Below are 57,671 nucleotides of genomic sequence, written 5' to 3'. Positions count from 1 at the left end.
GGAGCGACGCAAGTCGCTCCCCGAGCAGGCCGTCACTGACGCCTGCTATGCGAACTGCAGCACCATTCGACCGTCCACCTTGCCGGCCCTGAGACGGCCGAAGATGTCGTTTATGTCCTCGAGCCGGGCTCGATGAACCTCGGCCTTCACCTTGCCATCAGCTGCAAAGGCAAGTGCCTCTTCCAGATCGCGCCTGGTCCCGACGATGGAGCCGCGCACCGTGATCCGTTTCAGGACGACCGGGAAGATCGGCGTCGGGAAATCCCCCGGCGGGAGTCCCACGAGGCTCACCGTGCCCTTGCGGCGTACAACTTCCAGTGCTTGGGCAAAGGCCGGGCGCGACACTGCTGTCACCAGGACACCGTGCGCGCCACCGCCCGTCGCTTCGATGATCCGCTGCGCGGCGTCAGCATCCGTGGCATTGACCGCGAGATCGGCCCCTGCCTGTTTCGCCAGGGACAATTTGTCTGACGCGATATCGAGCGCGGCGACCTTCAGTCCCATTGCCTTGGCGTATTGGATAGCGACGTGGCCGAGGCCACCGACCCCGGAAATAACGACCCATTCGCCCGGCTTCGCTTCGGTCTCCTTCAGGCCTTTGTAAGTCGTTACACCGGCGCAGAGGATCGGCGCGATCTCGGCGACGTCCACGTTCTTAGGCAGGCGAGCGGCGAAGGGAGCTGAAGCAATGACGTATTCGGCAAAGCCGCCGTTCACGCTGTAGCCAGTGTTATGCTGGTCCTCGCACAGCGTTTCCCACCCGGTTTCGCAGTACTCGCAGTTCCGGCAGGCGTCGTGCAACCAGGCGACCCCGACGCGGTCGCCCTCCTTCAGCTCGGTCACGCCGGGACCTAGCTTCTCCACGGTCCCCGCCACCTCGTGGCCCGGAATGAAGGGCAGGGCGGGTTTCACCGGCCAATCACCGTCGGCCGCGTGGAGATCTGTATGGCAGACGCCACAGGCCTCTACCTTGACCAGAACTTCACCTGGCCCCGGTTCAGGCACGGGCACGTCCTCGATCACCAACGGCTCGCCAAACTCGCGGACTACCGCTGCGCGCATTGTCTTGGCCATGATTTCTCTCCTATCGATGCCCCGAGAGATACCCGCGCCGGGAAGGCGGCGCATTGATCAGGGTCAATATGTCGATCGGCGGAGGCGCGAAATTGCGTGTCACACAGGTCTCGGGACGGGCAGCGCATTGAGTGGAACGTGCCAACAGAGCCGGGGCGTCGTGGGATTTCCGCCTGATGGCACGCCGTCCCTTACCTGCTGGATCCTCTCCCCATCCCGCGGGTGGGCCGATTACGGCGCCGACCCTTTGTGGCGGAGAAAGGCGTATGCGAGAAGACGACAATCGTCGGCCGCAGCATGTCTGGAGCGCCTCGTCAGACATCCGGCGCTGAGAGGCCGAAGGGCCAAGATGGCTTGCTTGAGCGGCCCGACCAGCACGGAAAGCGCTTCAAGAGCGCCGCGCGCATTGATCCTCTGGATCCTCACGCCTGATCCCGCTCGATTACCTCCGAGGGTGGCAGTCCGCGGGCCTCGCCTCGTGTAGAGTTTTGACGCCCATGGCGGCTCGTTTCCCTACTGCTACACCCTGCGCTCTCGTGCCCCTCCGCGAGATTTGTCCCGGTGGATTTGCGTGACTGCCGGCAACGCCATGAATCCATAACCACCAGCCAATCGTAGGTCGCTCCGCCGCATCGAGGCAACCCGCGTACCTGGCTTGCGGCAGGCGCCCTGGGCCCGCCTGCTCATTATTTCCTGTGACCGCAGAGCGATCACAGCGCCAATCGACGTCTAAGCTCCGACAAAGACACCGACCGCCAGCCACGCGTAGGACGCGAGCGCGAGAAAGAACAGACCCTTCTCCACCACGCCGGCGCCGATCGCGAAACTCCATCCGGACCGTGCGATCTTCCACGCGAGACAGCCGAGGCTGAGAGCACCGAACGCCATGTTGAGCCAGGAGGTGTAGTCGAGCTTGAAGAACACGCGATCCGTCACGGCGCGAACCTCTTCTGCAGAAGGCAATAGCCCAAAGCCGCGAAGCCATAGTGCAGGAGCATCGCTGTCGCCACCAGGACGACGAGGAACACGCCAAGGATATAGAGCGCCATCTTCCAGCCGTAGTATTGCGCGTTTACCCGCAAGACCGGGATCACCACGAGATCCGAAAAGACGAAGGCCATAATCCCCGCGAAGGCGACACCGTTGCCGTAGAGAACGGCCGCAAGCGGGATGTCCCCATCGAACCGATAAACGTGAAGAACGCCGCCACGGGGCCGACCAGCGCCTGCGCGAGCAGTTCGAAGAAATTCGGGTTGTCGCCGCCGATGAACAGCCATTGAAAAAAGCTCTTCGGCACGAAGGCGGCGATGATGCCGGCAACAGTGAAGCCGACGGTCACGTCCTCCCAGACCATCATCCACTCCATCACGTAGCGCTGAGCCACAGTGCCCCAGCTTTCGCGTGAGGCGATCTTTTCCTTCAGCGGGGCGTCCATGCCGTCGCCGTGGTCGTGACCGCCTTCTCTGCTCTTGGCGTTCTCTCTTGGCGTTCTCTCTTGCCTTCTCGATGGGCGCGATGCCGCGGGTCAGGCGGACGACGAGCCACATCAGCAGGATCAGCAGCACCCGCCCACGTATTCGCCAACCACGAATTGCCAGCCGAGGAAGATCGCGATGATGATCCCGAGTTCGATCACGAGATGGTGGAAGCCAGCAGGAACGCCAGGGCCGGAACGATGCCGGCCCCCTTGGCGAATAGCGCACGCGTCCGTGCCAGCGCCGCAAAGCTGCAGGACGAACTGACGAAACCGAAGAACGTGCCCATACCGACCGAACGGGGTCCGGCTTCACCCATCTTCTCGCGCATGGTGTGACGCGTGACGAAGACCTGGATCATGGACGAGATCACGCAGCCAAGTCCGAAGGCCCAGAACGCCGTCCAGAGCAAGCCCAGCGTTGTCGTTGCAGCTGAATGCCACCCTTCGATGAAGGCCTGAATCATTATGCACGCTCCTTGCCTTTCGCGTGTAACATCGGACCGGTCCCCGCTTCGGTTCCACGAGATCCGCTGTTCGCCCCCCTGACGCTCATATGCAGATGGTCTTCAGGTTTTCTCTCCTCGGCGGCGCGCGCGCAGTTCGCGTGGTCACGGTTCTGCCCAGCCGCGACGCCGCAACGCGCCCAGAGCGCTCGGCGACATCAGGCAGTCTTTCGAGACATAGGTCGATCGCGGTGGAACTGCGCTATTTCAAAGGCATTCTCGGCACATGGCTGATTCCACGACCGAAAAGGGTCTGAGGCGCGAAGTTGGGCTGTTGCAACTCACGTTCTACGGGACGGGGACGATCCTTGGGGCTGGAATCTTTGTCGTCATCGGCGATGTGCTGGGCGAGGCGTGCACGCTCGCACCCGCCTCCTATCTCCTTGCCGCCGTCGTCGCCGTAACCACGGCATTCAGGTATGCCGAGATGGCGGCACGCGTACCGACTGCGGGAGGCCCGACCGACTATGTCGAGCGCGCCTTCGGCCAACGCTGGCTGGGATCGCTGACGGGCTGGGCGCTTTTGGTGGCAAATGTCGTTTCGGCGGCGACGATCACGACTGGGTTCGTCGACTACCTGTCGAGCTTCGTGAACGTGACGCACTGGCTGGCCACCGGCCTTGTCGTCCTGGCTGTCGTTTGCGTCGCGGCGGCAGGCATGAAGGAGAGTGCGTGGCTCAGACGGGGACGACGCTGATCGGGATCGGCACGCTGCTTCTCGTGCTCTGGGCGCTACGGGATGGGCTTCTATCCGCGCCGCAGGCAGCGCTGGAAGCGCCCGCCACGATCGACGGCTCAATCTCAGCGGCGTTGCTTGGGGGCGCGTTCCTCGCGATCTACTCGTTCATCGGCTTCGGGAACATGGCGCAGACAGCCGAAGAGGTGCGTGACGTGAAGCAAGTCTTGCCCCGGGCGATGATCCTCTCGCTTGGGATCGTCTTCGTGTTCTACCTGGCGGTTTCGGCAGCGCTCGTCGGTGCCGGCGGGCTTGAAGAGTTGACTGAGGCACAGGCCCCGCTCGTCCGAGCTGCGGGCCGCGAAGGGTGGCCGGAAATGCCGATCGCCATCGCGAGCCTCGCCGCCATCGTCAACAGCGCGCTCACCCAGACCATCGCGTCTGCGCGCCTTCTGTACGACATCGGACGCGACGGCCGCGGCGCGCCGCAGTTTCTAGGTCGGGTGAACAGCCGAACGAACACGCCGCTTCTCGCGACCCTGGCCGTGGGGCTGGTTGTTCTGACGCTCGCGCTGTTCGTGCCGCTGAAGCAGCTGGCCACCGGGACGAGCTATGCAATTCTTCTTGTGTTCGTCGGCGTGAACGCCTCGCTCATTGTGTCCAAGCGACGGGACCAGCCAGAGGAGGTACCAAACATTTGGCTCGCCGCTCCATGGTTGGGTCTGATCACCTGTGTCGGGGCGCTCATCGGGCAGTTGGTGCTTGACCTGTGGCCGGGGTGACGCCGTTTTAAGACCTCGTGGCAGGATGGCGGGCGGGCCAGCGACGAGCGGCTCGTACCGCTGATTCTGGCCACGAGGCACGCGCGCGACGGGCTGGTCCAGATGGCTCCGAAGGGTCTGACGCTCTTTGGAACAATGCCTCGGGCCGGGGTTTCTACTTGAAGGCGAAAGTGCCACGGGCTCGGCCGCTGAGCGAAGCTTTTGCGTTGCCGGAGCGCGGACCGAACACTGAGAGGCGAACCGGATGACCGAACGAGTCCTCACACTGACCCCGAACCCGGCGCTCGACGTCTGGACCACGACCGCGAAGTTCCGCTCCGGCTCCAAGCTTCGCTGTTCGCAGCCCCGGATCGATCCGGGCGGTGGCGGCATCAACGTTTCGCGCGTGTTGCACCGGCTCGAAGGCGACACGCTTGCGCTTTTCACCGCAGGCGGGCGCACGGGCGAAGAGGTGGCGGCGCGGCTCGACGGTTTCGGCGTACCGGCTGAACGATGCGCCATCGACAGCGACACGCGCGAAGATTTCAGCGTCCGCGAGGAAGAGAGCGGCGACGTCCTGCGCTTTGTCACGCCGGGGCCCGAGCTGTCGGCGGGTGAAGGCGACCGGCTGCTGGACCGGCTCGGAAAGCTTGCCGGCGGCGGGGAACTGGTCGTCGGCAGCGGCAGCCTGCCCGCGGGGCTGGACGACGACTTCTGGGCCGAGGCCGTGCGCCGCTGCAAGGATGCGGGGGCGCGTTTCATCCTCGACTCCCATGACTGCGTCGGCCCTGCGCTGGACGAAGGCGTCTTCTGCTTCCGCGAGAACACCGACGCCGTCGCCGAGCTTGCCGGACACGACATCGCCTGGCCCGACGAAGTCGCCGCCTGGGCCGAAAAGCAGATCGAAGCGGGCGCGGTCGAGATGATCATCGTGACCGAGGGCAGCGAGGGCGCACTGCTCGTCACCCGCGACACGCGGCTCGTCCTTAGTCCTCCCGAGGTCGAGCCGCGAAGCGCGGTCGGCGCCGGCGACAGTTTCGTGGCCGGCCTCTGTCTTGCCCTGTCCGAACAGCGCAGCATCGAGGACACGCTGCGGCAGGCGGTGGGGACCGCCGCTGCCACGTTGCTGACCCCGGGGACCGAGCTCTGCCGGAAAGAGGACGTCGAGCGCCTCGTCTCCGCATGCGGAGATCCCCGGCACATCTGACTCCTGCGAGAGAAGGGACTTGCAATGAACCTGCCCAACATCGACGACATGGACGTCAAGGGAAAGCGGGTGCTTGTGCGCGCCGATCTCAACGTCCCGATGAAGGACGGCGAGATCGCGGATGACAGCCGCCTTTCGGCTGCGATGCCGACACTTCGCAACATCATCGATCGCGGAGGACGACTGATCGTCATCGCGCATCTCGACCGCCCCGGCGGCAAGCGCGACATGTCGGCATCGCTGCGGCCGGTCGCCGACGCGATCCGCGAGGGGTTGAATGGAACCTCTGTCGCCTTCGCCGAGGATTGCGTGGGGCCGGAGGCCGAGGATGCGGTGCGCGACCTGGCCGAGGGGCAGTGCCTGGTGCTCGAGAACCTCCGCTTTCACGCGGGCGAGAAGGAGAACGACTCCGGTTTCGCTCAGGCGCTGGCGAAGCTGGCCGACATCTATGTCAACGACGCCTTCTCGGCCTCGCATCGCGAGCATGCCTCGATCACCGGGCTGCCGACGCTGCTGTCCTCGGCGGCGGGTCTGCTGATGCAAAAGGAGCTTGAGACGCTCGAGCGGCTGCTGGCGGAGCCCCGGCATCCCTACGTTGCGCTGTTGGGCGGTGCGAAGGCGGAAACGAAGGTGCCGGTGGTCGAGCATCTGCTGGATCGCGCCGACAGCATCCTGCTGGGCGGCGTCATGGCGACCACCTTCCTCCAGGCACGGGGCGCCGAGGTCGGGCGCTCCAAAGTGGACGATGCGCAGGTTGAGGCGGCGAAGCAGCTCCTGGAGCGGACAGGGGGCGCCGGTGCAAAGCTGATGCTTCCCGTCGACGTCATCGTTGCCTCCGAGATGAGCGCCGAGGCCGAGGGGCGCGTCGTCGCCGCCGATCGTGTCGGGCCGGAGGACATGATCCTCGACATCGGAGTCGAGACGATCCGCCGCTATGCGGACGCGATGAGCGATGCGCGCACCGTGGTCTGGAACGGTCCGATGGGTGCCGCCGAGTTCGCGCCCTTCCAGAGGGGCACCCACTTTCTGGCCGCCGGCATCGCCGAACGGACGCAGACCGACGATCTGGTCAGCGTGGTCGGGGGTGGCGACACCGTCGCCTTCCTCCGGCGGCACCAGTTCCTGCACGTTGTCAGCTACGCCTCGATGGCTGGGGGTGCGTTTCTGAAGTGGCTGGCGGGCGAGGATCTGCCGGGTGTCGAGGCGCTGCTGAAGGCCGGCTGATGGGCCTGTCGCCGGAACATTCGGGTGCCGCACTTGTTGAAGCAAGAAAGCAACACAAGAGATGCGGGCGCCCGGATGGGGGAGTGGATGACAGACACAACCACGACACGCAAAACGGTTGCACTTCTCGTCGCGCTCATGGCGCCGTCGGCCCTTTGGGCGCAGGACGACGCAGCCGCCTCGCTCGCAGATGATGCCGGAGCCGGATCGGGCGGCTATGAACTGGCAGAGAACCTGAAGGATCGGCAGGTGGTCAATGCCGTCGGCCAGGAGATCGGCGAGTTGTCCAACATCATCGTGCGGGGCGACCGGATCACGCACGCGATCATCTCGATCGGCGGCTTCGTCGGGATCGGCGGATCGGAGGTTGTCGTCCCGTTCGATGTGCTGACTTTCGGCGAGGGCCAGATCACCATTCAGACGATCGCCACGGCGGACCAGATCGATGGGCTGACCGCCTTCGATCCGAAAGAGTTCGGGATCGCCGAGTGACCTGAAACGCCGTGTATTTGCAACTGGGGAGACCGACATGACAACGCGCGTCGCCATCAACGGACTTGGCCGCATCGGGCGGGCCACCCTCAAGATCATCCACGAGTCGCCCGAGTTCGAGCTTGTCGCGGTGAACGACATCGCGACGCCCGACAACCTCGCATACCTCCTGCGCCTCGATTCCGTCTACGGCCGCTATGGCGAGGAGGTCGGTCACGACGACGATTCCCTGACCGTCGGCGACAAGCGATACCGGGTCCTGAGCGAGAAGGACCCCGCGAACCTGCCTTGGGACGAGATGGGGGTGGATCTGGTCCTCGAGTGCACGGGGATCTTCACGAAGAAGCCCGATCTGCAAAAGCACATCGACGCGGGGGCGAAACGGGTGATCCTGTCGGCCCCGGCCAAGGGCGAAGAGCCGGTGCCCTTCGTCGTGCACGGGGTGAACGAGGCCGATGACGAGCCGATCATTTCGACCGCAAGCTGCACGACGAATTGCATCGCTCCGGTGATCGAGGTGATCGGTCGTCGCATCGGGCTGAAGAAGGCGATCATGACCACGGTTCACGCCTATACCTCGTCGCAGGCGCTCGTGGACCAACCGGCGGGCAAATGGCGCCGCGGACGTGCGGCGGCGGCGAATTTCGTGCCGACTTCGACCGGGGCGGCCAAGGCGACGACCAAGGCGCTGCCGGAATACGAGGGGCGCTTCGACGGCGTCGCCATCCGCGGCCCGGTGCCCGCGGGCTCCATCGCCGACATCACGATCGTGACCGAGCGCGCGACCAGCGTCGACGAGATCAACGCAATTTTCGAGGAAGAGGCGCAGAGCGACCGCTACAAGGGCGTGTTGGCCGCCTCGCACGAGGAACTCGTGTCGTCGGACATCATTCGCGACCCGCACGGTTCGATCGTCGACCTCGGGATGACGCAGGTGGTTGATGGCGACCTCATCAAGGTCATGGCCTGGTACGACAACGAATGGGGCTATGCCGCGCAGATGGTGCGCGAGGCCATCCGCCAGACGAGCCGGGGCAACACAGCCCCGGCCTGACAGCCCAAAGTACGGAGCATTCCCGGGTGGACGTCGCCGACCCAGCACGCCGGATCCTGTCGCATTCCGGGCGGGGGTGGTCGGGCACGCTCTGCCATCTGATGCACGGGCACCGTCTGGATCCCCGCCGCCGGATCGCGTTTCGCAAATCGCGGGATGCGCCTCCGAGAGGCGGTGCGCTGTCCTACCCGGCCGGCGGCGCGAAGATGAGGTCGTGACGATGCTCAATCGAGTTTCAGCCGCTCATCACGAAGACGGGTGACGCCAGTCCAGGGAGGAACCGAACAACAATGGCCCAGCAGGACCTACCGGAACGTGACGATCTGGCCGAGCGGCCGTGGTACGCGGCGTCCCGGGACGAGGCTGCAAGCGACCTCGGCAGCGATCGCGAGAAGGGCCTGAGCGATCGCGAGGTCAAGCGCCGGCAAGGGAAGTTCGGCCCGAACAAGCTGCCCGAGCGGCAGCGCGAAACCATCTTTCAGACCTTCCTGCGGCAGTTCAAGGACCCGCTGATCTACATCTTGCTCGCCGCCGGGGTCGTTTCGCTCGCCATCGGCAACATCGAGGATGCGGCGTTCATCTTTGCCGTCCTGGCCTTCAACGCCGGTCTTGGCACGTATCAGGAATACAAGGCCGAAAGCGCCGCGCAGTCGCTGCAGGAGGTGATGCGCATCACGGCCGAGGTGATGCGCGACGGCAAGAAGGAGGAGGTCGATAGTACCGAGCTCGTCCCCGGTGACGTGGTCTCGGTGAAGTCGGGATTCTCGGTCCCCGCAGATATGCGACTGCTCAAGGCGCAGGATCTGCGGGCGGACGAGTCGCTGCTGACGGGTGAATCCGTACCGGTCGAAAAGCGGGCGAGGGACGATCTCGATCCCGACACGCCGCTCGGCGATCGGGCGACGCTGCTGCATGCGGGCAGCACGGTGGCCAGCGGTCGCGCCACCGGCGTCGTCGTTCGCACCGGCACGATGACCGAAATCGGGCGCATCGCGAAGTCGCTGGCCGAGGAAGAGCAGGTGCCTCCCCTCGTCCTGCGGGTGCGTCGCTTCACGCGCGTCATCGCCGTGGCGGTCCTCGTCATCATCGTCGTCCTGGGGCTGTTGCAGGCCGCGCGCGGCGCCGAACTGATGGACATCTTCTTTCTGGCCGTTGCGCTCGCCGTCTCGGCCATTCCGGCGGGCCTTCCCGTGGCAATCACGGTGGCGCTGTCCATCGGGTCGAACCGGATGGCAAAGCGGAACGTGATCGTCCGCAAGCTGCCCGCGGTCGAAGGCCTTGGCGCCTGCACCCTGATCGCCAGCGACAAGACCGGCACCCTGACCGAAAACAAGCTGACCGCCAACCGCATCCGTCCGCTCGAGGGGGACGACATCGAGATTGGCGGCACCGGCTACGACCCGGAGGGCGAGGTCACGCAGGGCGGAGAGCCGGTGGATCTGGACGAGGAAGAGTGGCTGCGCCGCCTCGCCGTCACCGGCGCGCTTTGCAACGATGCCGACATCGAAACCGAAGGTGGCGAGGTGAAGACGCGTGGCGACACGGTCGACGTGGCGTTCCTGGTACTCGCGCGGAAGCTGGGGCTGTCGCGCGGCGAACTCCTGGACCAGTATTCAGAAGTGGGCGGCATCCCGTTCGAGTCCGAGCGTCGCTTTGCCGTCAGCTTCAACCGCGACGATGACGTGGTCGCCCATGCCAAGGGCGCGGCCCAGACGCTGGCCGAGATGAGCGACGTGGATGCCGACGAGGTTCAGCGTCGCGAAGAGGATCTTGCCGGGCAGGGCTACCGCGTCCTTGCCGCCGCGGCCGGGACCGTGGACCAGCAGACGGCCGACAAGTCCGATCCCGACGCACTCAAGAACCTAGACTTCCTTGGCTTCGTCGGCCTCATCGATCCGCTGCGCGAAGAGGTGCGCGACGCGGTCGACGATTGCCATAAGGCAGGTGTCGAGGTGCGCATCGTCACCGGCGACCACCCGACGACGGCTCTGGCCATCGGCAAGCAGCTCAATATCGCCGAAGAGGACAGCATCGTCGTCACCGGCAAGGACATCGGCCATCGCGAAAAGGGTGAAAGCGGCGGCGCCAGCAGCCGAATCCGCGAGGCAACCGTCTATGCCCGCGTGGAGCCCAGCCAGAAGACCACCATCGTCGAGACGCTGCAGGATGCCGGCCATTTCGTTGCCGTGACCGGCGACGGGGTGAACGACGCCCCGGCGCTGCGTGCGGCCCATATCGGCGTCGCCATGGGCGAGAGCGGCACGGATGTCGCGCGCAATGCGGCCGACCTGATCCTGACGGACGACAACTTCGCCTCCATCGTCCACGGCATCGAGGAAGGCCGCATCGCCTACGACAACGTGCGGAAGGTGGTATGGCTTTTGATCTCGACCGGCGTGGCCGAGCTTGTGCTGTTCACGCTGTCGGTCCTGCTGGACATGCCGCTGCCGCTGACGCCGGTGCAGCTTCTGTGGCTGAACCTCGTGACGAACGGCATTCAGGATGTGTCGCTTGCCTTCGAAAAGGGCGAGCCCGGCGTGCTGGATCGAAGTCCGCGCGATCCCGATGAGCGTATCTTCAACCGGCTGATGATCGAAGAGGTGCTGACCTCGGGGCTCTACATGGGCTTCGTCGGCTTTGGCGTGTTCTGGTTCCTCACCGAAGAGATGAACTTCGAGACCTTCGACGCGCGCAACCTGCTTCTGCTGCTGCTCGTCCTCTTCGAGAACGTGCACGCGTTCAACGTGCGCTCGGAAACGCGGTCGGCCTTCCGCATCCCGCTGTCGGCAAACCTCCTGCTGGTGGGTGCCGTTGTGGCGGCGCAGGCCATTCACATCGTCTCGATGTTCATCCCCGGCTGGCGCGGCGTGCTGGAGATCGAACCCGTCGCCTTTACGACCTGGTTGATCCTTCTGGGGATCACCCTGTCGAAGTTCCTGATCGTCGAGGCCTACAAGGCCTTCCGCGGCCGCGCCCTGGCCGAGGCGATCTATCGCAGGGAGCCGGCCACGAGGCGGACCGCCGATGGCGGCGGCCGGTCGGAAGGCAGCGGTGTCGTGGAGCGCGCCGAGCGGGCGAAACATGCCGAATACGCCGAATACGCCGAGCGCGCGGATTTTGCGAAGGTCGCACGCCGGGCAGAGCATGTGCTGGAGTCCGAGGAGCGCGAAGACGAAGAGCAGCCCGATCAGGTCAAACCCGGAAAGAGCGATGCCGAGGATCGGGATGAAACCGAGGAGCGGAAGGGGAAAGAGTCGGATGCTTCTGAAAACCAGGGCGTAGAGCCGGAGGCCGAAAAGCAGGACGCCGATGAGCGCGAGACCAAGGACCGCAACGGCGGCGACCGGATGGCAGGGGAGCCGACGGCGCAAGAGGAAGACACCCACGAGTCCGGGGCGGACGATGCGGAACCCGCTGAGGGGAACGCCGAAGAAGCCAGGGACGACGACGCATCCGACAGGAAGGACCGGGACACGTGACCGAAGACCAGACCTACGTCCGCTCTCTTGATGATCTCGGCCGCGACGACGGGAACATCGTCGGCGGCAAGAACGCATCGCTGGGCGAGATGATCCAGCGCCTGCAACGGGCCGAGGTGCGTGTGCCCTCCGGCTTTGCGACCACGGCCGAAGCCTACTGGCGCTTCATCGATGACAACGACCTGCGCCAGAAGATCTCGGACGAGATGGGGAAGTTGAAGAGCGACCGCAGCAACCTGTCGTCGGTGGGCGAGGCCGTACGGGATCACATCCTCGGCGGCGAAATGCCGGGCGCGGTGGCCGGGCCGATCCGCCAGGCCTATGGTGACCTCGCCGCGCGGCTGGAGCGCAAGGACCTCGACGTCGCCGTCCGCAGTTCGGCCACGGCCGAGGACCTGCCCGAGGCGAGCTTTGCCGGGCAGCTCGAGACGTTCCTCAATATCCGCGGTGAGAAGGCGCTGGTCGACGCAGTCAAGCGCTGCTTTGCCTCGCTGTTCACCGACCGCGCCATCGCCTATCGCGAGGAGAACGGCTTTGACCACATGGGTGTCGCGCTGTCGGCCGGGGTCCAGCAGATGGTGCGCTCGGACATCGCCGGATCGGGCGTGATGTTCTCGATCGACACCGAGACGGGCTTTCCCCGCAGCGTCCTCATCACCGGCACCTGGGGACTGGGCGAGACGGTCGTGCAAGGCACGGTGGACCCGGACGAGTATCACGTTTTCAAGCCGCTGCTGGGTCGCTCGGGCGCCCGACCCATCGTCGAGAAGACGCTGGGCCAGAAGCGGCAGAAGATGGTCTATGGCAGCGGCAAGGAACAGACGAAGCTGGTCGATACCAGCGACGAGGAGCGATCGACTTTCCTGCTGGACGACGACGAAATCCTCGAACTTGGCCGCTGGGCAGCAGCCATTGAAGACCATTACGACCAGGCGATGGACGTGGAATGGGCCAAGGACGGCGAGACGGGCGAGCTTTTCGTCGTGCAGGCCCGACCCGAGACGGTGCAGTCGCGAAAGGAGGCCGGAACGCTCAAGACCCACCGGCTGACCGAGGAGGGGAAAATACTAGTCAGCGGCCTTGCCATCGGCAGCTCGATCGCCGCCGGCAAGGTCATGCGTCTGGATAGCCCGGACGAGATCGAGCGGTTCGAGGCCGGCGCGGTGCTCGTCACCGGCGTGACCGATCCCGACTGGGTGCCGATCATGAAGAAGGCGTCGGCCATCGTCACGGATCACGGCGGCCGCACGAGCCACGCCGCCATTGTCAGCCGCGAGATGGGCCTGACGGCAGTGGTTGGCGCGGGCGACGCCACCGAGAAGCTGAAGGACGGGCAGGAAGTTACCGTCTCTTGCGCCGAAGGCGACGAGGGGACCGTCTATGACGGTGAGCTCGCGTTCGAGGCGCGCGAGATCGATCTTGATGTCGTGCCGCAGACCGAGACGAAGGTGATGGTGAACCTCGCCAATCCGGCCGCCGCTTATCGATGGTGGCGCCTGCCGACCGACGGGGTGGGGCTGGCGCGGATGGAATTCATCATCGGCAACATGATCCGCATCCATCCGATGGCGCTCATCCGGTACGACGAGCTCGAGGGCAAGGAAGCGAAGGCGCAGATCGACGAACTGACGCGCGCCTATGAGGACAAGACCCGCTACTTCGTCGAGACGCTGGCGCGCGGCATGGCCCGCATCGCCGCCGCCCATCATCCGGCCCCGGTCGTGGTCCGGATGAGCGACTTCAAGACCAACGAATATGCCGAGCTGATCGGCGGCGCCGCGTTCGAGCCCGAGGAAGAGAACCCGATGCTCGGCTGGCGCGGTGCCTCGCGCTATTACGACGACGCCTACCGCGACGGCTTCGCGCTGGAGTGCCGGGCACTGAAGATGGCGCGCGAGGAGATCGGGCTCGACAACATCATCCTGATGGTCCCGTTCTGCCGGACTCTGGACGAGGCCGACCGCGTGCTTGAGACGCTGGCCGAAAACGGCCTTGTGCGCGGCCAGGCGGGCCTGTCGATCTACGTGATGGCCGAGATCCCGGCGAACGTTCTCCTGGCCGAGAAGTTCGCGCAGAGGTTCGACGGCTTCTCCATCGGGTCTAACGACCTGACGCAGCTGGTCCTGGGCGTCGACCGCGACAGCGACCGGCTGAAGCGGCTCTTCGACGAGCGCGACGAGGCGGTGACCGAGGCGATCTCGAGCTTGCTGGACAAGGCAAATGACGCGGGCGTCCATACCGGCATCTGCGGACAGGCCCCGAGCGACCATCCGGAATTCGCGCGCTTCCTCGTGCGCCACGGGATCGGGTCGATTTCGGTCAGTCCCGACAGCTTCCTCGACGTGAAGGAACAGATCGCTGCGGCTGAGGCCGAACGCGGACAAGGGGAGAGCTCGACATGAAGATCGTCATCTTCGATGTCGAACCGTGGGAATGCGAGACGTTCGAGGCGCTGGGCGAGGATCACGAGATCGTCTTCGAAGAGGCCAACCTCGATGCCGAAAAGGCAGAGGAGCACAGCGATGCCGAAATCATCTCGGCCTTCATCTACTCGGACCTTTCCGTCGACGTGCTGGAGACGTTCAAGGATCTGAAGTTCATCGCCACCCGCTCGACCGGGTTCGACCACATCGACATGGATCATTGCCGCGAGAACGACATCGCGGTGTCGAACGTGCCGACCTACGGGACGAACACCGTCGCGGAACATGCCTTCGCGCTGCTCCTCGCCATCAGCCATCGGATCGTCGAAGCCGCGGATCGAACGCGGCGGGGCGACTTCTCGCAGGAGGGGCTGCAGGGCTTCGACCTGCGCGGACGGACGATTGGCGTGGTCGGCACCGGCGACATCGGCGCACACGCAGCCCGGATTGCCCGCGGGTTCGAGATGAACGTGCTGGCCTTCGACGTGGAGCCGCGCGAGGACGTTGCCCGCGACTTCGGCTTCGAGTATGTCGGCATGGACGAGCTTCTGTCGCGGTCGGACGTCGTCTCGCTCCACGTTCCGGGTAATGAGAAGACGAAGCACATGATCGACAGGACCGCGTTCGACAAGATGAAGGACGGCGCCATCCTCATCAACACGGCCCGTGGCTCGGTGGTCGAAATGCGCGCGCTGCTGGAGGCGCTGGCGAGCGGGAAGCTCGCCGCCGCCGGCCTCGACGTGCTGCCGGAGGAGCCGGCGGTGCGCGAGGAGGCCGAGCTTCTGCGCCGTTACTTCAAGCGCGAACACGACCTCGATACGCTGCTCGCCGACCACATCCTGCTCAGGATGCGCAACGTCGTCATCACGCCGCATTCGGGCTTCAACACGCGCGAGGCGGTACAGCGCATCCTCGACACCACACGCGAGAACATCGAGGGATTCCTGAAGGGCGATCCGCCGAACCTCGTGGGCTGAGGCGGGGCAGGGTTCCCAGGTCTTGCGGCAAGCAACCGCGCCGGCCCGGGGGCGTGGCAATGGGCGGAGAACGCTCGCCGCCCGTGTCACCGCCAAGCCGGTGGCGGCTCAGTCCTTGCCCTGATCGTCGTCCTCGGCCGCGTGCTCCTGCCGAACGCGCTCCTGCTCGTGTTCGCGGGCGGTGCGGTCCGGCTTGATCTCGGGGATCAGCGCGAAGGTGAAGCTCTGCCCGGGACTGATCTCGCGGCTCTGACCGCGGTAGGCGATGGTGATCGGGTGGGCCGTCATGACGCGGCTGGACACCGTCAGCTCTTCCTGCGTGATCTCGAAGTCGAGGATCTGCCGACGGAACCGGAGGGTGGAACTCAGCCGCTGCACCTCGTCAGGGAGGCGCGGGTTAAAGACAAGCCGTCCGGCGTCCAGTTCGATCCCGGTGTAGCAACGCTGCATGAGATCCACCGTCCCGGCCATCGCCCCGAGGTGGATGCCTTCGGGCGTGGTGCCGCCTTGTATATCGCCGATATCGCTGTCGAACGCCTTCAGCGCCAGCTCCCACGACCGCTGCCGGTCTGCCCGCGCCAGCACCCAGGCATGGGCCGTCCAGCTGAGCGTCGAGCCGTGGGACGTCCGATCGACATAGTAGCGGATGTTGCGGAAGATCATCTCGGGCGAGAACCTGTAGCCCAGCCGGTGGAAGAGATGCTCGATCTCTTCGCGGCTGAACAGGTAGAAGATCATCAGCGCATCGGCCTGCTTCGACACCTTGTAGTTGTTCGGGTCGTCGTCCTCGGCCTCGAGGATCCGGTCGAGCCGCTGCAGGTCGTCATACTTCTCGCGGTAGCGGTCCCAGTCGAACTCCTTCAGCTTCTCGTAGCCCTCGAACTGGCTGATGATGCCGTCGTCGTGGAACGGAATGTAGAGGTTCCGGCTGATGTCGTCCCAGCGGGCAAGCTCCTCTGCGCTCAGCCCGAGGCGCGCGCAGATGCGGCGCCGTTCGTCGCTGGGGATGAGCTCGAGCACGTCCTCGACATGCGACAGCACCCATGCCGCCAGGAAGTTGGTGTAGGCGTTGTTGTCGAGCCCGCCATTCGTGCTCGGATCGACGCCGGGGTAGGCCGTGTGGAATTCATCCGGCCCCATGACGCCGCGGATGCCGTAGCGCCCATCGGGCCGTTCCTCTGCCAGACTGGCCCAGAAGCGGGCGATTTCGCAGAAGAGCTCGGCGCCGTAGTCGCGCATGAAGTCGCGGTCGTCGGTCGCCTGCACGTATTCCCACACGTTGTAGGCGATGGCCGAGCCGATGTGCCGCTGCCGCCAAGAATTGTCGGGGATCCATCGTCCGGACCGGGGATTGAGATGCACCCGCTGGCTTTCCTCGCGACCGTTCGATCCGCTCTGCCAAGGGAACATTGCGCCTTGCAGACCCGCCTCGCGTGCCGCGCGCCGTGCTTCGTCGAGCCGCCGGTAGCGATAGCGCAGAAGGCCGCGCGTCAGCACCGGCATCCGCAGCGTCAGGTAGGGGAAGATGAACAGCTCGTCCCACATGATGTGGCCGCGGTAAGCTTCGCCGTGCCAGCCGCGCGGCGGTATGCCGACATCCATGTCGACCGAGTGGGCCGAGGCGGTCTGCAGCAAGTGGAAGATATGCAGGCGCAGCTTGAGTTGCGCATCTTGATCCGTGCCCGTGTCGATCCGGATGTCAAACTGCTCCCACAGGTATTCCCATGCCTTCACGTGCTCGTCCTGCAGGCTGCGGAAGCCGCGGGCATGACGGACGTGGTTGACCGCCTCGTGAAGCGGCTCGGTGATGGCATTGTCGCGAGAGTCGAAGCAGGCGGCGATCTTCTCGACCCGGACCGGGCGGCCCTGTTGCGCGTCGATCTCGAAGAAGTCCTCGGCGATGTCCGTCGTCGTCTCGGACTTCGCCACTGAAACCGGTGCGCCGTCGAGCGCCACCACGGTGCGCGCCGCCATGCCCACTTCGCGCCGGGCTTGCACGAAACGGCTGCGCAGCGTCAGCACGCCGCCCTCTTCGCGCGAGGTGTCGAGCGTTTCGAGATGCCGGCCGTCGAGGTCGCGGTAGCGCGCGACGCCCCAGTTGATGACGCTGCCGTCGATGCCGGACCGAACGGTCAGCGCTCCGGACCAATTCTCAGGCGTTAGCGTCACCGAAAGGCCCGCAAGGTGCGGATCGTGCATCGATACGATCCGCCGTTCGTCCCAACGCGTCACCCGGCCCGCGCTGTCGCGGAAACGCAGCACGCGCGAGAGGACACCGGCCTTCAGGTCAAGCTCCTGCCGGTAGTCGAGATACTCGACCGTTCCGGGCCGCAGCCATTCGCCATCCTCGATCCTGATTGCAAGCGGCAACCAGTTGGGGATGTTGACCAGGTCCTCGTTCTCGATCGCGTGCCCGGCCACTTCGGATTCCAGCCGGTTGTAGCCGCCGGCGAGGTAGGTGCCGGGGTAATGGACGTCGTCGGCCACCGCGTCGGGCGCGGCGGCACGCGACATGAAATAGCCGTTGCCAAGCGCACAGAGCGTCTCGCGACGGCCCTCTGTCTTGGGGTCGAAGCCGGTATAGGCCAGGCACCAGCCGCTCATTCCGTTGCCCCCGCCTCATCGCTCAACCAGCCGAGGAAGCGGCGCACGTCGTCGGGATCGGCGAGCGCGTAATCGGCAAGCGTCGCCCGGCCGCCGCCCCGAACCGCGATGCAGATACCGCGATCGCCCAGAGCGGCGAAGGCGTCCTCGTCGGTCAGGTCATCACCGAGATAGAGGGGCAGGGCATCGCTCTCGCCAAGAGCCGTGTGCGACAGGAGCCATTCGGCGGCGCGGCCCTTGTCCCAGTCGACGCGGGGCTGGATCTCGATCACCTTCTTGCCGCGGCCCTTGCGCAGCTTCTCGTGGCGCTCCACCACCTGGTCGACGGCCTTCTCCAGCGCTTCGACATCTTGCTCGGCGACTTCGCGGTAGTGCACCGCGACCGAAAATGTCTTGCGCTCGACCTTCGCGCCTTCGATTCCGCCGATCGCCTCGCGCAGCGCTTCGTCGGCTGCCTCGATGGCATCTATCAGGCCTTCGGCCGCTTCCGGCCGCTCCTTTAGGCCTCGGGGCCCGGCGATGTCGAAGCCGTGGCTGCCGGCATAGATCACGTCCTCGATCCCGACGCGTTCGCGCACGTCCGCAAGGTCGCGGCCGCTGATGATCGCGACGGGGCAGCGCTTTGACAAGCGGCGGATGCCGTCCCGCGTCTCTTCCGGGATCGCTGCTTTGCGATAGTCCTCGACGATGGGCGACAGCGTACCATCGAAGTCCAGGAAGACCGTCATCGGTCGGTCCTTCACCCGACCGCCGAACTCGTCGAGCCGGTCCCAGACGAGCGGTAACCGGTCGAGCGTCTTCAGTCCGCCGCCCTCTGGCAGAAGAAGGCGTTGCAGGTTGTGCGTGACAAGGTCGGCTCCATTTGCCCGCAGGGCGTGACGTTGTTTCTCGGGGTCGTCCTGCTGGCGGTTCACGCCGATGACGAGGCCGAAGCGACCAGCCGCGCCAGCCTGAACGCCCGAGACCGCGTCTTCAATCACGGCCGTCTCGGCCGGCTTGGCGCCCAGCCGTTCCGCCGTTTTGATCAACTGGTCCGGCTTGGGCTTGGGCTCCAGCCCCAGCGCCTGTGCGTCGGCGCCGTCGACCGTCGCATCGAATGTGTCGCCGAGGCCCGCGCTTACCAGGACACGGCCGGCGTTGCGGCTGGCCGAGAAGATGCCGACCTTTACGCCTGCCGCCTTCAGCCCCCAGATCATCTCGATTGCGTCGTCGAAGACCGGCGCCGAATGCTCCTCCAGCCACTCGCCGAACTTGCGGTTCTTGAGGTTGCCGAGGCCGTGGACTGTGTCGTTGCCGACGTCGTCGCCCTCGCCTTCGGGCAGCTCGACCTCGCGCGAAGCAAGAAAGCGCCGTACGCCATCGTAGCGGGGCACGCCATCGACATGGGCAAGGTAGTCACGGCGCGTGAAGGGCGGTCCTGCGCGGCGCTCGTCGAGGAAGGCGTCGAACACGTCCTTCCAAGCTGCGAAATGGGCATCGGCCGTATCGGTAACGACTCCGTCCATGTCGAATATCACGGCCGCGATGCGGCCTTCGTCCTCATCGGCAGTCGAACTCATCTCGCCATCCCGTTCGAGAGCGGCATGTTGTTCTCTCCTTCGTCCGTGCGGGGGTATCCTGCGATCCCTGAACCGAACAGGCGCTGCCAACGTTGGGTTCCGAATTGCCTTTCACGCGGACGAGCTGACGCCAAGACCGGTACGGCGTGGAGAGCGACGAAAGGAGCCTTGAATGCCTCGACTGATCCTGCTGCGCCACGGCGAGAGCGTCTGGAACCGCGACAACCTCTTTACCGGGTGGACCGATGTCGACCTTTCCGAGGGCGGCGTCGCCGAGGCGCACAAGGCGGCGGAGCTTCTGAAGCGTCACGACATCACCTTCGACCATTGCTTCACCTCGGTGCAGAGGCGCGCGATCAAGACGCTTTGGATCGTGCTCGACGAGCTCGACCTGATGTGGCTGCCGGTAGACCGACATTGGCGCCTGAACGAGCGCCACTATGGCGCGTTGCAAGGCCAGAACAAGGACGAGAAGCGCTGCGAAGTGGGCGAGGAGCAGGTGCATGCGTGGCGCCGCAGCTTTGCTACCCGTCCGCCCGCGCTGACCGAGGACGACGAACGCTTTCCGGGACACGACCGCCGGTATTCAACGATTCCCGATGCAGATATTCCGCGGACCGAGAGCCTGCAGGACTGCATCGCACGGACGCTGCCCTACTGGCAAATCTGCGTGGAAGCTGCGCTGATGGACGGGCGCACGCCGCTCGTCGTTGCGCATGGCAACAGCCTGCGGGGCATCGTCAAGCATCTCGACGGAATCTCCGACGACGACATTTCCGGCATCGAGATCCCGACTGGCATCCCGCTCGTCTACGACCTTGACGAGGCGCTGCGCCCGACGGGCAGCCGCTACCTCGAGGATACCGGCTGAAGCCGGACGCCGGGGAGAGGGAGGCGCATGACAGGTACGGTCGGGTCAGTTTCGTCTCTCGTCCTGCTGATCGGGGTGGTGATCGCGGTGGCGATCGTGGTCCGTGCACTTCTCGAGCGGACCTTCATGCCCGCGCTCGTGGGATCATCGGCCTCGGCTTCCTGCTGCGGCTGGCGGATGACAGCTTCGGCATTCTGTCGGAGGACGGCGCGTATGCCTTCGACGTGCTGGCCGAGCTGGGGATCGTGGCGCTCCTGTTCCGGGTCGGGCTCGAAAGCGATCTGGCGGGGCTGCGTCGGCAGATCGGCAGCGCGAGCATCGTCTGGATCGGGAACATCGTGCTGAGCGGCGTGCCGGGCTATTTCGTGATGTCCTGGCTGCTGGGGTTCGACCAGATCCCCAGCCTGATCGCTGCCGTGACGCTGACGGCCACGAGCATCGGCGTCTCGGTCGGCATGTGGCGGCAGCACGACGCGCTCGACACGTCCAAGGGGCAACTCCTGACGGATGTCGCCGAGATGGACGACCTGTCGGGCCTGGCGCTGATGGTGCTGCTTTTCGCGGTGGTGCCGATCCTGCGCGACACCGAGGGCGGCAGCGGCGAGAGCGGCGGGATTTGGACGCAGCTTCTGTCCACTGGCGGCTGGCTCTTCGCGAAGTTCGTCCTGTTCGCCATGCTCTGCGCCGCCTTCGCGCGCTACGTCGAAGAACCGATGACCCACTTGTTCGAGCAGCACGCGACCCGGCAGGAAACGACTGTCTTCGTCGCGGGGATCGGGATCACGATCGCAGGCGTGGCCGCATGGCTCGGCTTTTCGGCGGCAGTGGGCGCGCTTTTCGCCGGGCTCGCCTTCAGCCGAGATCCGGAATCCGTCAAGCTCGACACCGGCTTCACCGGCTTCTACCATCTGTTCACGCCGTTCTTCTTCATCGGGATCGGCCTCTCGCTCGACACCGGGGCCTTCACATCGGCCCTTGGCGTCGGGGCAGCGCTCGCCGCGTTGGCCGTGGTGGGCAAGCTACTCGGCGCCGGCCTACCGGCCCTTTTCGCCACGGGTGCGACCGGGGCCGCGCTGATTGGAGTCAGCATGGTGCCTCGGGCCGAAATCACCATGATCATCATGGAGCGGGGCCAGCAACTTGGCGACTGGGCTGTGCCGGCGCAACTTTATGCGGCCTTCGTGCTGGTGTCGGCGATCACCTGCCTCTTCGCACCCGTCACGCTCGAATTCATGTTCCGGCGCTGGCCCGACCAGGCCGGCCGCGAGCCGCAGTCGCGATGATGTTCCGGGACGTGGTGTAGCTCATCGTGGGCCTCGCGCTCTTTGGCGGGCCGAGCTGGTCAGTCGCTCTGCGCGGCAGGGAGGCTGACGGTGAGATCATCGCAGACAGGGGCGAGCGTTTCCAGCGTCATGTAGCGCCGGCGTTGAACGGTCCATTCCTCGGTCTGCTCCATGAGGATCGCACCGACGAGGCGGCGGATCGAGGCCTCGTCTGGGAGGATCCCGACGACATTCGGTGCGCCGCTTGATCTCGGCGTTGAGGCGCTCGATCGGGTTCGTGCCGTGAAGCTTGGCGCGATGCTGCCGGGGAAAGGTCATGTAGGCCAGCACGTCTTCCTCCGCCGTGTCCATCAACGTGGCCAGCTTCGGTATCTTGCCGCGCATCTGGTCGGCCACCAGGCGCCATTGGGTCTTGGCCGCCGCGTGGTCGGGCTGGGCGAACGCCGTGGCGATGAAGGCCGAGACGACGCGTCGGCTGTTCTTTCCGGCATGGGCCAAGGCATTGCGTTGGAAGTGGACGCGACAGCGCTGCCAGGTCGTCGATAGCACTCGAGCCGTGGCGGCCTTGATGCCTTCGTGCGCATCTGAGATCACCAGCTTCACGCCTGACAGACCTCGCCGAACGAGGTCTCGGAGGAATTCGGTCCGGAAGGGCTCGGCCTCGGAGGCGCCGATCGACATGCCCAGCACCTCGCGTCGACCGTCGGTGTTCACGCCGACCGCGGGCGTGACCGCGACGGACACGATGCGTCCGCCCTGGCGCACCTCGAGATAGGTGGCGTCGATCCGGAGACAGGGCCATTCGCCCTCGATGGGGCGGGTGAGGAAGGCGTCGACGCGCTCGTCGATCTCCTCGCAGAGCCGGCTGACTTGGCTCTTCGAGATGCCAGTCCCACCCATGGCCCGGACCAGGTCATCCATGAACCGCGTCGAGACGCCATGAACGTAGGCCTCCTGGAGCGAGCCTTGTCCGGTCGCCGGCGGGGCGCCACCGGTTCGAGCCCGCCGGCGACGGTCCAGGGACAATGGCGAGCGCCGTCAGCGCCTTCTCGACCGAGCGCCGCGGTTCCAGAAATGACGGAAAGTAAGAGCCGGTGCGCAGCCGGGGAATGCGCAGCTTGACGCTGCCGGCGCGGTTCTGCCAGTCGCGGTAGCCGTTGCGCTGCGCAATCCGCCCGCCGCTCTTTTCGCCGTAGTCGGCGCCCGTCTTCGTGCCGACCTCGAGCTCCATCAGCCGCTCGGCGGCGGAGCCAATCATCTCACGGAGCAGGTCGGCATCGGCACTCTTTTCCACGAGCGCGCGCAGGTCCATCATGGGCTTGGTCATCGGGTGCAGTCCTCGGTTCAGGTTGGTGGTCACAACCCGACCCCACCGGGAAACCCGAAGGCCACCGCAAGCTACACCACGTCTGGGGGACATCATCGCAGTCGCAGACAAGAAATAGCTTCAATAGCCGGCGCCGTGATTCTCCTGCCGCGATCCGCAGGGATCGGTGCGATGCGACGCGCATACACTCGATCTGGTGGCACGGCATCTTCAGGCTCCGCGGTTGCGGCCCCCGAGCGTACTGCTGAGCCGTGCGGCACTGGTTCGTAACGCTGCCCGAAAATGGCGGTCCAAGCGCGGCTTTTCCGGTCTGACCAAACAAGAAGAGAACCGAGTACGCCTGTAGTCGCGCTGGCGGCGATTGCAGGCGCGCCAGCCATTCTGTCGTCAGCGCGGGGAGGTTGCCAGAAACTGGCTCTGCGGGGGCTGAAAAACCTCGGCCGCTCAATCTGGCGAAACTGGCGCGGACACCACCGACGAAGCCGTGCAGAAATCTGGATGCACTGCACCAACCTGTTGGGGCAGCGCCTCATGGCGCGGGACTTCGACTGACAGGTACGAAAGGTCCTGTTCCGCATGGCCATCATGTTGTTTCCCCGGGCGTGTGCTTCGATGATGAACGCGCCTCGGACAATCTCGCCGTTCCAGTAGGTGAACTTTCCGGGCGGGCAGCCGGTGAGGCGCCACTGGTTCAAGCCCGCCGACGAAACGGAGGTTCGGGCGCATCGTCACCACCTTGCTCTCATGGATCAGCTCCGGCGACTCAGAGAGTCTGCAAGCCAGTAGAAGGCTGTGTGCATGCATGATGCGGTAGACGCGCTTGCGGTTGATGGGCGCAGCGCCGTTCGCGCGGAGCTGGTGGTTCAGGAGACCGTGATGCGGCGATAGCCGTAGGTGGGCGGGAAACGTCCAAGATCTCCGCCACAACCTTCACCGAAAACCGTTCTTTCGGCTGCGACTGCGCAAGCCACGTCCGTGTTTTGGGCGCGATTGGTCCGGAGCCTCCTTGGATTGCATGTATGGGCTGCAGGCACCGAGGGGCAGGAGAAATGGATTTTCTATGTTCCCGCGTTGCCGCAAGCTCGACACGAGTCAGCGCGCGCCGCCGAAGTCTCGAACGCCGTAGCGCGTTGGAACTCAGGCTGGATCGACCGAGTTTACAGGTCTCTGTCGCATAAGTTGCAGCGACGGAGGTGCATGGAGTCGCCCGCATGAAACACGTCGCCACCTTGACCGCGATGGCGCTCTCGGCTCTGCTTTCTGCTCCGGGACGACCGGCCGATGCTCAACCCGCTGGCTGCCCACCGGGCCTTGCAAAGAAGACCCCTGCTTGTACGCCGCCTGGGCGGGCAAAAGAGGGCGTGACGACGAAGCAGTGGCTGACCCGCCATCGGATCGCTGAGCGCGTCGAACCCGACACTATCGTCTGGGTGGACGACCTTGCGCGTTATGAATTGCCTGAGCTGTCGGATGGGCGCCGCCACGCCAAGATCGACGGCATGCTCGTCGCACTGGATCCGGAGAGCTACGAGATCCTGCAACTCGTTCGTTCCGCCACGGCTGTCCTACGTTGAGTGCATCAGGTGCTTGTTCGCGGCCGCGGTAGGTTGTCATGGCTATCACGAAAGGTGAGTGGACGCTTTGCAGGTCTTGAGCGGATCGTGCCGGCAAAGCAGGGCAGGGCAAAATGATCGAGGACAACCTTCTGCTGGCTGATGTCTTTCTGGCCTTGATCCTCTTGGCTGCTGCCTTCCATGCATCACGGCTCGTGCGCATCCTTAAGCAAGCCGGCCCCGTCCCCCGGGCCAGGGCCGCCAAGTCGTTGCTACGGAGTGGATGGAAGAAAAGCTCTTGGCGTGGTGCAGGTATCTGCATAGCTCTGATCTGCGCGTTGTTGCTGTCGCCGGATGCGAACGCTCAAGGCGAAGATGGCGGCTCCGAGATATTTGCCTTCGAGGCCGAAGTCATCAATCCGGGATTGCCGCAGGGAGAGCCGCCTCTCCGCCTCGACACGCCCCGCGCCGCCTTGGAATCCTATCTCGAAGCTATCCGCCGTGACGATTTCACAAGCGCGGCCCATGCGCTCAATCTGAACGCCATTCCCGCGGAGGAACAGGCAGAGCGTGCACCGGAACTGGCGCTGATGCTCGCCTTCGTCCTGCGGCGGCACGATCTGATCGACTGGTCCGACATCCCCGACCAGCCAGACGCGCGCGTGCTGCCCGGCCTTCAGCAAACGGCAGGGCCGTACACGCGCAGGTCGGTGGAGCTGGGGGAGATCGAGCTAAACGGACGCCCGGTCCCCATAAGCCTGCAGCGCTTCCGGACCGGAGAGGGCGACGCCGTCTGGCTCTTTTCGCCCTACGCCGTTGAGCGCGTGGATGAACTCTTCGCGAGAACCCGGCCCGGCCTGCTCAGCCGCTGGGTGCCCCTGCGCCAACGTCTAGACACGCTGGGGCAACCGTCGATTGCGGAATGGGTCGCGGCGGGGATCTTGCTGGTCTGCACCATGCTCGTGTGGCTGGCCGTCTACTGCGCGGTGCGGGCAGTTTCCCGGCGTCTGCGCCTGACCTGGGCCAAGGCCGCACAGAAGCTGGCGCTGCCGTTTGCCACCTTGGCGGCGGCCATCGCTGTTCGCGTCGGGATCAACGGTCTGATCCTCCTCACGGGACCGATCGCATCAAAGCTGGATGTCGCCTCAGAAGCCGTCGCGCTCGCCGCAGGGGCGTGGCTCCTGATCCGAAGCGTATCTGCCGTCTCGCTGAGCCTGAGCGAGCGGTACGTCGTTCCGCTGACCGCTGACGACCCTGAGAACCGACGCATCAAGACCACGGTTTACGTCGTGCGGCGCATGGCTTTGGTCATCGTCACACTGCTGAGCGTCGGCTATATCCTTGTGAGGGTTGGGCTGTTCGAAAGCTTCGGCGTGTCTGTTCTGGCTTCGGCGGGTGCCCTTGGTGTACTCGTCGCCATCGCGGCGCGCCCCTTGCTCGGCAACATGGTGGCGGGATTGCAGATCGCGCTGACCGACCCGGTCCGGATCGGCGACGTTGTCGTCTATGACGGGCACTGGGCTACCGTCGAAGACATCTCCTTCGCCCACACCGTGCTGCGCACCTGGACCTACACGCGCCTGATCGTGCCCCACAGCGATTTCCTGTCCAGGCCTTTCGAGAACTGGTCGAAAGAAGGTGACGCCGTCCGTCGCATTGTGAAGATCCCGGTGGATTACCGTATCGATGTAGACGCAGTCCGGCGGAAGGTGGACAAAATCGTCGAGGGTGATCCACGCATGGCCGGCGAGGCGCCGCTCGTGGAACTCGTAGAGGCCAACGCGGAAACAGCCATTCTGTGGATCTGGCTGACGGGTACCACCGCCTTCACGTCATGGTATCTGCACAACGACGTCCGTGAGCAGATCATCGCGTTCCTGAAGGACTTCGAGAACGGCGCTTTCCTGCCGCGTCGCCGGCATATCCTCGTCCGCGACAACGACTCCCGGTCAAGCGCTGGCCGCGAGCCGCATCCCAAAGATGGGCCTTTGGAGGGATGACCGCTAAGGCTTTAGCCAGCGGGGCGGATGAACCAGTCGCACCGGGCCAACCGGCGGTCGTCCCTGTCTTCCGAGCCACACGTACGGGAGACGTGGCTGACGGCGCCGCGACGTGCGCTGCCTGGCACGGCATTTCGATAAGCGTCCGCCGAGGGCCGGCTGAAGCAATATCCTGGCTTTTCGCAAGAGTATGAAACTATGGCTGCCAATAGCTTTCTATCGCTTGACGTGGTCCTTTGGCCGGACGGGAGAGAAGGTGCAGATCACGGGGAAAGCTGTGCGGCGCCGTTGATTGCAGATGCAACAGCGTGGCAAGTCGCGCTTCTGACACGACAGAGGCGTGAGGCGCGGACTGCGGGTGGAGATCAGGTGCATTTCCCTCTGATTGCCAGTTGCCCCGGAAGCTTCGCTCGGGCCAGTGCTTGCCGATGCGCGCGGCTGGACGGACAATAAGGGCGGCTATACCGTAGAGACTATCCTGCCAGCCGCCGAACCGCTCCGGCGAACGCAAATGCACGTGATGGCTTAGAGCTCAGCCTCTCTACGCTCGCCTGTTAGGTCGGCGCAGTGACCAATTTGATTGGGCCGCTGCATGCGCTGGTTTGGGTCCGTATCATGGCCGCAGAGCAATTCCGTGGCGATGATGCGACGATCCTGCTGCTACCCGGAGCCTGCGGCCCCCCTGTGCAGCGGAAATCTGATCAATGCATGGTGGCTGAGGCTGATCTCGGAGGCGCTGGTCGTTTCCCTGTAGCTCAACCTGCTGTCCATGGCGTGGCAGCACACCCGGGTCGGCACCTTCAAACCCGCCGGCACTGGCTCTTCACACGATCTGCGTCCATTTTTTACCAATCTCCTGATGCTGGCGCTTCTGGCATTCTTCGGGTCCTGCATGTCTCGTCACCGGCGCGGCGCGTGGCGGAGCGGCAGGTTGGCCGTGGAGGTGGATCGCGCGGCCGAGACCCTGACGACGGACCTGCAGGACATGCCGTCTGGCATCAACCGGAGGATGGACGCGCACCGGCTGAACGTCGTCGCGGATCGACCCGGCTCGAGCCGTGGGACCGCTGGCAGCCGCAGCCTTCGTTTGCTGCATAGACTGCGACGGTCAGGTAACATCGCCTGTTTGCTTCGAAGATGTCACAGTCGGCCATGTTTCCGTCCCGGTATACGTTCTCGAACCAGCGGGCGCGCTGCTCTGACGTGCCGTGGGTGCGGGGTGACTGCCTTGCCTGCGCACTTTGCAGCTACTCATGACCGGTCCGTTGGGCTGCATTGATCGCTTCTTCTATGTTGCCGCATTTCAGCAGGCCGTCGACGCCCCGTGCCCAGACGCCGGCCAGGCAGTCTGCCATCAGTTCGACCATGACCTGCAGCGCGTTGCCGTCGGACTGACGTGATTGTTGCTGGAGCGCGCTGATCTCGCCAAGAATCCCAAGCTGGTTTTGCACTTGATGGCCAATCTCGTGCGCGATGACATACGCCGCGGCAAAAATCGCCTTCGGCGCCAAGCTCCTTGCTCGAGGGTCGAGAAGAACGCGGTGTCGAGATAGGCGCGCTGGTCCGCCGGGCAGTAGAACGGCCTTGTCGCCGCCGACGCGCCGCCGCATTGCGACTATACCCTGCCGGAGAACAGGACGAGTTTGGCCACCTCGTGCCTCGCCGACTCGCTGGGGGAACTCTTGGGACCACACGTCTTCGATCTTGGCCAACACGCGTGCCGCAAAGTCGCCGGCCGCCAGTTCGGCCGGCGTCAGCTCGCGCGGTTGCGACGCGATCATCGTATCGTTCGCCAGATCGAGAAGCGACCTCGGATCGATCCCTAGCGCCAAGCTGATCGCGAAAATCGCGACGACTCCCAAGCCGCCGACACCGCCGACCACGGCCGCGACTGTCTATGACGTTCCCACTTCGTCTCGCGAGACTCAGGCGCATCCGATCCAACCCAAACGTCTACTGCGTCTCACCTGAAGTAGAGCATCGCCATGCGAGTTCGCCTGACGCAGTGCCTCGACTTGCTCTTTTTCTGTCGGCGGGGCGCTGTCCGTTGCTGCGTTCCTGTCTCGTGGCGGAGCTTTGGCCGGTGTGGCTCGCGAGACTTGGGGAGCGTCTGCTGAACGAACCGCGGAACAAGCTCGGGCGCGCCATTGTTAGGTCGACAAATGAAGACCTTTCGCATGAGGTTCCTCAAGTATGTCGTCCGACGCAAAGAAGATGAGCAACAAAATCGAGGAGTTGGCCCGGCACCGCCTGGTCATCGAAACGGTGTCGCCCCTGATCGAAGGCGGCCGCTTCGCGGCGAAGGCCGTGGCGGGATGGCCGTTCAGGATCACGGCGGACATCTTCGGGGACGGACACGAGGTCATCGCCGCCGCCGTCGTGTTGCCCGACGGATCCGAGCATCGAATGGCGCTGATCGAGAACGACAGGTGGGGGGGCGAGGTCGTTTTCGATAAGAACGGACCCGCACATTTCTCGATCATCGCGTGGCGGGATCTGTGGGGAACCTGGGCCCGCGACACGCGCAAGAAGATCGACGCCGGGCAGGACGTCTCGGTCGAGATGCAGGAGGCCTCGCAGCTTCTGGCCCAGACCAAAGCACCTCGCGGGTCTGGTCCCGCGCTGAAGAAGCTGCTTTCTGCCGCGAAGAAGGATGATGCCGAGGCACTGCTTGCACCCGACGCCGCCGAACTGATGGGACGCATCGGGCCTCGCGCGAACACGACCCGTTACGAGACGGACGTGCCTGTATGGGTGGACCGCGAGCGGGCGGCCTTCTCGGCATGGTACGAGCTGTTTCCGCGCTCGACCGGGCCCGAAGGTCAGCATGGCACCTTCCGCGACGTTATCGACCGGCTGGACTACGTGAAAGACCTCGGCTTCGACGTCCTCTACTTCCCGCCGATCCACCCCATCGGCACGACCAACCGCAAGGGCAAGAACAATGCCCTGCGCGCCGAGCCCGAAGATGTCGGCTCGCCCTACGCCATCGGGTCGCCCGAGGGCGGCATGATGGACGTGCACCCGGAACTCGGCACGCTTGAAGACTTCGACGCGCTTGTCGAAGCCGCGGAAGGGAAAGGGCTGGAGATCGCGCTGGACATCGCGCTGAACGCTTCGCCCGACCATCCGTGGATCAAGGAGCATCCGGACTGGTTCGAGCGGCGCCCCGACGGGTCGATCAAGTTTGCCGAAAACCCGCCGAAGAAGTACGAGGACATCGTCAACTTCCGCTACTACAACGACGATGGCACGCCGAACGCGCCGTTCTGGAAGGCGATCCGGGACCTGTTCCTGTTCTGGGCCAAGCGTGGCGTCCTGTCGTTCCGGGTCGACAATCCCCACACCAAGCCATTCCCCTTCTGGGAGTGGATCATCGCCGAGGTTCGCGCGAAATATCCCGGTGCGATCTTCCTTTCCGAGGCGTTCACGCGCCCGAAGGTGATGAAGCGCCTCGCCAAGGTCGGCTTCAACCAAAGCTACACCTATTACACCTGGCGCAACACCAAGGCGGAGCTGACCGAGTACCTGACCGAGTTGACGACTGAAGACTGCGCCAATTACATGCGGCCGAACTTTTTTACCAACACGCCCGACATCAATCCGTACTTCAACCACACGTCGGGCCGTCCGGGATTTCGCACGCGGGCGATCATGGCCGCCTCTCTTTCCGGGAACTGGGGGCTGTATTCGGGCTTCGAGCTTTGCGAGGCGGATTGGCTGCCGCCCAAGGACGAGTACCTCAACTCGGAGAAATACGAGCTGAAGCACCGCGACTATGACCAGCCGGGCCATATCAAGGGCGATATCCGCCTGATCAATCACATCCGCCGCGAAGAGCCGGCGATGCGCGACTTCCGCAACCTGCGCTTCTTCCACGCATCGGACGAGCGCGTGCTCTATTACGGGCGCTTCGACGAGACGACGGGCAGCTACCTGCTGTTCCACGTCCTGATCGACCCCCTGAACCCGGCGGAGTTCGAGTTCGAGGTTCCCCTGTGGGAGTTCGGGCAGCCGGACGACGGGGCTGTCGACGTGGTCGACATGCTGCAGGGAAATTCGTTTGAATGGAGGGGCAAGACGCATTGGCTCGCGCTCGACCCGCATACGCGCCCCTACGCCATCTGGAAGCTCATGCCGACGGAGACTGAATGACCAAGCTTGAACAGGGCCTGACGGCCGCCCCGACGACCGAGAACGCGCCGGACTGGTACAAGGACGCGGTCATCTACCAGTTGCACATCAAGGCGTACCAGGATTCCAACGGCGACGGCGTCGGCGACTTCAAGGGCCTGATGCAGCGGCTCGACCATATCCAGGACCTCGGCGCCACGGCGATCTGGGTGCTGCCGTTCTATCCCTCGCCCCTGCGCGACGACGGCTATGACATCTCGGAATACAAGGCGATCAACCCCTCCTACGGGACGATGGAGGATTTCGAGAACCTGGTCGAAGAAGCGCACCGTCGCGGCCTCAAGGTCATCACCGAGCTTGTCATCAACCACACCAGCGACCAGCACGAGTGGTTCCAGCGCGCGCGCAACGCCCCGAAGGGCAGCCCCGAGCGCGATTTCTACGTCTGGTCCGACGATCCGCAGAAGTGGATGGACGAGACGCGGGTGATCTTCAACGACACCCATGACAGCAACTGGACGTGGGACCCGGTCGCGGGCCAGTTCTTCTGGCACCGCTTCTTCGATCACCAGCCGGATCTGAATTTCGACAACCCCGCGGTGATGGACGCGGTGCTCGACGCGATGCATTTCTGGCTCGACAAGGGTGTGGACGGGCTGCGGCTCGACGCGATCCCCTACCTGGTCGAGCGTGACGGCACCAACAACGAGAACCTGCCCGAGACGCATGATGTCCTGAAGGCGATCCGCGCCGATCTCGACAAGCACTACGAAGGCAAGATGCTGCTGGCCGAGGCCAACCAGTGGCCCGAGGACACCCGCCCCTATTTCGGCGAGGGCGACGAGTGCCACATGGGTTTCCACTTCCCGCTGATGCCGCGCATGTACATGGCCGTCGCGCAGGAGGACCGCTATCCGATCTCGGACATCATCCGGCAGACCCCCGAGATCCCCGAGGACTGCCAGTGGGCCATCTTCCTGCGCAACCATGACGAGCTGACGCTCGAGATGGTGACGGATCGCGAGCGCGATTACCTTTGGGACTTCTATGCGAGCGACCGGCGCGCGCGGATCAACATGGGCATCCGCCGCCGGCTCGCGCCGCTTCTCCAGAACGACCGGCGCAAGATCGAGCTTCTGAACTCGCTGCTTCTGTCTATGCCCGGAACGCCTATCGTCTACTACGGCGACGAGATCGGGATGGGCGACAACTACTACCTGGGCGACCGCGACGGCGTTCGCACGCCGATGCAATGGACCGCCGACCGCAACGCCGGCTTCAGTCGCGCGCTGCCGCAGGAGCTCTACCTGCCCACGATCCAGGATCCGGTCTACGGCTATCAAGCGATCAACGTCGAGGCGCAGCAATCCTCGCCCACCTCGCTTCTGAACTGGGTCCGGCGGATGATCGCGGTGCGCCAGCGCCACGACGTCTTCGGCCGGGGCGAGATCGAACTGCTCTATCCCGCCAACCGCAAGGTGCTGGCCTATCTGCGCCGGACCGAGTCCGAGACTGTCCTTTGCGTCGCCAACCTCTCGCGCCAGGCGCAGGCCGCGGAAATCGACCTCCACGACTTCCAGGGCCGCGTTCCCATCGAGATGACCGGCCAATCCGCCTTCCCGCCCGTTGGCGCGCTGCCCTACCTGCTCACGCTGCCGGGCTATGGCTTCTACTGGTTCCACCTCAGCGACGCGGACGATGCGACAGGCGGACCCACGTCGCACACGCAGTTCCTCCCCGATTTCCTGACCCTGACGACCCGCGACGGAACCCTGTCGGGGGCGATGTCGGACCGCGCCGCCGGCAACTTCGTGTCGCAGACCCTGCGAGACTACCTGCCTCACCAGCGTTGGTTCGCCGCCAAGGAGAGCCGCATCGACAGTGTCTCGCTGCATCGGCTGGCCGAGATGAACGACGGACAGCACATGCTTGCCGTGACGGACGTGACGATGGGTGAGGGCACGCAGCGCTACTTCATGCCCCTTTCGGCGGTCTGGGGCGAAGATGCCTTGGCCCTGTCGCCCCGCCTTCCGGCAACCCTGGCCAAGCTGCGCCGCGCTAATCGCGTCGGTGCGATCCTCGACGGTGCGGTGGACGAAAGGATGGCGACGGCGCTCCTCGAGGCGCTGCGAGAGGGCCGGTCGATGGAGGCCGGCGACGGTCGCATCGACTTCACCCGAACGGAACGGCTCGACGAGGCTGCCGCGGAGCCGGGCGAACCTCGCCTCCTGTCGGCCGAGCAATCCAACGCGTCGATCGCCTTTTCGGACAAGGTGATCCTAAAGCTATACCGGCGCCTGCAGGAGGGTGTGCAGCCCGATATCGAGGTGGCCCGCTTCCTGACTGACGAGACGGACTTCACGGCCAGCCCCGCGCTTCTCGGCACCATCGACTGGACCGGGCCCGACGGCGGCGTGACAACCCTGGCCGCCGCATCTGAATTCGTGCGCAACCAGGGAGACGCCTGGACCTACGTCACCGAGGCGCTGGATCGCGACCTGGAACGGCACGAAATGAACGGCCGGGACACCGATCCCGCCGCGCACGAGGAACGGCCCCTTCTCGGCGGTCCGCTCGACATCGGCACGGTACTGGGCAAGCGCACGGCAGAGCTGCACCAGGCCCTTGCCAGCGGGCCCGAAGGCACTGCTTTTGCTCAGGAGCCGCTGACGAGCGACGTCGTCTCGACGCTTGTCGAGACTGTCCGAGGCGAGCTAACCGATACGCTCGATCGCCTGAACGGCCGACTCGGCTCCCTGTCGGATACGAACCGGGCTGTGGCCGAGGCGGTCCTTCAGCGGCGTGACGATCTGCTGAATCGCATCGAGGCGCTGCGCAGCGCGACCCCGGCGGGCGGCATCGGCCGAATCCACGGTGACTACCACCTCGGCCAGGTGCTGGTGGTGGAAACGGACGTCATGATCATCGATTTCGAGGGCGAACCGGCCCGGTCGCTCGCCGAGCGGCAGGCCAAGACCTCTCCGCTTCGGGACGTGGCGGGCATGATGCGCAGCTTCGACTACGCGCTCTGGTCCACGCTGCGGCGCAGGATCGAAATGGGCGCTGACCCGGATCGCACCATGGCTCATGTGGAGGGCTGGCGTCAGGCCACACAAGGCACGTTCCTGCAAGCCTACCGCGACACCGCTGCAAGCAGCAAACTTCATCCTTCGGACCCCGAGTTCGAACAGGCGCTTCTTGACCTGTTCCTGATCCAGAAGGCCGCCTACGAGGTCGGCTACGAAATGGCGATGCGACCGGACTGGATCGACATCCCGCTGCGGGGGCTGCTGGCTCTGGCCGAAGCTGCGTCATCCGGGCGATAGCGAGGGCGAAATTCGCCGCGATGGTCACAGGGCGCGCCTAAATAGTTCGTGCAGCTCGCGTCGGACGTGACGACGAGCGAAGGCAAGCGGACGGATCTTCCGGCCGCTCTACCCCATTTGCATGAAAACGATTTGCTTCTGGATATCACCGCAAGGCTCTCGGAGCCGGTTGCCTGCGACTTTACACGAGATGCGGGCGCTGAACCCCTGGAGACGTGGATCCAGACCTAGGAAGGATCGCGTCCAGGCCGTCGGCGGGACTCTCAGGCGTAAACTTTCGTGACAAGAGCGACATCAGCCGGCGGTTTGCCCGACCGAGTTTTCGCCGCAGCGCCATGCCGATTGCCAACAATGGCGTCGCGGAATGTGGACGCTGCACGCACGCTGATGTGGTCGAAACCAAGGTTCGCCTTCCCGGAATGCTCACGATTTAAGCGTATGCACCTTTTTCGTGCTGCGATGTCGGGCGGGCGCAACTGAATCGCCACGGGAGGGCACGCGGCAAGCTGACGACTGCGTTGGCTTGGGCAAGTCTTCGCACAAGCCGGTTACTGATCCGGCCGAACCCGGTGCGGCGGCTAAGACTTCCGGTTCAGCGACGCCACACTTGCCAAAATTGCGTAGGGGCACCCCGTCCCGGACGCGGCGTTCCTGCGCCGTGCCGTCCCCCTGCGCCCGATCGAGGGAACACGATGTCCGTCCGTAGCACGCTTCTTTCCACCGCTCTTGTCGCGCTGGCGCTGCCCGCCGTGGCGCAAGAGGCCGACTGCCCGATCAAGGTCGGCGTCCTCCATTCGCTGTCCGGCACGATGGCGATCTCCGAGACGACGCTGAAGGACGCCATGCTGATGCTGATCGAGCAGCAGAACGAAGAGGGCGGCCTTCTGGGCTGCCAGATCGAACCCGTCGTGGTCGATCCCGCCTCGGACTGGCCGCTCTTTGCCGAAAAGGCGCGCGAGCTTCTGACCGTGAACGACGTCGACGTGATCTTCGGCAGTTGGACCAGCGTCAGCCGCAAGTCGGTCCTGCCGGTGCTGGAAGAGCTGAACGGCCTGATGTTCTATCCCGTGCAGTACGAGGGCGAGGAGTCCTCGAAGAACGTGTTCTACACCGGCGCAGCGCCCAACCAGCAGGCGATCCCGGCGGTTGACTACTTCATCGACGAGCTTGGCGTCGAAAAATTCGCCCTGCTTGGCACCGATTACGTCTACCCGCGCACCACGAACCAGATCCTCGAGCAGTACCTCAAGGACAAGGGCATCCCGGCCGAGGACATCTTCGTCAACTACACCCCCTTCGGCCATTCGGACTGGTCCACGATCGTGTCCGACGTGATCGAGCATGGCTCGGACGGTAGCCAGGTCGGCGTGATCTCGACCATCAACGGCGACGCCAACGTGGGCTTCTACAAGGAACTGGCCGCGCAGGACGTCAGCGCCGACGACATTCCCGTCGTCGCCTTCTCGGTGGGTGAGGAAGAGCTTTCGGGCCTCGATACCTCGAACCTCGTCGGGCACCTCGCCGCGTGGAACTACTTCATGTCCGCCGACACGCCCGAGAACGAGGAGTTCATCGCCGCCTGGCACGAGTTCATCGGAAACGAGGACCGCGTGACGAACGACCCGATGGAGGCCCACTACATCGGCTTCAACATGTGGGTGAACGCGGTCGAAGAGGCCGGCACCACCGATGTCGACGCGGTGCGCGAGGCGATGTGGGGGCAGGAGCATCCGAACCTGACCGGCGGCACCGCCGTGATGAACGCCAACCACCACCTGTCGAAGCCCGTGCTGATCGGCGAGATCCGCGAGGACGGCCAGTTCGACATCATCAGCCAGACCGATCCCGTCGCGGGCGACGCCTGGACCGACTTCCTGCCGGACTCGGCCAAGCTGACCTCGGATTGGCAGGAGCTCGATTGCGGCATGTACAACACCGAGACCCAGACCTGCGTGCAGCAGACCTCGAACTACTGAGACCGAACAGACGGGCGCCGCGGTTTCCCGCAGCGCCCGTTTCACATCCCCTCACCACCGCAGGCGCCCATGCTTCGCATCCTGACCCTCGCCCTCGGGCTTCTGACCCTGCTTCCGGCCGCCGGCCGTGCGCAGGATCTTCAGACGATCCTCCAGCTTCACACCGAAGAGGTCGAGGATCCCGGCCGCCAGACGGTCGGCGTGGTGATCGAGGATCTGATCGCTGCGGAGATGCCCGTGGTGCCGGTCTTCCTGACCCACTGGCAGGACCGCGAGATCGTCCTGAACGCCGATGACGGGCGGTTCTACGCGCTGGTCGACGAGGAGGACGGGCAGGCCACCATCCGCAACCTCGATACCGGCGCGGAGACGACCGTTGCCGCATCCGCGCTGACCGAGGTGCGCCCCAATGGCGGCGTCCGGCGCGAGATCGCGGCGGCGCTTGTGCGTTTTCAACTGTCGGACCCGTCCCCCGCCAATCGCCGTGCCGCGCTTGATGCCATCGCTCGGCAGCCCGATGCGGACCAGATCGCGCCGCTCGCCGCCTCCATCGAGGACGAGGACGACGCCGCAATCCGCGCCGACAAGGAGCGGCTTCTGAACATCCTGACCGCTCGCTACGGCGACAAGACCGAGGCGCGCGTCACCGCGATCGAGCGCCTGAGCGGCCGCATCACCCCCGACGCCCGCGCGGCGCTGAGCCAGATCCTGGCGACCTCCGATCGCGTCGGCACGGGCGAGCCCGAGGGGAACGTGGCGCAGGTCTACACCCCGGGCGACGAGATCACCCGCGCCGAAGCCTACGGACGGCTGGTGGACGAGGGGCTGGCCCCCGCGCCGGTTTCTCCCGCCGCGATCCGCGACGCGCTCATCGCGAATATCGAGGACGGCGCGGTCGCCGGCATCCCGGTGGCGGAGCTGGACACCGACGCCGCCCGCCGCGACGCCTACGAGCGTTTGGCCGAGGCCGGCACGGTTCCGCCCTTCGTCCCCGACGAGCAGATCGACACGGCGCTGGACTCGCACGTGTTCTACGCCGTCTATGACGAGGAGGACGCGGCCGTCACAGACGCCGCCCGCGCGACGCTGCGGTCCGTGGATACGCAGGTGTCGTTGAACAAGGCGGCGGACCTTGGGCTCGACGCGCTTTCGCTCGCCTCGATCTACTTCCTTGCCGCGATCGGGCTGGCAATCACCTTCGGCGTCATGGGGGTCATCAACATGGCCCATGGCGAGTTCATCATGATGGGCGCCTATACCGGCTACGTCGTGCAGCAGATTGTGCCCGACTACACGCTGTCGCTGATCATCGCGCTGCCGCTGGCCTTCGTCATCGCGGGCGCCGCCGGCATCGCAATGGAGCGGCTGGTGATCCGCCACCTCTACCACCGCCCTCTCGAGACGCTCCTGGCGACCTTCGGCATCTCGATCGCGCTGCAGCAGCTTGCCAAGAACATCTTCGGCACGCAGGCCCGCCCGCTGACCGCGCCCGACTGGCTGGGCGGGCAGATGGTCATCAACGAGCTGGTCTCGATCAGCTACATCCGCATCGCGATCTTCGTCCTTGCCGGGCTGTTCCTGGCGCTTCTGCTGTTCATCCTGAACCGTACCCGGCTGGGGCTGGAGGTCCGCGCAGTCACGCAGAACCGGGGCATGGCGGCATCCATGGGGATCGATCCGGACAAGATCAACATGGCAACCTTCGGGCTGGGCTCGGGCATCGCCGGGATCGCGGGCGTGGCCATCGGGCTCTACGCGCAGGTCACCTCGGAGATGGGGGCGAAGTACATCGTGCAGAGCTTCATGACCGTCGTGGTCGGCGGTGTCGGCAATGTCTGGGGCACGCTGGCCGGGGCCAGCCTGATCGGGGTGCTGCAGAAGTCGATCGAGAGCATGAATCCCTCAAACACGCTGGCCGCCCAGACCTACATGATCCTCTTCATCATCATCTTCATCCAGTTCCGGCCAAGGGGCATCGTCGCCCTGCGCGGCCGCGCGGCCGAGGCATGATGCCCATGCGCCCGACTCTCGAAAGACACGCCTCATGACTGACGCCGCCATGACCCTGCCGCACCGGACACCGCCGGTGCGGCAGACCTCGACCTTCGTGTTCCTCGCCTCGCTCGCGGTCTTCGCGGTCCTCGTCACGGTGCTGGCCGAGCAGGGGGCGATCTCGACCTCGTTTGTGAAGACGCTGGGCAAGACGCTGTGCCTGTGCATCGCCGCCGTCGCGATGGATGTCGTCTGGGGCTACACCGGCATCCTGAGCCTTGGGCATATGGCCTTTTTCGGCCTCGGGGGCTACGCGATCGGCATGTGGCTGATGTACGCTCGGACCGAGGGGCTGGTCGCCCAGAGCCTTGCCTCGCAGCCGCTGCCGCCGACTGCCGGAGAGGTCCGTGACGCTATCGGCAGCCAAATCTTCGGCGTTGTGGGATCGTCAGACTTCCCGCTGATCTGGATGTTCGCGGACAGCCTGTTCCTGCAGCTTCTGATGGTGGTGCTGGTGCCGGGTGCAATGGCGCTGGTCTTCGGCTGGCTTGCCTTCCGCAGCCGGGTGACCGGGGTCTACCTGTCGATCCTGACCCAGGCGATGACGCTGGCGCTGGCCTTGTACCTGTTCCAGAACGACAGCGGCCTTCGGGGCAACAACGGCCTTTCCGGCCTGCAGAACATCCCCGGCTTCGAGAACACGTCACAGGCGGCACTGAGCCTCGGTTTCTTCTGGGCCTCCGCCGTCGCTCTGGCCGTGGCGTACCTGCTGTTTGCGTGGGTGGTGTCCGGGCGGATGGGGTCGGTCCTGCGGGCGGTGCGCGACGACGAGGCGCGGGTGCGGTTCCTAGGCTACCACGTGGAAAGCTTCAAGCTTTTCGCCTTCGTGCTGACAGCCGTGGTCACCGGCATCGCCGGCGCACTCTACTACCCGCAGGCTGGCATCATCAACCCGAACGAGATCGCGCCGATCGCGTCGATCTACCTCGCCGTCTGGGTAGCCATCGGCGGGCGCGGTCGGCTCTACGGTGCGGTAATCGGCGCGGCCTTGGTCTCGCTGCTGTCGAGCTGGTTTACCGGCGGCGGGGCGCCCAACATCGAATTGGGTAACTACAAGCTTCAGTGGACGGATTGGTGGCTGGTGCTGCTTGGCCTCAGCTTCGTGGCGGTGACGCTGCTGGCGCCGAAGGGAATCGGCGGGCTGGTCGACCTGATTACAGAGCGACGCAGGCCTGAGCGCCAGGGAAATTACGGCCCCGATCAAGGCGCCAAGCGGGCCGAGGAGGGCGCGGAATGACGCTTCTTGAAGTGGATGGCGTCTCGGTGACCTTCGACGGGTTCCGGGCCATCAACAGCCTTTCCCTGATCATGGGCGAACCCGAGTTACGGGCGATCATCGGGCCGAACGGCGCGGGCAAGACGACCTTCATGGACATCGTCACCGGCAAGACCCGGCCCGATTCCGGCCGCGTTGTCTGGGGCGAGGAGAACCGCAACCTCGTCGGGATGAGCGAAAGCGCCATCGCGCGGGCCGGGATCGGGCGAAAGTTCCAGAAGCCCACCGTGTTCGAGGACCAGACCGTGCGCGAGAACCTCGCCATGGCGCTGAGGGCCCGGCGCGATCCGTTCCGGGTGCTGTTCAACCGGTCTCAGAACGCCGGGCGCATCGCCGAACTGGCCGACGAGATCGCGCTGTCGGATCAGCTTCTTGGCAAGGCCGGCGAGCTGAGCCACGGCCAGAAGCAATGGCTCGAGATCGGGATGCTCCTGGCGCAAGAGCCGCGCCTGCTGCTGGTGGACGAACCGGCCGCCGGCATGACCCCGGCGGAGCGCGGCCATACCGCGGACCTCCTGAAACGGCTGGCGAAGACGCGGGCCGTCATCGTGGTCGAGCACGACATGGAGTTCGTCCGCCGCCTCGACTGCAAGGTGACGGTCCTGCACGAGGGGCGGGTGCTGGCCGAAGGGTCTCTGGACCACGTGACGAAGAACCAGGACGTGATCGATGTCTATCTGGGGCGCTGAGTGATGCTGGACGTACAAGGACTGACGCTGCGCTATGGGCAGAGCCAGGTGTTGCATGGCGTGAACCTGTCTGCCCGCGCTGGCGAGGTGACGGCGGTGATGGGGATGAACGGGGTAGGCAAGACCTCGTTGATGAAGGCGATCGCCGGGCGCCACCCGTTTCGCGAGGGGCGGATCGTGGTTGATGGTCGGGACCTGGGACATCCGAGCGCGGTTCAAGCGGCGCGGGCAGGCATCGCCTACGTGCCCCAAGGGCGCGAAGTGTTCCCGCTGATGAGCGTGACCGAGAACCTTCAGACCGGCTTTGCCTGCCTCGGTCGCGGCGCCCGATCGGTGCCAGACCGGATCTACGACCTGTTCCCCGTCCTCGCCCAGATGCGCAACCGCCGTGGCGGCGATCTTTCGGGCGGGCAGCAGCAGCAGTTGGCCATCGGCCGCGCCTTGGTCACGAGACCGCGGGTGCTGCTTCTGGACGAGCCGACCGAGGGCATCCAGCCGTCGATCATAAAGGAGATCGGAAACGTGATCTCGACCCTGCGCGACGAGGGCGAGATCGCGATCGTGCTGGTCGAGCAGTATTTCGACTTCGCCGTCGGGCTCGCCGACCGGGTGACGGTGCTGACCGGCGGCCAGATCAGCTATGTCGCCGCCAAGGGCGAGATCGAGCGCGAGAGCCTGCTGGAGGCGGTATCGCTTTGACGCAGGAGGACGGCTGGCGCGGCAGTCGTACTTCCGAGAAGCGGACAGGCGTCACGGTCTCTCCCGCGTCGGCGCAGACGGCCCTGTCGCCGACCACGCCTCGCTGGTCCGGGAGCGTGAGTTTAAGCGATAGCGTGAGGTCAGTGGGACCGCACCGCCGCTGACCGCAGACCTGGTGGCGACCCATGTATTCAGGGCCCGATTATTGCCGATGTTGGTCGTGGTTCAGGCTCAGCGAGGAGACCGATGGCGCGGCTACGGCTGTATCTTCTAACGAGCCACGCCGTCCGTGTCGAGGACAGACGGTCCCGAGCGGCATAATCTTCATCAACCGCAACGAGCTGGGCTGGCGCGATGAAGAACTGCCCGCCGAAGACGCTCTTCAACCGGTGGAAGCGGTGGAGGTGAGCACCGCAGCTGCGAACGGTTTGTGTTTGCCAGGATGATGGGCGGCTTGGCGGCCGCGGGCATCGAGCGGAAGACGGTCATGATCCCTCTCATGGTTTGCTGCGCGAACCACTGCCGGGCGATGGATGCGACGACCTCAAGCACACCGCACGCTCTCCAGCCGGTGGAGCGGTGGAACAAAGAGGCGGCATGGCAGGCTGATCGGACGGACGGAAGGCGTGATAAACACAAGGCTTCATGCCGTTACCGACAACATCGGGCGCCCGATCCGTTTTCCGGGAAATCCGTCTACTGGACGGATTTCAGGCCCTTCGAACTCATCACGGCCGGCCCTCCTCCCGGCGATACAAGCATCGCCTGTTCGGCAGTGGGTTAGCGACTATACCGGGGCCAACGCATTGACGGGTAGCGCGCCACCGCCGATTGGCTGCTGGGAGATCGCGGGTACGACGCGGACCGGTCCCGCGAAGACCTTATGCACAAGGGAATACCCTCTGCAGGCATGAAGTCGCGCGACAAGCCTATCCGATACGACAAGCGCCGTGACCAACGCCGCAGCAGGATCGAAATCACGTCGCCACCCAGCTCATGTCGCTGCCCGAAGGTCTTCCTGCCAGCAAGCGCTCTCGCAGCGACGGTCTTGTTCTAGCTCTAATCGATCTGTCTGGAGCCGACAGGGTGCTCGGCATAAGACGCTCTTGCAGCCGTGTTGCGATCACGCAGGACATCACGGCACAGACCGCCGCGACGAAAGGATAGGATGCAGCGCCTGCGAAGTGCCATCCAGCACCGCCACCTGCGCTTCGACCGGCAGCGCATGCACAGCCTCGGCGCTGACAGAGCCTAGGCCGCCCGCGGCTCCGCCAAGTAGCCGCCCGGCAAGATGGGTGGCCACCCCGGAGCTGAAGATCGCGCCGAAGGCTGTCGTCCCGATCGCGCCGCCGATGAGGCGGAACATGGTGGCGCTGGCTGTGCCGATGCCGAGCATGCCGACAGGCACGGCGTTCTGAATCGCCGCGACCGCGATGCTGAAGACCGGGCGCAACCCGAGCCCGACCAGAAGCAGACTTGCCGCGATGGCCCAGAGCGAGCTCTGGACGCCGATCCGCGTCAGCAACGAAATCGCGAGCGCCAGCAAGCCTGTCGACAGGATCGGCAGCAGCTTATAGCGCCCGGTGCGCGACATGATCTGGCCTGCAAGGATCTAGGACCCGAGCAGCACGCCCATCATCGGCTGCAGGAACAGACCCGAGGCGGTCGGGTTCACGTCCTTCACCACCTGCAGGAACAGGGGCATGAAGGTAATCGTGCCGAACATCGCCATGCCGACCATGAAGCCGACGGCGCTCACCACCAGAAAGGTCGGGTTGCGGAACAGCGCGAGCGGCAGGATCGGCTCAGCCGCACGACGCTCCACAAGGACGAATCCGATGAGCGCCGCGACCGCCAGTGCGCCTCCCGCCAAAAGACCGGCGGTGTCGACCGGCAGTTCCCCCCCCTCTCGTCCGGACAGAATGACCGCGGTCGACAGGAGTAGCGCCAGCAGGGCGGTCCCCGCATAGTCGACGGTGCGCTTGGTCTTCGTCGTCGGGCTGTCGAGCGTGGCGCCGAGCGCGATGAAGGCCATAATGCCGATGGGCAGGTTCACGAAGAAGATTCAGTGCCAGTTCAGCTGCTCAACCAGAAGGCTGCCGATCAGCGTCCCGATCACGGTCGAGATGCCGAAGGCGGTGCCCCTGATACCTTGCGCCTTGCCCCGCTCGCGCGGCGGCAGGACATCGGCCACCACCGCCATTGCCACGACAATCAGACCGCCGCCGCCAAGCCCTTGAACCGCGCGCCCGGCGACAAGCTCAGCCATGTTCTGCGCCAGCCCCGAAATCACCGCGCCCAGCAGGAAGACGAGGATACCACCCTGCATCACGATCTTGCGGCCAAACAGGTCGCCCAGCTTGCCATAGATCGGCGCACCCGCCTTTGGTCTGAGAACAATGGCGAGCGATATGCAGCCCAACCCTCGGCTGAAGGGATGTAGGTGAAGCTAATACCCCACAGGTGATTGCGTGCACTCGCCGAGAGGGCACTTCTGGTTCGGATGGTCGGCCTCGAAATTGCGGTCGAGGTCTTGTTGGCGATGACCGACCGTCCGCCGTCGTCCTTCGGCTTCCCGCGTCGCTTCGGCCGCGCCCTCATGGCATTCTTCCGCATCAGACGCTCGATCCGATGCAGTCCGCACGCCAGCCCGTCCTCGAGCACGTCGCGCCAGACCCGGCGGGTACCATAGGTGCGATCGGTGGCCCGGACGCTCTTGTCGATGGCGATGACGAGCTTCGCGTCGTGCGCTGCCCGATCGCTGATCGGTCGCTTGAGCAGGCATGGAAGCCCGACCGAGAGATGCCCAGCACCTCGCACGTCCAGCTGACCGGCCAGACATGCCGGTTCTTCGCGACGAAAGCGATCGTCATGTCGCTTCCCGCGCGAAATAGGCGCTTGCCATTGTGCTTGAACCAATGGCGCACATGGCTCGCCTTTTTTTAGGATGTCACGCTCGGCCTTGAACTTGGCGACCTCCTTCTTCAGAGATTGCGATCTCAGCCAGCTCAGCGCGCTGCTGGCCGTTGCCCGGAAACGCCGAGGTTGGTGCCTCGGCTGCTTCTCGCATCCATCGCCGCAGAACGCTCTTGGCCGATCCCAGATCTCGGCACGCCTGGGCGAACGCAACGTCCCCCTTCCGTCCCCAGCTTCACAGCCTCGACCTTGAACTCGCGGCTGAACTTCCGTCTCGTCATGTCCACTCTCCAGTTCCACGGTCACAATCTCGTCTTCGCGCCCACGAAACCAGCAGCAGCTCAGGGAGCATTCGCGAAGTCGGAGTGGGTAGGAGACGTTGCGGTGATGTTCGCTGACGTTCAGCGGAAGAGACTCGTTGTGAGATCGGCCTGCTTCACCCTCTTACGCGCCGCCGGTAAGAAGCTTCGATCCGACGCTGCCACGAAACCGATCGGCGGCGGGATCATCCTCATAGGATGTGACCTGCCCTCCGCTCATGAGCGTCAGGAAGCCGTCGCGAGCCGCCCAACGCTGCGGTCTCCGATCTGCTGGCTTGATGCGTGCTTCCCCGCCTTCCTTGCGAACGGTCTGCGGAAGCTTCGCGTCGCCGGGTAAGGAGAGTCGCCGAGTCGGGGATTGGGTTGCAGCAACGCGGAGCAATTCGCGCTTCACTCGCAACGGTCGGACTGGCAAACGGTCAGGGGAAGAAACAACCGAGGTCATTCATGCGCCGCTCCACCCCTGCCGCCATCCTGATGCTGCTCCTCATCTCCGGCTGCGGTGGTCTTGGAAGCCGGGCGGTGGTCGAAGGCGCTGGACCCGACGAACTCCTGAAGTTGCGCGCGGGGCCCGGACTGGGATTCAACGTGATCCTCGGTCTCCCCGACGGAACACGGCTTATCCGTCGGGACTGCGTTGTCGAGGTGGGCCAGCTTTGGTGTCGAGTCTCGCTCGCGGATTCGCCTGGGATCACAGGCTACGTTTCTGAAGACTACCTCTCCGATCTCTAACGCCGCTGAGGAGGCCATACGGCAGAACGAGCGCAGGATCGCCTGGTTGGGTCGGAGGCTTTTGCTCCGACGGGAGTGAGGCTTAAGCGAGCCAATGCGCCTATAGGCAGTCTCGCAAGCGGATGGTCCGCGGGGACTTCGGTAATCACCATGTCGGAGGGCGAGTAGAAGTCGCCTACCGTGCTCCATCGAGTGCGGGGACTGCGCAAATCTTGCTCGGGTGTGACCTGAGCTTCTGGGCCCCCCGTGTAAATCGTGCAGGATCTCGGTTCGCCGCCCAACTTGAGATACTTGCGGAAATAGGCTTCAAACATGAAACACGTTGGTCAAGAGGGTCAGAGGCAGATGGCGCGTTCGACAATTCATGATGTAGCGCGCGTTGCCGGTGTGAGCCTCTCGACAGTCGACCGCGTGCTGAACGGTCGCCATTCCGTTCGCGCGGCGACGCGAGACAAGGTCGAGGATGCGATGCGGTCGCTCAACTATGTCCGGAACTCAGCGGCCGCGAACCTCTCTCGACGGCGGAGTTTTCGCTTCCTGTTCCTGCTCCCGAGCGGGGCCAACAGCTTCATGCGCCTGCTGCAGGCTGAAGTCTTGGACTATTCCCGTCAACTCGCCGCCGAGGGGGTTGATGTCGTCGTGCGGATCGTTCCGCCCTTCGATGAAGAGGCCCTGCATCGGGAACTGGTGGCGATCGAGCCCGACGGCTACGACGGCGTAGCATTCGTGGCGGTGGACTCGCCGGCGGTGCGCGAGGCGGTGCGGGCGTTGCGCGCGCAGGATCTGCCGGTCGTGACGCTGGTGTCAGACCTGCCTTCGGATCTGCGCGAGCACTTCATCGGCATCAACAATATATGGGCGGGGCGCACGGCGGCCGGTCTTCTGGGCCGCTTCTGCGGCGGCACGTCAGGCCGGATCGCAGTGGTCGCGGGGTCGATGGTCGTGCAGGACCACGCAGAGCGATACCTGGGATTTCAGCAGGTTATAGGCGCAGACTTCCCGAGCCTGAAGGTCATGCCGCCGATCGAAGCCTACGACGATGCTGACACGGCTGAACGTGCCCTGACGGAGGTGCTGGACGCGACGCCCGACGTGGCCGGGGTCTACAGTATCGGGGCCGGCAACCGTGGCGTAGTCGCCGCTCTCGGACGCCTTGATCCCCTGCCGCCGGTGGTTGTCCACGAACTGACGGATAACTCCCGGCGCTGGCTGCTGGAGGGTAAGATCGACGCCGTGATCCGGCAGGATCCGGCGCGCGAAGCGCGTTCCGCGATTCGCACGCTTGTAGCGCTCTCGAGTGGAAAGCCGTTCAACAAGGATGAGAACCGCGTCGGGATCGAGATATTCCTGCGGGACAATCTTCCCTGAGATCTGTGCGCCTATCGGCGCCTGCGCGAAAAGCGCCTCGAAAGAAGATTTCGTCACCCCCTTCCTTCTGGCGAGTTTTGAGGTACGTTAGTCAGGTATCAGGCGACTCTCACTGCGCCGATCACGGGAGGAATACGGGATGAAACTCTACGCAACCACCGCGCTTGCCTTGGCCCTTGGTGCCGGGGCAGCCTATGCCCAGCAGACGGAGGTGAACATCCTCCGCGTGCAGCCGGGCGACGAGGAAGAGGCCTTCTACGCCGAGCTGGAACAGGCCTATGAAGCCGAGCATCCGGACGTCGATGTTGTCTTCGAATACATCGCCAACGAAGCCTACAAGTCGAAGCTGCCCACCCTGCTGCAGTCGGATGCGCGTCCCGACCTGTTCTATTCCTGGGGCGGCGAAACCCTGCGCGAACAGGCCGAAGCCGGCTTCCTGCAGCCGATCCGGGACACGCTCGACGAGGACGTCCTGTCCAGCTTCCCGCAGGCCGCGCTTGACGCCTACACGGTTGACGGGTCGCTCTACGGCCTGCCGCTTTACGCGACCGAGGTGATTTTCTGGGTGAACACCGACCTGACCGAGCAGGCGGGCGTGGACCACGAATCCATCGAGACCTGGGACGACTTCCTTCAGGCGGTCCAGACGCTGAAGGATGCCGGGATCACGCCGATCATCGCCGGAGGCCAGGACAAGTGGCCCGTCCACTTCTACTGGAGCTACCTAGCCCTGCGCGAAGGCGGCCCCGATATCGTAACCGCCGCGATGGAAGGTGGCGAGACGACGTTCGAAAGCGAAGCCTTCGTCGCCGCGGGCGAGGACCTGGTCGAACTGGCGGAGATGGAGCCGTTCCAGCCGGGAGTCATGGGCACGACCTACGAGACCGCGTCGGGCATGTTCGCGGACGGCGAGGGCGCGTTCCACCTGATGGGCGACTGGGACTACCTGCCGATGCGCGGGCGTGCAACAGACGGGCAGGGTCTCTCGGATGACCAGCTCGACATCATGGCGTTCCCAGCGATCTCGGACCCGGTCAGCGAAGGGGGCGACAACGCGACCCTCGGCGGGATCAACGGCTGGGCCGTGACGGCCGACGCCTCCGAAGAGGCGGTGAACTTCCTGACCTTCATGCTGAACCGCCAGAACCAGGAAACCATCGCCGAGCGCGGGATCTTCATCCCGATCGTCGAGGGGGCCGACCAGGCGCTGACCAACGCGTTCTTCCAGCAGGTCGCGACGGACATCTCGGAGTCCAGCTACCACCAGATCTTCCTGGACCAGTTCCTGGGCGCGTCCGTGGGCGCGACTGTCAACGACGTCTCGGCCGACCTGATCTCTGGCGCGACCACGCCCGAAGAAGCGGCGGCCCGCGTGCAGGAAGCCTGGGACTTCCGCTGATCCGGACCGGCGCGCGCGTTCTGCGCGCGCCAACACCCGATCCTGGGAGGGATCCCGATGTCTGACACCACCACCTTGCCGCCGGATCGCCGGCCGGCAATGAGCGAGCGGTTACGCCGCGCCGCCTCGAACGGGCGGCTGACCGCCGTCCTGATCCTGCTGCCGCCCGCGCTGATCCTGTTCACCCTGTTCGTGATCCTGCCGCTGGGGGAGTCCGGCCTCTATGCGTTCTACAACTGGAACGGCTACGGTACGCCCACGGATTTCGTTGGGCTGCGCAACTTCGAGCAGATGTTCGGCCACTCGGTCTTTTCGGTGGCCGTCTGGAACACGATCAAGATCGTCCTCATCTCGCTGCTGGTGCAGATGCCCCTGGCGCTTCTGCTGGCGCTTCTCATCTATCGTCAGACGCCGACCAACGCGGTCTTCCGCCTGATCTTCTTCGTGCCCTACATCATGGCCGAGGTCGCCGCCGGCCTGATCTGGAGCTTCGTGTTCGACGGGAATTACGGCGTCACCGCGTCCATCGCCAACTCTCTTGGCATCGAACAGTTCTTCATCCTCGCAGATCGGGAACTTGCCTTCTACGCCGTCATGATCGTGCTCGTCTGGAAGTATTTCGGCTTCCACATGATGATCTACATCGCCGCGCTGCAAAGCGTCCCCGAAGACCAGATCGAAGCCGCCCGGATCGAGGGCGCGAGCCGCACCCAGATCGTGCGGCATGTCCAGGTGCCCCACATCAAGCCGGCCATCGCCGTCAGCGCCTTCTTTGCGATCATCGGCGCGCTTCAGGTCTTCGACGTCATCATCCCGCTCACGAATGGCGGCCCGTCCAACCAGACACAGACCATCGTGACGTACCTCTACGAATTCGGCCTGACGCGCCTGCGCATCGGCTTTGGCAGCGCCGTCGGCGTGGTCCTGTTCGTCGTCGCGGTCCTGGTGGCCGTGTTCTACCAGCGCATCTTCATGAAGAAAGGAACGGCATGACCGCTCCACATGTCTGGCGCAACATCGCGCGACTGGCGTTCCTTCTCGTGGTGGCGAGCTTCGTGCTCGCCCCGCTCTGGGCGACGGTCATGGGCGGCTTCAAGACGAACGCGGAAATCCGTACCTCGGCCTTCGCGATGCCCGAGACCTGGAACATCGAGTTCTACGGCGCGATCCTGAGCGACGCCGCCTTCTGGCGCTACCTCGGCAACTCGCTCCTGATCTCGTCGGCGGCGGTCGTGCTGACGCTGCTGGTGGGATCGGCGGCGGCCTATGTCTTTGCGCAGATCAGGTTCTTCGGCTCGAACTTCCTGTTCTCGTACCTGCTGCTGGGGCTGATGTTTCCCTTCGCCACGGCGATCCTGCCCCTTTTCATCAAGGTGCGCGACATGGGGCTGCTCGACACCTACTGGGCCGTTATCCTTCCGCAGACCGCCTTCGGCCTCAGCCTAGCCATCCTGCTGTTCCGCACGTTCTTTGCGCAGCTGCCGAAAGAACTGTTCGAGGCTGCCTATATCGACGGCTGCGGCTACGTCCGCTTCTTCCTCAGGTTCACGCTGCCGCTGTCGACGCCGATTCTCGCCACGGTGGGCGTCTTCGTCTTCGTGCAGAGCTGGAACAACTTCCTGCTGCCGCTCGTCGTGCTGAACTCGCGCGAGGTGTTCACCTGGCCGCTGGGCATGATGCAGTACCGGGGCGAATTTGTGACCCAGTGGAACCAGACGCTTGCCTTTGTGACGCTGTCGCTGGTCCCCGCCGTCATCTTCTTCCTTGCCGCCCAGAAATACATCGTCGCCGGCCTCACCGGCGGTGCCGTGAAAGGCTGATCCCATGAAGATCGAGAACCCCATCCTTCCCGGCTTCAACCCGGACCCCTCCATCGTGCGGGTGGGTGAGGATTACTACATCGCCACCTCTACCTTCGAATGGTATCCGGGCGTGCAGATCCACCACTCTCGCGACCTGAAGAACTGGCGGCTCGTCACGCGCCCGCTCGACCGTGCCGAACAGCTCGACATGCGCGGCGACCCGGATTCGGGCGGGGTGTGGGCCCCGTGCCTGACCCATGCCGACGGGCAGTTCTGGCTGATCTATACCGATGTAAAGCGCCGCGATGGGGCGTGGAAGGACAGCCACAATTATCTCGTCACCGCCCCTTCGATCGAAGGACCCTGGTCCGATCCGGTCTACCTCAATTCCTCGGGCTTCGATCCGTCGCTGTTCCACGATGCGGACGGGCGCAAGTGGCTTCTGAACATGATCTGGAACCACAATCGCGAGGGCGGCGACCGGTTCGGCGGCATCGTCATGCAGGAATACTCCGTCGACCAGCAGCGGCTCGTCGGCGAGGTCCACAACATCTATCGCGGGACCGATCACAAGCTGGTCGAGGGGCCGCACCTCTACACCCGCGACGGTTGGTACTACCTGCTGACGGCCGAAGGTGGCACCGGCTATGACCATGCCGCCACGATGGCGCGCTCGCGCGACCTGTTCGGCCCTTACGAGACTGATCCCGCCAAGCATGTCCTGACTTCGAAGGACACGGATCCTGACCACCTGCTGCAGCGCGCGGGCCATGCCGACATCGTCGAGACGCAGACGGGCGAGCACTTCATGGTGCATCTCTGCTCGCGCCCGCTGCCCGAGACGCGCAGCGCGGTCACCGGGGCGGGCATCCACTCCGACGACGTGCGTCGCTCGCCGCTCGGGCGGGAAACGTCGATCCAGCGCCTGATCTGGGACGAGGGAGAGTTCCCGCGTCTCGCCCATGGCGGCAACGCCCCGGCGGCCGAGATCGACGGCCCCGATCTGCCCGAGGCGCCGCACGAGCCGACCCCGGCGCGTCGCACGTTCGAAAACGGCCTGCCGTCCGAGTTCCAGTGGCTGCGCAGCCCCGACCGCGACCGGCTGTTCTCGGTCACCGAGCGGCCCGGCGTCCTGCGCCTCTATGGTCGCGAAAGCCCCGGATCGCAGTTCGACCACGCGCTTGTCGCGCGGCGCCAGGACGCGCTGTCCTACACCGCCGAAACCGAGATCGAGATGACCCCCGGCGACTACCAGCACTTCGCGGGCCTGATCTCGTGGTACGGGCGGAACAAGTTCCACTACCTCGCCATCACGGCCGACGAGGACGGGGCGCGGGTGCTGACGATCTACAGTTGTGCCGCCGATTGGCCCGATGCGCGCGTCAGCTACCCGATCAGCCCCATTGCGCTGCCGGAGGATGGCGTGATCCGGCTCGGCTGCGACGTGGACAACAGCACGCTGCGATTCCGCTACGCGCTGCCGGGCGGGGAGTGGACCGACACGGGCGTCGAGCTCGACCAGTCCGCGATCTCTGACGAGGCCGGGAACGGGCCCGGCAACAATTTCACCGGCGCGTTCGTCGGCATGTGCGCCCACGACACGTCCGGGCGCGGCCGACCCGCCGATTTCCTTTCCTTCACTTACGAGGCCCGGAATGGCTGAAGTCCGCCTGGAGAACGTCACCAAGGCTTTCGGAACGTTCACCGTCATCCCCGACCTGTCGCTGACGGTGCCGGACGGTTCTTTCACCGTCCTCGTCGGGCCGTCGGGCTGCGGGAAGTCCACGCTGCTGCGCCTGATCGCGGGGCTCGAGCGTCCGACCAGCGGAACGATCCGCATCGGCACCCAGGACGTGACCCGCGAAGAGCCCTCCAAGCGCGGCATCTCGATGGTGTTCCAGTCCTACGCGCTTTACCCGCACATGACGGTGGCGCGGAACATTGATTTCGGGCTGCGCATCTCGAACATGCCGACCGAAGAGCGCGAGAAGCGGCTGGCCGAGGCGGCGCGCATCCTGGCGCTTGAAGATTACCTCGACCGCAAGCCCTCGGAGCTGTCGGGCGGCCAGCGCCAGCGCGTCGCGATCGGGCGGTCCATCGTGCGCAACCCCAAGGTCTTCCTGTTCGACGAGCCGCTGTCGAACCTCGACGCCGCGCTGCGCACCCAGATGCGGGTGGAACTGGCCGAGCTGCACCAGTCCATCGACTCGACGATGATCTACGTGACTCACGACCAGGTCGAGGCGATGACCCTGGCTGACCAGATCGTCGTCATGAACAAGGGCCGGATCGAGCAGATCGGAAGCCCGATGGACCTGTATGACGAGCCGGCTTCCGTCTTCGTGGCCGGGTTCATCGGTTCGCCCAAGATGAACCTCGTCCCAGGCAAGTTGCTCGATCGGCCGGACGTGGCCACCATCGGCATCCGTCCCGAGGATCTTGAACTGACCGAGGGCGAGGGCTGGGACGCCACCGCCCGCGTGGTCGAGACGCTGGGTTCGGACACCATCGCGCACGTGCGGGTGGACGAGGTGGGCGACCTGATCGTCCGCCTGCCGGGCCATATGCGCCTCAAGGACGGCGAACGCCTGAAGCTGCGCACGAGCCCTGATCGGCAGCATCACTTCGACGAGGACGGTCGCCGGATTCAGCGAGTTCCGGCATGAGCGACACCGGAGTCGGGATCATCGGATGCGGCGTCATCAGCGGCATCTATTTGCAGAACATCGTGCGGCTTCCGGGGCTTGTCCTGCGCGCCGTCGCCGATGCGAAACCCGAAGCGGCGCAGGCGGCGGCAAAGCAGTACGGCGTGCCGGCGCTTTCGGTGGCCGAGCTTCTGGCCCGCGACGACATCGACGTCGTGCTCAACCTGACGGTCCCTGCGGCGCATGGTCCGGTTGGGCGGCAAGTGATCGAGGCGGGCAAGCACCTTTACCTCGAAAAGCCGCTTTGTGCCACGCTGGCCGAGGCGCAGGATCTGATGCGGCTGGGCGATGAGCGTGGGCTGCGGATCGGCTGTGCACCCGACACCTTCCTTGGTGGCGGGCACCAGGCGGCGCGGACCGCGCTCGACGAGGGCAGGATCGGCAGGGCGATCGGCGGCACCGTGACGATGATGGTCGCGGGGCACGAGCGCTGGCATCCGAACCCCGACTTCTACTACAGCCGCCCCGGTGGCGGGCCGCTGATGGACATGGGACCGTATTACCTGACCGCGCTGGTCAACCTGCTGGGCCCTGTGCGCGAGGTCGCGTCGATGTCCTCGCGTCCCCGCGCGGAGCGTCGCATCGCCACCGGCGACAGGGCCGGCACGACGGTTCCGGTGGAGGTCGACACGCATATCCTGGGCCTGCTGGCTTTCGACAGCGGCGCGATCGTGCAACTCGCGATGAGCTTCGATGTGGCGGGACACTGGCACAGCCCGATCGAGGTCTACGGCACCGAAGGATCGATGCGTGTTCCGGACCCCAACCGCTTCGACGGCACGGTCGAGTTCCCCGACGGTGCGCCGCTTGCCGCCGCCGACCGGCCCTATGGCGCAGATAACTGGCGCGGCATCGGCCTTGCCGACATGGCCGCCGCGATCCGCGCCGACCGCCCGCACCGCGCCAGCGGCACACTCGCGCTGCACGTGATCGAGGTCATCGACGCGATCGATCGTGCGGCCGAGGAAAGACGCACCATCAGGATAGAGAGCGACTGCGACCGGCCGCAGCCGTTGGAGGATGAACTGCAATGAGCAACGCACGCGCACTGATTTTCTGGGGCGGCTGGGAAGGGCACGAGCCCGAAGCCTGCGCCTCGGTCGTCTCGGACATGCTGGGAGCGGAGGGGATGGACGTCACCTCAGCCCATTGGTCCGGCGCCTTGCCCGCCGAGGATCTGGAGAGCTTCGCCCTGATCGTGCCGATGGTGACGCAGGTCCCCTCGAAGAAGGATGACATTGATCGGCTCTGTGCGGCGGTGCGGAACGGTGTCGGGCTCGGCGGCTTCCACGGCGGGATGGGCGACGCCTTTCGGGACGCGCCAGCCTACCAGTTCATGGTCGGCGGCCAGTGGGTCGCGCATCCCGGCAACATCATAGACTATACTGTCGAGATCACGCGCCCGGACCACCCCATCATCTCCGGGATCGACGACTTCGACTATCACTCCGAGCAGTACTTCCTGCATGTCGACCCCGGAAACGAGGTTCTCGCCACCACCACCTTCTCGGGCGAACACGCCCCCGAGACGGCAGGCACCGTGATGCCGGTCGTCTGGACCCGCACCTACGGCAAGGGGCGCGTGTTCTACTCTGCCTTGGGTCACCAGGCGCAGGAGCTGTCGCATCCGCAAGCGCGCGAGATCCTGCGCCGGGGCCTGCTCTGGGCCGCGGCTACGCCCGACGAGCGGTGATCGTCGGGCTGCCGCCCGGAGGCCACCGAGGTTTCGGGGGCCACTCCGGGCGGTGGTGCTTCAAGATCAAGGGCGGGGTGTCAGAGCAGCCCCCGCCCGGACAGGTTCCGCATGAGAGCGCCGGCGCCGAACGTCCATTCCGGTGCTTCGGTCGACAGGCGCACGATGTTGCGCAGGCTGCCGAGCCTGGCTTCGCTGATCGTCACGATGTCGCCGACCTTGTGCGTGAAGCCGGCAGAGGGGGCGTCGCGATCCTGCGTCGGAGCAAAGAGCGTTCCGAGGAACAGGAAGAACCCGTCGGGATACTGATGGTGACGACCGACAGTCTGGGCCACGATGTCGGTCGGGTCGCGACTGATCTTGCGCATGGACGAAACTCCGTCCAGCTCGAACCCCTCCGGCCCCTCGACGCGCAGGGCGACCTCGGCGCCGCGCACGTCGTCGAGCCCGTAGGTCTCGTCGAAAAGCCGCAGCATGGGTCCGATCGCGCAGGAGGCATTGTTGTCCTTGGCCTTGCTGAGAAGCAGCGCCGAGCGCCCCTCGAAATCGCGGAGGTTGACGTCGTTCCCAAGGGTGGCGCCCTTGATCTCGCCCCGCGACGTCACCGCGAGGACGACTTCGGGCTCAGGATTGTTCCAGCTGGAGTTCGGGTGAAGCCCGATCGCGGCCCCGTGCCCGACGGCCGCCATGGGCTGGCACTTGGTGAAGACTTCGGCGTCCGGGCCGATCCCGACCTCAAGGTACTGGGACCAGAGGCCCTCTGCCTGCAGCACGCGCTTGACTTCTGCCGCTTGCTTTGAGCCGGGAACGAGGCCCGACAGGCTCGTGCCGATCACCTGCGCCACGCGGGCGCGGATATCGGCCGCGCGGGCCGGATCGCCGGCAGCCTGTTCCTCGATCACGCGTTCGACCATCGACTCGGCGAAGGTGACGCCGGCGGCCTTGACCGCCTGCAGGTCGCACGGCGCAAGCAAGGTCGGTTGCTCGGCCCCCGTGTCCGCGAAGGGATCGGGCATCGCCAGCGCCTCGCCCTCTGCCTCGCGAACGAAGGCGAGGGTATCGTCCCTTTCGAGGAGGTCGCGCAACGTCGGAACCTCGCGACAGGTGATGTCGACCAGTTCCCCCTTCCGGAGCACGACGACACTCGGCCCGCGGTCGGGACGCCAGATGCGGCCCACGAAGGTGCCATCGTCGGGAAGGTTCAGGCTCATGAAATCGCTCCGTTGCGACGCGTGCGGCAGGCTTGGTGCTCGTCTCGGAGCGCCTTTTTGTGCAGGTTAGAGTGCACTGGTACCGCCATCATTTCCTCCGCCGTGCGGTTGCGTGTTCGGCGTATTGCTATACCCAAGCAAGGGGACGCATCAACTGCGGCCTGCCAAACCCGCCGTCGGGCAGGGATGGCTCGAAAGGGAGGATCGAAATGAGCAAACCGACCATCGGCTTCATCGGCGTGGGCTACATGGGCCACGGCATGGCGAAGAACCTGATCGCATCGGGCTATCCCCTTGTCGTCAAGGGTAATCGCAACCGCACCCCGGTCGAGGATCTGGTGGGCCAGGGCGCGCAGGAGGCAACCAGCGCCCGCGAGATCGCCGAGCTCTGCGACATCGTTCACCTGTGCCTGTCGAACTCGGCACAGGTCGAAGAGGTGATCCGGGGCGAGGACGGCATCCTCGCGTCGGGCAAGGCGGGGCTCGTGGTCATCGACACGACCACTGCCGATCCGGACTCGACCGACAAGCTCGCCGCCGAGCTCGAGGCGGCGCAGATGACGCTGGTCGACGCGCCGCTCGGGCGGACGCCGAAAGAGGCCGAGGCAGGCACGCTCGACACCATGGTCGGCGCGAGCCCCGAGGTGTTCGACCGCCTTCGCCCGGTGATCGAATGCTGGGCCGGCAACATCACGCATACGGGGGACGCCGGGTCGGGCCACCGCATGAAGCTGATCATGAACTTCATCTCGATGGGCTATGCAGCGTTGTATTCCGAGGCGCTGACGATGGGGGTGAAGTCCGGCTTGTCGCCGCAGACGATCCACCGCGTGCTCGGGTCAAGCCGCATGTCGAACGGGTTCTACGATACGTTCATGTCCTACGCGATCGGCCGGGACCCCGAAGCGCACAAGTTCACGATCCAGAACGGCGCCAAGGACACCCGCTATGCCGCGTCGATGGCGCGAAAGGCCGAGGTCGCCAACCTGCTCGGCGCGGCCATCGCGAACAGCTTCCAGCTTGCCGAGAGCGGGGGGCACGGTGGCGATTACGTCCCGATGCTGGCCGACATCGTCGCGCGTCAGAACGGCATCGACCTGAAAGAGGCGGTCGAGGCCGGGGATGACCGGCCGGCGGGATCGTGAGACTTTCGGCGGTCCATCTATCGGGTGCGACCGTCCAGGCGCAGTAGCAAAGATCAGGGAAGACATCATGAGTGATACCCGCGCAAACCGCCGTTTCCGGTCGCAGGAGTGGTTCGACAATCCGAACAACCCCGGCATGACGGCGCTCTATGTCGAGCGCTACCAGAACCAGGAATACACGCGCGACGAATTGCAGAGCGAGAAGCCGATCATCGGCATCGCGCAGACCGGCAGCGACCTCGCGCCGTGCAACAAGATCCACGTGTTCCTGATGGACCGGATCAAAGCCGGCATCCGCGCCGCCGGCGGCATCCCGATGGAGTTCCCGGTCCATCCCATCCAGGAAACCGGCAAGCGCCCGACGGCGGCACTGGACCGGAACCTGACATATCTGGGCCTGGTCGAGGTCCTGCACGGCTATCCAATCGACGGCGTGGTGTTGACCACCGGCTGCGACAAGACCACGCCAGCGCTTCTGATGGGGGCCGCGACTGCGGACATTCCCGCCATCGCGCTGAACGGCGGCCCGATGGTGGATGGCTGGTGGAAGGGCGAGCGCGTCGGTTCGGGCACCATCATCTGGCAGAGCCGCCGCATGCTGGCGGAAGGCAAGATCGACTACGAAGAGTTCATGAAGCGCGCCTGCGCGTCCGCGCCGTCGCTTGGGCACTGCAACACGATGGGCACGGCCTCGACCATGAATGCGCTGGCCGAGGCGCTGGGCATGACGCTGACCGGGCAATCCGCGATCCCCGCGCCGTTCCGCGAGCGGATGGAGGCGGCCTACAAGACCGGCCAGCGCATCGTCGAGATGGTCCACGAGGACCTCAAGCCCTCTGACATCCTGACGCGCGAAGCGTTCGAAAACGCGATCGTCACGAACTCGGCGATCGGCGGCTCGACCAACGCGCCGCCGCATCTTGTCGCCGTGGCCCGTCACGCCGGGGTCGAGCTTGAGACGCGCGACTGGCAGACGGTAGGCTTCGACGTCCCGCTTCTGGTCAACATGCAGCCAGCCGGCGCATTCCTGGGCGAAAGCTTCTATCGCGCGGGCGGCGTTCCCGCCGTGATGGCCGAGCTTGCAAAGGCCGGCCGCATCCATGGCGGCTGCATGACCGTCACCGGACGCAGCATGGGCGCGAACCTCGAGGGGGTCGAAGTCCTCGATCCGGAGGTGATCCGCCCCTACGACAACCCGCTGCGTGAGAACGCGGGTTTCCTGGTCCTCAGCGGCAATCTCTTTGATACGGCGCTGATGAAGACGTCGGTGATCTCGGCCGATTTCCGCAAGCGCTTTCTCGAGGACGAGGGGCGTGAGGGTATCCACGAAGGGCGGGCCGTCGTCTTCGAAGGGCCGGAGGACTACCACGCCCGCATCAACGACATGGCCGGCGAGATCGACGAGAAGTCGATCCTCTTCATCCGCAACGTCGGCTGCATCGGCTATCCCGGATCGGCCGAAGTGGTGAACATGCAGCCGCCCGATGCGATCCTTCGACAGGGCATCGTCCACCTGCCGACCGTCGGAGACGGCCGCCAATCCGGCACCTCGGAAAGCCCGTCGATCCTGAACGCCTCGCCCGAAGCCGTCGTCGGCGGAGGGTTGGCCTATCTCAAGACCGGCGACACGATCCGGCTGGACCTGAATGCCTGCACGATGGACGCGGTGGTCGCCGAGGCCGAG

Annotated in this window: 42 protein-coding genes and 6 pseudogenes; 33 read left to right on the top strand and 15 right to left on the bottom strand. The window is 65.1% G+C overall.

Annotation, left to right across the window (positions count from 1 at the left end; all coding sequences use genetic code 11):
• Positions 1–45: 45 nt before the first annotated feature.
• From adhP to ACFDS3_RS02810, 5 genes and pseudogenes are all read right to left on the bottom strand, one after another.
• Positions 46–1,128 (bottom strand): alcohol dehydrogenase AdhP, encoded by a 1,083-nt coding sequence (gene adhP / locus ACFDS3_RS02830; protein WP_375260824.1) that lies wholly within the window; start codon positions 1,126–1,128, stop codon positions 46–48.
• A 675-nt stretch (positions 1,129–1,803) separates the two neighbouring features.
• A complete protein-coding gene (locus tag ACFDS3_RS02825) occupies positions 1,804–2,010 on the bottom strand; it encodes a hypothetical protein (protein WP_375260823.1) in 207 nt (68 codons plus the stop codon).
• Positions 2,007–2,168, bottom strand: a complete 162-nt coding sequence (locus ACFDS3_RS02820) for a hypothetical protein (protein WP_375260822.1) — start codon at positions 2,166–2,168, stop codon at positions 2,007–2,009. The genes ACFDS3_RS02825 and ACFDS3_RS02820 overlap by 4 nt, the downstream gene beginning before the upstream one ends.
• Positions 2,165–2,524: pseudogene (locus tag ACFDS3_RS02815) on the bottom strand (permease); the annotation flags it as partial. The gene ACFDS3_RS02820 and the pseudogene ACFDS3_RS02815, both read right to left, overlap by 4 nt.
• Positions 2,525–2,706: 182 nt before the next feature.
• The gene (locus tag ACFDS3_RS02810) at positions 2,707–3,015 is read right to left on the bottom strand and encodes a permease (protein ID WP_375260821.1); all 309 of its coding nucleotides are present in this window, start codon (positions 3,013–3,015) and stop codon (positions 2,707–2,709) included.
• A gap of 265 nt (positions 3,016–3,280) precedes the next feature.
• Here ACFDS3_RS02810 and ACFDS3_RS02805 point away from each other — a divergent pair, with 265 nt between their 5' ends.
• The 9 genes from ACFDS3_RS02805 (at position 3,281) to ACFDS3_RS02765 (ending at position 15,347) form a co-directional block, all read left to right on the top strand.
• A complete protein-coding gene (locus ACFDS3_RS02805) occupies positions 3,281–3,751 on the top strand; it encodes an APC family permease (protein ID WP_375260820.1) in 471 nt (156 codons plus the stop codon).
• Positions 3,727–4,512 (top strand): APC family permease, encoded by a 786-nt coding sequence (locus ACFDS3_RS02800; RefSeq protein ID WP_375260819.1) that lies wholly within the window; start codon positions 3,727–3,729, stop codon positions 4,510–4,512. The genes ACFDS3_RS02805 and ACFDS3_RS02800 overlap by 25 nt, the downstream gene beginning before the upstream one ends.
• A gap of 244 nt (positions 4,513–4,756) precedes the next feature.
• Positions 4,757–5,698 (top strand): 1-phosphofructokinase family hexose kinase, encoded by a 942-nt coding sequence (locus tag ACFDS3_RS02795; protein WP_375260818.1) that lies wholly within the window; start codon positions 4,757–4,759, stop codon positions 5,696–5,698.
• Positions 5,699–5,722: 24 nt separating this feature from the next.
• Positions 5,723–6,922: a phosphoglycerate kinase gene (locus ACFDS3_RS02790; RefSeq protein ID WP_375260817.1), complete on the top strand. Its 1,200-nt coding sequence runs from the start codon at positions 5,723–5,725 to the stop codon at positions 6,920–6,922.
• Between the two features lie 87 nt (positions 6,923–7,009).
• Positions 7,010–7,414 carry a PRC-barrel domain-containing protein gene (locus tag ACFDS3_RS02785; RefSeq protein WP_375260816.1) on the top strand — a complete coding sequence of 135 codons (405 nt, stop codon included), beginning with the start codon at positions 7,010–7,012 and terminating at the stop codon, positions 7,412–7,414.
• A gap of 37 nt (positions 7,415–7,451) precedes the next feature.
• Complete coding sequence (gap, locus tag ACFDS3_RS02780; protein ID WP_375260815.1) at positions 7,452–8,468, top strand: type I glyceraldehyde-3-phosphate dehydrogenase; 1,017 nt, start codon at positions 7,452–7,454, stop codon at positions 8,466–8,468.
• A 290-nt stretch (positions 8,469–8,758) separates the two neighbouring features.
• Positions 8,759–11,947, top strand: coding sequence for an HAD-IC family P-type ATPase (locus ACFDS3_RS02775; protein WP_375260814.1), 3,189 nt, complete (start codon positions 8,759–8,761; stop codon positions 11,945–11,947).
• Entirely contained in the window at positions 11,944–14,349 is a 2,406-nt protein-coding gene (gene ppsA / locus ACFDS3_RS02770; protein WP_375260813.1) for a phosphoenolpyruvate synthase, read from the top strand. The genes ACFDS3_RS02775 and ppsA overlap by 4 nt, the downstream gene beginning before the upstream one ends.
• Positions 14,346–15,347: a hydroxyacid dehydrogenase gene (locus tag ACFDS3_RS02765; protein ID WP_375260812.1), complete on the top strand. Its 1,002-nt coding sequence runs from the start codon at positions 14,346–14,348 to the stop codon at positions 15,345–15,347. Before ppsA ends, ACFDS3_RS02765 begins: the two co-directional genes overlap by 4 nt.
• A gap of 108 nt (positions 15,348–15,455) precedes the next feature.
• Here ACFDS3_RS02765 and ACFDS3_RS02760 read toward each other — a convergent pair whose 3' ends face one another.
• Both ACFDS3_RS02760 and otsB read right to left on the bottom strand, forming a co-directional pair.
• Positions 15,456–17,951: a glycoside hydrolase family 65 protein gene (locus ACFDS3_RS02760; protein ID WP_375260811.1), complete on the bottom strand. Its 2,496-nt coding sequence runs from the start codon at positions 17,949–17,951 to the stop codon at positions 15,456–15,458.
• Entirely contained in the window at positions 17,948–19,510 is a 1,563-nt protein-coding gene (gene otsB, locus ACFDS3_RS02755) for a trehalose-phosphatase (protein ID WP_375260810.1), read from the bottom strand. Before otsB ends, ACFDS3_RS02760 begins: the two co-directional genes overlap by 4 nt.
• Before the next feature lie 172 nt (positions 19,511–19,682).
• Between otsB and gpmA the strand changes: the two genes are divergently transcribed.
• Together gpmA and ACFDS3_RS02745 are read left to right on the top strand one after the other, a co-directional pair.
• Positions 19,683–20,381, top strand: a complete 699-nt coding sequence (gpmA, locus tag ACFDS3_RS02750) for a 2,3-diphosphoglycerate-dependent phosphoglycerate mutase (protein ID WP_375260809.1) — start codon at positions 19,683–19,685, stop codon at positions 20,379–20,381.
• Positions 20,378–21,664 (top strand): cation:proton antiporter, encoded by a 1,287-nt coding sequence (locus tag ACFDS3_RS02745; protein ID WP_375260842.1) that lies wholly within the window; start codon positions 20,378–20,380, stop codon positions 21,662–21,664. The genes gpmA and ACFDS3_RS02745 overlap by 4 nt, the downstream gene beginning before the upstream one ends.
• Positions 21,665–21,723: 59 nt before the next feature.
• Here ACFDS3_RS02745 and ACFDS3_RS02740 read toward each other — a convergent pair.
• Positions 21,724–22,991 (bottom strand): annotated as a pseudogene (locus tag ACFDS3_RS02740) (IS256 family transposase).
• A 414-nt stretch (positions 22,992–23,405) separates the two neighbouring features.
• On the opposite strand from ACFDS3_RS02740, the pseudogene ACFDS3_RS02735 reads away from it, so the two are divergent.
• Positions 23,406–23,540 (top strand): annotated as a pseudogene (locus ACFDS3_RS02735) (IS5/IS1182 family transposase); the annotation flags it as partial.
• 47 nt (positions 23,541–23,587) lie between these two features.
• Here ACFDS3_RS02735 and ACFDS3_RS02730 read toward each other — a convergent pair.
• Positions 23,588–23,890: pseudogene (locus tag ACFDS3_RS02730) on the bottom strand (IS3 family transposase); the annotation flags it as partial.
• A 312-nt stretch (positions 23,891–24,202) separates the two neighbouring features.
• Here ACFDS3_RS02730 and ACFDS3_RS02725 point away from each other — a divergent pair.
• Positions 24,203–24,565 (top strand): hypothetical protein, encoded by a 363-nt coding sequence (locus ACFDS3_RS02725; RefSeq protein ID WP_375260808.1) that lies wholly within the window; start codon positions 24,203–24,205, stop codon positions 24,563–24,565.
• 113 nt (positions 24,566–24,678) lie between these two features.
• Positions 24,679–26,544 (top strand): mechanosensitive ion channel family protein, encoded by a 1,866-nt coding sequence (locus ACFDS3_RS02720; RefSeq protein ID WP_375260807.1) that lies wholly within the window; start codon positions 24,679–24,681, stop codon positions 26,542–26,544.
• Between the two features lie 998 nt (positions 26,545–27,542).
• On the opposite strand, the pseudogene ACFDS3_RS02715 reads toward ACFDS3_RS02720, so the two are convergent.
• Positions 27,543–28,427, bottom strand: a pseudogene (locus tag ACFDS3_RS02715) (neutral zinc metallopeptidase).
• Between the two features lie 331 nt (positions 28,428–28,758).
• Between ACFDS3_RS02715 and ACFDS3_RS02710 the strand changes: the two are divergent.
• The 8 genes and pseudogenes from ACFDS3_RS02710 (at position 28,759) to ACFDS3_RS02675 (ending at position 41,753) form a co-directional block, all read left to right on the top strand.
• Positions 28,759–30,699 (top strand): alpha-1,4-glucan--maltose-1-phosphate maltosyltransferase, encoded by a 1,941-nt coding sequence (locus ACFDS3_RS02710; RefSeq protein ID WP_375260806.1) that lies wholly within the window; start codon positions 28,759–28,761, stop codon positions 30,697–30,699.
• Positions 30,696–34,004, top strand: a complete 3,309-nt coding sequence (gene treS, locus ACFDS3_RS02705) for a maltose alpha-D-glucosyltransferase (RefSeq protein WP_375260805.1) — start codon at positions 30,696–30,698, stop codon at positions 34,002–34,004. The genes ACFDS3_RS02710 and treS overlap by 4 nt, the downstream gene beginning before the upstream one ends.
• 692 nt (positions 34,005–34,696) lie before the next feature.
• Positions 34,697–35,980 (top strand): urea ABC transporter substrate-binding protein, encoded by a 1,284-nt coding sequence (gene urtA, locus ACFDS3_RS02700; RefSeq protein WP_375260804.1) that lies wholly within the window; start codon positions 34,697–34,699, stop codon positions 35,978–35,980.
• Positions 35,981–36,049: 69 nt separating this feature from the next.
• Entirely contained in the window at positions 36,050–37,990 is a 1,941-nt protein-coding gene (gene urtB / locus ACFDS3_RS02695; RefSeq protein ID WP_375260803.1) for an urea ABC transporter permease subunit UrtB, read from the top strand.
• A gap of 34 nt (positions 37,991–38,024) precedes the next feature.
• Complete coding sequence (gene urtC / locus ACFDS3_RS02690; protein ID WP_375260802.1) at positions 38,025–39,269, top strand: urea ABC transporter permease subunit UrtC; 1,245 nt, start codon at positions 38,025–38,027, stop codon at positions 39,267–39,269.
• Entirely contained in the window at positions 39,266–39,997 is a 732-nt protein-coding gene (gene urtD, locus ACFDS3_RS02685) for an urea ABC transporter ATP-binding protein UrtD (RefSeq protein WP_375260801.1), read from the top strand. The genes urtC and urtD overlap by 4 nt, the downstream gene beginning before the upstream one ends.
• Positions 39,998–40,000: 3 nt before the next feature.
• The gene (gene urtE / locus ACFDS3_RS02680) at positions 40,001–40,696 is read left to right on the top strand and encodes an urea ABC transporter ATP-binding subunit UrtE (RefSeq protein WP_375260800.1); all 696 of its coding nucleotides are present in this window, start codon (positions 40,001–40,003) and stop codon (positions 40,694–40,696) included.
• A gap of 246 nt (positions 40,697–40,942) precedes the next feature.
• Positions 40,943–41,753: pseudogene (locus ACFDS3_RS02675) on the top strand (IS5/IS1182 family transposase).
• Between the two features lie 78 nt (positions 41,754–41,831).
• On the opposite strand, the gene ACFDS3_RS02670 reads toward ACFDS3_RS02675, so the two are convergent.
• Genes ACFDS3_RS02670 through ACFDS3_RS02655 form a run of 4 tightly spaced genes read right to left on the bottom strand, consistent with a single transcriptional unit; the run spans position 41,832 to position 43,516 of the window.
• The gene (locus ACFDS3_RS02670; RefSeq protein WP_375260799.1) at positions 41,832–42,290 is read right to left on the bottom strand and encodes a hypothetical protein; all 459 of its coding nucleotides are present in this window, start codon (positions 42,288–42,290) and stop codon (positions 41,832–41,834) included.
• Between the two features lie 18 nt (positions 42,291–42,308).
• Positions 42,309–42,752 (bottom strand): hypothetical protein, encoded by a 444-nt coding sequence (locus ACFDS3_RS02665; protein WP_375260798.1) that lies wholly within the window; start codon positions 42,750–42,752, stop codon positions 42,309–42,311.
• A 9-nt stretch (positions 42,753–42,761) separates the two neighbouring features.
• Positions 42,762–43,118: an MFS transporter gene (locus ACFDS3_RS02660; protein WP_375260797.1), complete on the bottom strand. Its 357-nt coding sequence runs from the start codon at positions 43,116–43,118 to the stop codon at positions 42,762–42,764.
• Positions 43,025–43,516 (bottom strand): IS3 family transposase, encoded by a 492-nt coding sequence (locus ACFDS3_RS02655; RefSeq protein WP_375260841.1) that lies wholly within the window; start codon positions 43,514–43,516, stop codon positions 43,025–43,027. The genes ACFDS3_RS02660 and ACFDS3_RS02655 overlap by 94 nt, the downstream gene beginning before the upstream one ends.
• Before the next feature lie 863 nt (positions 43,517–44,379).
• Between ACFDS3_RS02655 and ACFDS3_RS02650 the strand changes: the two genes are divergently transcribed.
• The 9 genes from ACFDS3_RS02650 (at position 44,380) to ACFDS3_RS02610 (ending at position 53,631) form a co-directional block, all read left to right on the top strand.
• Entirely contained in the window at positions 44,380–44,664 is a 285-nt protein-coding gene (locus tag ACFDS3_RS02650; protein ID WP_375260796.1) for an SH3 domain-containing protein, read from the top strand.
• 345 nt (positions 44,665–45,009) lie between these two features.
• On the top strand, positions 45,010–46,032 hold the full coding sequence (locus ACFDS3_RS02645) for a substrate-binding domain-containing protein (protein WP_375260795.1): 1,023 nt from the start codon (positions 45,010–45,012) through the stop codon (positions 46,030–46,032).
• Between the two features lie 139 nt (positions 46,033–46,171).
• On the top strand, positions 46,172–47,431 hold the full coding sequence (locus ACFDS3_RS02640; protein WP_375260794.1) for an ABC transporter substrate-binding protein: 1,260 nt from the start codon (positions 46,172–46,174) through the stop codon (positions 47,429–47,431).
• 57 nt (positions 47,432–47,488) lie between these two features.
• Positions 47,489–48,424 (top strand): carbohydrate ABC transporter permease, encoded by a 936-nt coding sequence (locus ACFDS3_RS02635; protein WP_375260793.1) that lies wholly within the window; start codon positions 47,489–47,491, stop codon positions 48,422–48,424.
• Entirely contained in the window at positions 48,421–49,251 is an 831-nt protein-coding gene (locus ACFDS3_RS02630; protein WP_375260792.1) for a carbohydrate ABC transporter permease, read from the top strand. Before ACFDS3_RS02635 ends, ACFDS3_RS02630 begins: the two co-directional genes overlap by 4 nt.
• Before the next feature lie 4 nt (positions 49,252–49,255).
• Entirely contained in the window at positions 49,256–50,896 is a 1,641-nt protein-coding gene (locus ACFDS3_RS02625) for a glycoside hydrolase family 43 protein (protein WP_375260791.1), read from the top strand.
• A complete protein-coding gene (locus ACFDS3_RS02620; RefSeq protein ID WP_375260790.1) occupies positions 50,889–51,899 on the top strand; it encodes an ABC transporter ATP-binding protein in 1,011 nt (336 codons plus the stop codon). The genes ACFDS3_RS02625 and ACFDS3_RS02620 overlap by 8 nt, the downstream gene beginning before the upstream one ends.
• Positions 51,896–52,972, top strand: coding sequence for a Gfo/Idh/MocA family protein (locus ACFDS3_RS02615; protein WP_375260789.1), 1,077 nt, complete (start codon positions 51,896–51,898; stop codon positions 52,970–52,972). Before ACFDS3_RS02620 ends, ACFDS3_RS02615 begins: the two co-directional genes overlap by 4 nt.
• Positions 52,969–53,631, top strand: a complete 663-nt coding sequence (locus ACFDS3_RS02610; protein WP_375260788.1) for a ThuA domain-containing protein — start codon at positions 52,969–52,971, stop codon at positions 53,629–53,631. Before ACFDS3_RS02615 ends, ACFDS3_RS02610 begins: the two co-directional genes overlap by 4 nt.
• 80 nt (positions 53,632–53,711) lie before the next feature.
• Here the strand turns inward: ACFDS3_RS02610 and ACFDS3_RS02605 are convergent, their stop codons facing one another.
• Positions 53,712–54,842, bottom strand: coding sequence for a fumarylacetoacetate hydrolase family protein (locus tag ACFDS3_RS02605; RefSeq protein ID WP_375260787.1), 1,131 nt, complete (start codon positions 54,840–54,842; stop codon positions 53,712–53,714).
• A 209-nt stretch (positions 54,843–55,051) separates the two neighbouring features.
• Between ACFDS3_RS02605 and ACFDS3_RS02600 the strand changes: the two genes are divergently transcribed.
• Entirely contained in the window at positions 55,052–55,987 is a 936-nt protein-coding gene (locus tag ACFDS3_RS02600; protein WP_375260786.1) for an NAD(P)-dependent oxidoreductase, read from the top strand.
• Positions 55,988–56,054: 67 nt separating this feature from the next.
• Positions 56,055–57,671 (top strand): IlvD/Edd family dehydratase (locus ACFDS3_RS02595; RefSeq protein ID WP_375260785.1); only part of this gene is annotated, 1,617 nt, incomplete at its 3' end.

It is taken from the genome of Palleronia sp. (assembly GCF_042089775.1).
In the GTDB taxonomy this organism is placed as follows: domain Bacteria; phylum Pseudomonadota; class Alphaproteobacteria; order Rhodobacterales; family Rhodobacteraceae; genus Palleronia.
The sequence above is the reverse complement of the archived record's forward strand: the minus strand, read 5'-3'. Positions and strand labels throughout refer to the sequence as shown.

Coding starts and splice junctions, on each gene's coding strand:
- urtD (WP_375260801.1), top strand. CDS start 39,266: ATGACGCTTCTTGAAGTGGATGGCGTCTCGGTGACCTTCGACGGGTTC.
- treS (WP_375260805.1), top strand. CDS start 30,696: ATGACCAAGCTTGAACAGGGCCTGACGGCCGCCCCGACGACCGAGAAC.
- ACFDS3_RS02650 (WP_375260796.1), top strand. CDS start 44,380: ATGCGCCGCTCCACCCCTGCCGCCATCCTGATGCTGCTCCTCATCTCC.
- ACFDS3_RS02605 (WP_375260787.1), bottom strand. CDS start 54,842: ATGAGCCTGAACCTTCCCGACGATGGCACCTTCGTGGGCCGCATCTGG.
- ACFDS3_RS02785 (WP_375260816.1), top strand. CDS start 7,010: ATGACAGACACAACCACGACACGCAAAACGGTTGCACTTCTCGTCGCG.
- ACFDS3_RS02600 (WP_375260786.1), top strand. CDS start 55,052: ATGAGCAAACCGACCATCGGCTTCATCGGCGTGGGCTACATGGGCCAC.
- ACFDS3_RS02760 (WP_375260811.1), bottom strand. CDS start 17,951: ATGAGCGGCTGGTGCCTGGCCTATACCGGCTTCGACCCCAAGACAGAG.
- ACFDS3_RS02625 (WP_375260791.1), top strand. CDS start 49,256: ATGAAGATCGAGAACCCCATCCTTCCCGGCTTCAACCCGGACCCCTCC.
- ACFDS3_RS02720 (WP_375260807.1), top strand. CDS start 24,679: ATGATCGAGGACAACCTTCTGCTGGCTGATGTCTTTCTGGCCTTGATC.
- ACFDS3_RS02620 (WP_375260790.1), top strand. CDS start 50,889: ATGGCTGAAGTCCGCCTGGAGAACGTCACCAAGGCTTTCGGAACGTTC.
- ACFDS3_RS02670 (WP_375260799.1), bottom strand. CDS start 42,290: ATGTCGCGCACCGGGCGCTATAAGCTGCTGCCGATCCTGTCGACAGGC.
- adhP (WP_375260824.1), bottom strand. CDS start 1,128: ATGCGCCGCCTTCCCGGCGCGGGTATCTCTCGGGGCATCGATAGGAGA.
- gap (WP_375260815.1), top strand. CDS start 7,452: ATGACAACGCGCGTCGCCATCAACGGACTTGGCCGCATCGGGCGGGCC.
- ACFDS3_RS02610 (WP_375260788.1), top strand. CDS start 52,969: ATGAGCAACGCACGCGCACTGATTTTCTGGGGCGGCTGGGAAGGGCAC.
- otsB (WP_375260810.1), bottom strand. CDS start 19,510: ATGAGTTCGACTGCCGATGAGGACGAAGGCCGCATCGCGGCCGTGATA.
- urtA (WP_375260804.1), top strand. CDS start 34,697: ATGTCCGTCCGTAGCACGCTTCTTTCCACCGCTCTTGTCGCGCTGGCG.
- ACFDS3_RS02615 (WP_375260789.1), top strand. CDS start 51,896: ATGAGCGACACCGGAGTCGGGATCATCGGATGCGGCGTCATCAGCGGC.
- ACFDS3_RS02810 (WP_375260821.1), bottom strand. CDS start 3,015: ATGATTCAGGCCTTCATCGAAGGGTGGCATTCAGCTGCAACGACAACG.
- ACFDS3_RS02765 (WP_375260812.1), top strand. CDS start 14,346: ATGAAGATCGTCATCTTCGATGTCGAACCGTGGGAATGCGAGACGTTC.
- urtE (WP_375260800.1), top strand. CDS start 40,001: ATGCTGGACGTACAAGGACTGACGCTGCGCTATGGGCAGAGCCAGGTG.
- ACFDS3_RS02805 (WP_375260820.1), top strand. CDS start 3,281: ATGGCTGATTCCACGACCGAAAAGGGTCTGAGGCGCGAAGTTGGGCTG.
- urtC (WP_375260802.1), top strand. CDS start 38,025: ATGACTGACGCCGCCATGACCCTGCCGCACCGGACACCGCCGGTGCGG.
- ACFDS3_RS02790 (WP_375260817.1), top strand. CDS start 5,723: ATGAACCTGCCCAACATCGACGACATGGACGTCAAGGGAAAGCGGGTG.
- urtB (WP_375260803.1), top strand. CDS start 36,050: ATGCTTCGCATCCTGACCCTCGCCCTCGGGCTTCTGACCCTGCTTCCG.
- ACFDS3_RS02725 (WP_375260808.1), top strand. CDS start 24,203: ATGAAACACGTCGCCACCTTGACCGCGATGGCGCTCTCGGCTCTGCTT.
- ACFDS3_RS02710 (WP_375260806.1), top strand. CDS start 28,759: ATGAGCAACAAAATCGAGGAGTTGGCCCGGCACCGCCTGGTCATCGAA.
- ACFDS3_RS02645 (WP_375260795.1), top strand. CDS start 45,010: ATGGCGCGTTCGACAATTCATGATGTAGCGCGCGTTGCCGGTGTGAGC.
- ACFDS3_RS02795 (WP_375260818.1), top strand. CDS start 4,757: ATGACCGAACGAGTCCTCACACTGACCCCGAACCCGGCGCTCGACGTC.
- ACFDS3_RS02640 (WP_375260794.1), top strand. CDS start 46,172: ATGAAACTCTACGCAACCACCGCGCTTGCCTTGGCCCTTGGTGCCGGG.
- ACFDS3_RS02635 (WP_375260793.1), top strand. CDS start 47,489: ATGTCTGACACCACCACCTTGCCGCCGGATCGCCGGCCGGCAATGAGC.
- ACFDS3_RS02630 (WP_375260792.1), top strand. CDS start 48,421: ATGACCGCTCCACATGTCTGGCGCAACATCGCGCGACTGGCGTTCCTT.
- ACFDS3_RS02775 (WP_375260814.1), top strand. CDS start 8,759: ATGGCCCAGCAGGACCTACCGGAACGTGACGATCTGGCCGAGCGGCCG.
- gpmA (WP_375260809.1), top strand. CDS start 19,683: ATGCCTCGACTGATCCTGCTGCGCCACGGCGAGAGCGTCTGGAACCGC.